Here is a 56,703-nt window from a genome sequence, read left to right on the forward strand (position 1 = left end):
CGCCCTCGCGCTCGTGTGGGTGGTGCAGCGGCCGGAGACCTCGTTCGGCGTGCTGCTGCTCGTCGCCGCGCTCGCGGGCTTCGGCGGCGGCAACTTCGCCTCCTCGATGGCCAACATCTCGTTCTTCTTCCCCGAGAAGGAGAAGGGCGCCGCGCTCGGCTGGAACGCGGCCGGCGGCAACATCGGCACCGCCGCCGTGCAGTTCGTCGTGCCGCTGGTCATCGTCACCGCCGCGGGCGTGTCGTTGCAGCGCGCAGGCCTGGTCTTCGTCCCGTTCATCCTGCTCGCGGTGATCCTGGCCTGGCGGCTCATGGACAACCTGGGCACCGCCAAGGCCGACCCGCGTTCCTTCGGGGCGGCCGCCCGCGAGACGCACACCTGGGTCATCTCGTTCGTGTACATCGGGACGTTCGGCAGCTTCGTCGGCTTCGCCGGCGCGTTCCCGACCCTGCTGGCGCGGGAGTTCCCCGAGGTGACGCTGTCGCTGGCGTTCATGGGAGCGCTGGTCGGGTCCCTGACCCGCCCGCTCGGCGGCTGGATCGCCGACCGGCTCGGCGGGGCCGTGGTGAGCGTCGCGAGCTTCGCCGTGATGATCCTGGGGGCGCTCGGCGCGATCCAGGCGCTCGGCACCGGCTCGTTCGCCCTGTTCTTCAGCTCCTTCATGCTGCTGTTCGTCGCCACCGGCGTCGGCAACGGGTCGGTGTACCGGATGATCCCGGCGACCTTCCGGGTCGCGAACGTGGGCGGCGGCGGGGCCGCGACGGCCAAGGCGGCGGCCGGCTGCATCGGGATCGCCGGCGCGGTGGGCGCCTTCGGCGGGTTCCTCATCCCGCGCGGGTTCGCGATGTCGGACACCCTGACCGGCTCCCTCGTGCCCGCCCTGTGGGTGATCATCGGCGCCTACCTGGTCATGGCGCTGGTCACGTGGTTCGTCTACGGGCGCCGGGGGAGCGCCATGGGGGCGGCCCGCGTATGAGCACGACCGTGGCCGCGCCCGCGGCGCCGCAGAAGACGCACTGCCCCTACTGCGCCCTGCAGTGCGGCATGGAGCTCACGCCCGCCGGGACCTCGGGTCCCGACGGGCGTGCGCCCCTGCCCGTGACCGTCGCCCCGCGCGACTTCCCCACGAACGCGGGCGGGTTGTGCCAGAAGGGCTGGACGAGCGCGACGGTGCTGGGTGTGCCGGACCGCCTCACCACGCCGCTGGTCCGGGGCGCGGACGGCGAGCTGACCGCGGCGACGTGGGACGCGGCGCTCGACCTGGTCGTGGCGCGGGTGCGCGCCGTCCAGGCCGAGCACGGCCGCCACGGCGTGGCGATCTTCGGCGGCGGCGGGCTGACCAACGAGAAGGCCTACGCGCTGGGCAAGTTCGCGCGCACGGTGCTGCGGACCCCGAACATCGACTACAACGGCCGGTTCTGCATGTCGTCGGCCGCGGCGGCCGGCAACCGGGCGTTCGGGGCCGACCGCGGTCTGCCGTTCCCGCTCACAGACCTGGGCGGTGCCGACGTCGTGCTCCTGCTCGGTTCCAACCCCGCCGAGACGATGCCGCCGTTCGTCCAGCACCTCGCGGGGGCTCGGGAGCACGGCGGCCTCGTGGTCGTCGACCCGCGACGCTCGGCGACGGCGCGGCTCACGGACGACGGCCAGGGCATCCACCTGCAGCCCGTCCCCGGCACCGACATGGTGGTGCTGCTGGCCCTGCTGCACGTCGTCCTCGCCGAGGGCCTCGCCGACCGCGACTACCTGGCTGCCCGCACCACGGGGTGGGACGACGTCGTCCGGTCTGCCGCGGCGTGGTGGCCGGAGCGCGCCGAGACGGTGTGCGGCATCCCGGCGGAGGAGCTGCGGGTGACGGCGCGCCGGCTCGCGGCTGCCGCGCCGACCCGCGGCGGTCGTGGTGCCTACGTGCTGACCGGCCGGGGCGTCGAGCAGTCCGCCCAGGGCACGGCGACCGTCACCGCGGCGATCAACCTGTCCCTCGCGCTGGGCCTCGTGGGCCGCGAGGGTTCCGGGTACGGCTGCCTGACGGGCCAGGGCAACGGCCAGGGCGGCCGGGAGCACGGCCAGAAGAACGACCAGCTGCCCGGGTACCGCAAGATCGACGACCCGGCCGCCCGCGCGCACGTCGCCGGCGTCTGGGGCGTGGACCCCGCCACGATCCCGGGCCCGGGCCTGCCCGCCGTCGCGCTGCTGGGCTCGCTCGGCACGCCTGGAGGCCCCCACGCGCTGTTCGTGCACGGCTCGAACGTGCTCGTCTCGGCACCGAACGCCGACCGGGTCCGCGAGCGCCTCGCCGCGCTCGACCTGCTGGTGGTCTGTGACTTCGTGCCGTCCGAGACGGCGCGGATGGCGGACGTCGTGCTCCCCGTGACGCAGTGGGCGGAGGAGGAGGGCACGATGACGTCGCTCGAGGGCCGCGTCATCCGGCGCCGGCAGGCGGTGGACCCACCGGGGGAGGCACGCTCCGAGCTGTGGCTCCTCGCGGAGCTCGCCCGCCGGCTGGGGTCGGACGTCGCCTTCCCCACGGACCCGGCCGTGGTGTTCGACGAGCTGGCCCGGGCGTCGGCCGGCGGCGTCGCGGACTACTCGGGGCTGTCCCACGCGCGGCTGGACGCCGCCGAGGAGGCCGGGGGCCCGGGACTGTTCTGGCCCTGCCCGGCACTCCCCTCCACCGAGTTGTCAGGACCAGCGCGGGGTACGGCGAGCGCTGGTCCTGACAGCTCGGGTCGGGGGGAGCACCCTGGCACGCCGCGGATGTTCCTGGACGCCTTCGCGACGCCTGACGGCCGGGCCCGCATGGTCGCCGTGAACCACGCCGGGCCCACCGACGACGTGCGCGACGACGCCCCGACGTACCTGGTGACCGGTCGGGTCCTGCAGCATTACCAGTCCGGGGCGCAGACCCGCCGGGTGCCCGAGCTGGACCGGATGGTGCCCGAGCCGTACGTCGAGCTGCACCCCCAGCTCGGGCTGCGCACGGGGGTGGCCGACGGCGCCCGCGTCCGGGTCACCTCGGCGCGGGGCGTCGTGGAGGCCACGGCCCGGTGGACCGACGTCGTGCGCCCCGACACCGTCTTCATGCCCTTCCACTGGAGCGGGGCCGGAAGCGTCAACCGCATCACGAGCGACGCCGTCGACCCGATCTCCTCGATGCCCGAGTTCAAGGTGTGCGCGGTCAGCGTCGCTCCCGTCCCGCAGGTGGCGGACGACGTCAGCGCGCAGGACGCTCAGGAGGTACCCGCATGACTCTCCACGTGCCGCTGAAGGTCGTCGTCGTCGGTCACGGCATGGTCGGCTCCCGCCTGGTGGACGAGCTGGTCCGCCGCAGCGCGGAGTCGTTCGACATCACCGTGCTGGGCGCCGAGCCGTACGAGCCGTACAACCGGGTGCTGCTGAGCGACGTCGTCGCCGGTCGCACCGACGTCGCGGCGATCACCATGCCGGACCCGGGCGGCGACCACGTCACCACCCTGCGGGGCGTGGCCGCGGTCTCGGTCGACCGCCGGGCCCGCACGGTCACCGACGCGGCCGGGGCGGTGCACGGCTACGACCACCTGGTGCTCGCGACCGGCTCGCGCGCCCGCGTGCTGCCCCTGCCGGGCCTCGTCGACGACGACGGCGCGGCGGACCTGCCCGCCGGGGTGCACGCGCTGCGCACCCTCGACGACGCCCGCGAGATCGTCGCGGCGAGCGTCAACACCCCCCGCGCCGTCGTGGTCGGCGGCGGGGTCCTCGGCGTCGAGGCGGCCTACGGGCTCGCGGGGCGCGGCCTGCAGGTCACCCTGGTGGACCCCTCGCCGGCGCCGATGTCCCGCCAGCTCGACACCGCCGCGGGAGCCGTCCTGGCGGCCAGACTGCGGGACGCCGGGGTGACGCTGCGCCTCGGCGCGCGGCCCAGCGAGGTGCTCGTGGCCGGCGGACGCGCGGTGGGCGTGCGCCTCGGCCCCGGCCACGGCGGCACCGGGCACGACGGCGGTGACGCGGATGACGTGGTCGCCGCCGGCCTCGTCGTGCTCACCGCCGGCACTGTCCCGGAGACCGGGATCGCGCGCGAGGCGGGTCTGTCCACGGACCGCGGGATCGTCGTCGGGCACGACCTGGCGAGCCCGGACGACCCGCGGGTCTTCGCGATCGGCGACTGCGCGCAGCCTCCGCAGGGGTCGCGCGGGCTGGTCGCCGAGGGTTGGGACCAGGCGCGGCGGCTGGCGGACCATCTCGCCTCGCTGGTAGCCGTCCGTGCCCAGGAGGCCCAGCGCGCGGCGACGCCGCGCGAGCACCTGCGGTTCCCGCACGAGGGCGAGCGCCCGTCGATGGCCGTGCGCCTCGGCACCCTGCTCGCCTCCCGGGCGGCGACGGACCAGGGGGTGGACACCCGCGGCACCGACGTCGTCAAGGTCAAGGCGGGGGCGCTGAGCATCGTGTCGATGGGCGTGAGCGGCCCGCGCGAGCCGGCACCCGGGCACCGCGCGGTCGCGCTCCACGACGCCGCGGCGGGCCGCTACGTCGAGGCGGTCGTCGCGGACGGGATCCTGGTGGGTGCCACGTGCGTCGGCGACCCGCGGGTCGCGGCGGACCTGACGGCGGCCTACACCCGCCGCACCCCGGTGCCGGTGGACCCGGCGTTCCTGCTCCTGACGCCGGTGATGCCGAGCGCGGAGCCGGCGTCGTCGCCGGAGCACATGCCCGACGACGCCACGGTCTGCCGGTGCAACGGCGTCACCAAGCACGACATCACGGCCTGCTGGGACGACGGCGCCCGGTCGGCCGACGACATCGCCGCGGCGACGCGCGCCACGACCGGGTGCGGCAGCTGCCGCGAGGCCGTCTGCGGTCTGGCCGACTGGCTGGCCGCGACGCGCGACGGCGGGGCGCCGGTCGAGCCCGGCGCAGCGCTGGTTCACGCGTCAGCCGGTGAAGGGTGAACCAGCGCTACGTCGGCTGCCGTCAGCCGACGGCGCAGGCCACATCGGCGTCCGACGGCGCAGCACCGGAGCCGATGAACCCGTACGACGTCGACGCCCCGGCGGCGAGGCTGCCGTTCCAGGCGGTGGGGGTGACGGTCGCGCCGTCGTCGCCCAGCGTGCCGCCCCAGAGCTGGGCGACCCCGACGCCCGCGGGCAGGGTGGTGGTCCAGCCGTCGACGGCGGTGTCCCCGGCGGTGACGGTGACCTGGGCCTGGTAGCCGCCCTGCCACGCGTTGGCCACGGTGAGCTCGCCCGTGCAGGCGTCGCCCGCCGGGGGATCCGTCGGGTCGGGGTCCGGCGTCGGGTCGGGGTCGGGTGCGCCGCCGAACACGGAGGCCTCGACCGAGGTCTCCGAGAGCCCGTCGGGCCCGGTGAAGATGCGTTCGCCCCACGACGACGGGGAGCCGACGTCGAAGTTCTCCACCAGGTCGAGGTACTCGACGCCGCCGCCGTTGCCGCTCCAGGACCAGGCGAGCCAGCCGATCCCCAGCCGTTCCGTCTCGGCGAGGATCGTGTCGTAGGCGACCGACCCGTCGGAGTGCGTGTAGCCGAACTCACCGATCATCAGGGGCAGCCCGGCGTCGACGAAGTGCTCGAGGTACTGGGTGACCGTGGAGCCCTGGCTGTACACGCCGTACATGTGCACGGAGAAGATCGTGTTGCCGTCGGGGTCCGCGGCCGCGACGGCGGGCGCCTGGTCACGCATGATGTGGGCCCAGTCCTGGCCCCAGCTCGGGGCGTCCACGACGAGCGCGTGGTCGTAGCCGACGTCGCGCAGCCGCTGGACGGCGGCGGAGGTGTCGTCCGCCCAGCCGGCGTTGGTGGCGGCGTCGTTGCCGTACGGCTCGTTGCCGAGGTTGACCAGCACGTGGTCCTCGGTGCCGGCGAGGGTGGGGTAGAGGTACTCCCAGTAGTCGGCGGCCTGGTCGAGCGTGGCGGCTCCGGCCTGCTCGCCGTAGCCCGTGGTGTCGTGCACCTCGAGCTGGCAGATCAGCCGGTTCGCCTCGCACCCGTCGACGATGGCCGCGACCTCGGCAGCGCTGGTGCGGGTCCAGCGGTCGCCGCTGGCGAGGACGACGCGCACGGCGTTGGCGTCGACCGCCTTGATGTCGGCCAGCGCCTGCGTCGTCGTCCCGGTGTACCAGGCGTGCGGGTGGTTGACGCCGCGTAGCACCAGGTCGGTGCCGTCGGCCTCGACGATGCGGCCGTCGGCGACGTGGATGCCGGATGCGTCGTCGTCGGCGACGGCGCCGTGGGCGGCGAGCGCGCTCAGGCCGGCGGCGGTGAGCGTCGCGGCCGTGACGCCCGCGACGGTGCGGGTGCGGAGGCGGGTCATGGTGGGTCCTTCCGGTCGGGTCCCTGGCACGGTCACCGTGCCCGACGGCGGCGCGCGGGGGAAGGCGCTTAAGCGTTTAAGTCGGGAGGTGTGGAGCGGGATGTCCACGCCACTGTGTCCGGCTCCTCTCACGGGCACCGCGCGGCACGTGAGCAAGATGTTCCCGCGGGGTAACCACCTCCTGACGGTGCGGTCACGGTGGCTGCCTAGGTTCGGGGCATGACCAGCGAGCCCCTCACCTCAGCCCAGCCGGACGGCCGTCGTCACGTGGTCGTCGTCGGCGGTGGCATGGTCGCGCAGCGCTTCGTCGAGGCCCTGCGCGCCCGCGACACCGCCGGCGAGTGGCGCGTCAGCCTCTTCGCCGAGGAGCCGCGCAAGCCGTACGACCGTGTCGGCCTGACCCGCTACTTCGAGGTCCGCGACGCCGAGGAGCTCACGCTCGGCGACCCGGCGCTCTGGGACGACCCGCTGGTGGACCTGCATCGCGACTGCAAGGTCGTCGCCATCGACCGCGAGGCCCGGACCGTCACCGACCGCCTCGGCGCCGTCCACGCGTACGACGAGCTGGTGCTGGCCACCGGCTCGAACGCGGCGCGTCCCCCCATCCCGGGCAACGAGCTGCCGGGCGTGTTCGTCTACCGCACCATCGACGACGTGGCCGAGCTGCGCGGCTGGGTCGAGGCCAAGCGGGAGGCCAACAAGGTCACGACCCGCGGCGGCGTCGTCGAGAAGCCGGTCCGGGGCGCCGTGATCGGCGGCGGCCTGCTCGGTCTGGAGGCCGCCGGGGCGCTCAAGGCGCTCGGCGCCCAGGCGACCGTCATCGAGTTCGGCACGCACCTCATGGGCGTGCAGGTCGACCTCGGGGGTGGGCAGGCGCTCAAGCGCCTCATCAACGACAAGGGCATCGCGGTGCGCGCCGAGACCGCCACGAAGGAGATGAAGCCGCACCGTCGGACCGGGCACGTCGGGCGCATGGACTTCGCCGACGGCGGCCGCCTCGACGTCGACGTCGTCGTCATGGCCACCGGTGTACGGCCGCGCGACGAGCTCGCCCGCTCCGCCGGGCTGCCGATCGGCGAGCGCGGCGGCGCCGTCGTCGACCTCACCTGCCGCACGGAGGACCCGCACGTCTGGGCGATCGGTGAGGTCGCCTGCATCGAGGGCCGCTGCCTCGGCCTGGTGGCGCCCGGCAACACCATGGCGGAGGTCGTCGTCGACCGGCTCCTGGGTGGCGACGCCGAGTTCCCCGGCGCGGACACCGCGACCAAGCTCAAGCTGTCCGGCGTCGACGTCGCGTCCTTCGGCGACGCGCACGGCCGCACCGAGGACTGCATCGAGATCGTGTGGGCCGACCCCACCGCGGGCGTGTACAAGAAGCTCGTCATGTCCGACGACGCGCGGACGCTGCTCGGCGGCGTGTTCGTCGGCGACGCCGCGCCCTACGCCTCGCTGCGACCGATGCTCGGCGCCGAGCTCCCGGGCGACCCGGCCGCGTTCCTCCTGCCCGAGGGCGGCGGCGCGCCGGACCTCGAGCTGCCGGACGAGGCGAACGTCTGCTCGTGCAACAACGTCTCGGCGGGCACGATCCGCGGCGCGGTGACGGACCACCACTGCACCTCCGTCGGGGACGTCAAGAGCTGCACCAGGGCCGGCACCACCTGCGGCGCCTGCCTGCCGCTGGTCAAGAAGATCACCGAGACCGAGATGGCCAAGGCCGGCATCGAGGTCTCCACCGCGCTGTGCGAGCACTTCGAGCTGTCCCGGGCGCAGCTCTTCGACGCCGTGCGCGTCGCGGACCTGCACTCGTTCAGCGAGATCATCGAGCGGTTCGGCGTCCGCGCCGAGGGGTCGGCGGGACCGGGACGGGGCTCTGCTGCCGGCCGCGATTCTGCGGGGCTCGCAAGCCCACTCCTCCATCGCGGCTGCGACATCTGCAAGCCCGTCGTCGGCTCGATCCTCGCCAGCCTCGGCAACGGCCACATCCTGTCCGGCGAGCAGGCCGCGCTGCAGGACACCAACGACCACATGCTCGCCAACATGCAGAAGGACGGCACCTACTCCGTGGTGCCGCGCATGCCCGGCGGCGAGGTCACGCCCGAGGGGCTCATCGTCGTCGGGCAGGTCGCCAAGGACTTCGGGCTCTACACGAAGATCACCGGGGGGCAGCGCATCGACATGTTCGGCGCCCGGGTCGAGCAGCTCCCCGAGATCTGGAAGCGGCTCGTCGACGCCGGGTTCGAGTCCGGCCACGCGTACGGCAAGTCGCTGCGCACGGTGAAGTCCTGCGTGGGTTCCACGTGGTGCCGCTACGGGGTGCAGGACTCCGTCGGCATGGCCGTCGAGCTGGAGCTGCGGTACCGCGGACTGCGCTCGCCGCACAAGCTGAAGATGGGCGTCTCGGGCTGCGCCCGCGAGTGCGCCGAGGCCCGTGGCAAGGACGTCGGCGTGATCGCGACCGACAAGGGCTGGAACGTCTACGTCGGCGGCAACGGCGGCCAGACGCCCAAGCACGCCCAGCTCCTCGCCGAGGACCTCACGTCCGACGAGATGCTGCGCGCCATCGACCGGTTCCTCATGCTCTACATCCGCACCGCGGACCGCCTGCAGCGCACCGCGCCCTGGGTGGAGGAGTACGAGGGCGGCCTCGACGCCATCCGCGAAGTCATCCTGGCCGACTCCCTCGGGATCGCCGACGACCTGGACGCCGCGATGGCCGCCCACGTCGAGGGCTACGAGGACGAGTGGAAGGCCGTCCTCGAGGACCCCGAGAAGCTCGCCCGGTTCGGCTCGTTCGTCAACGCGCCGACGACGCCGGACCCGACGCTCGCGTACGTCGCCGAGCGCGGGCAGAAGCGTCCGGCCACCCCGGAGGAGATCGCCGCTGGACCCGACGGTCCGGTCGACCCCTCGCTCACCGGTCCGGTCCTCGTGGCCGGCGCCACCCTGGAGGTCCGCGCATGACCGTCACCGACGCCCACACCGACCCCACCGTCGACCGCTGGACCGCCGTGTGCCGGCTCGACGACCTGGTGCCCGAGCGCGGGGTCGCCGCGCTGCTCGAACGCAGCGACGGCTCCGCGGTCCAGGTCGCGATCTTCCGGCTGCTCGACGACTCCGTCCGCGCGGTCCAGCAGCTCGACCCGTACTCGGGCGCCCACGTCATGTCCCGCGGCATCGTCGGCAGCCGGGGCGAGGAGCCCACGGTTGCCTCCCCGGTCTACAAGCAGGTCTTCGCGCTGGCCACCGGCCGGTGCCTGGAGGCGGGCGGCAAGACGCCGAGGCCCGGGCTGGGCGCCCACCTGGAGCCGTTCGGTGCCGAGGTGCGCGACGGCGTCGTGCACGTCGACGTCGCAGGACCGGCCTGACATGACCGCACAGGCCGGGCACGTCACGCTGGTCGGCGCCGGCCCCGGAGCGGCCGACCTGCTCACCTACCGGGCCTGGCGGGCGATCGCGCGGGCCGACGTCGTCGTCCACGACCGGCTGGTGCCGCTGGAGGTGCTGGAGGATCTGGGCGAGCACGTCGAGGTGATCGACGTCGGCAAATCGCCCGGCCGGCACAAGGTGCCGCAGGACGAGATCAACGCGCTGCTGGTGCGCCGTGGGCTCGCCGGCCGGCGTGTGGTCCGGCTCAAGGGCGGCGACCCGTTCGTGTTCGGGCGCGGCGGCGAGGAGTACGCGGCCTGCACGACCGCGGGGGTCGCGGTCGACGTCGTGCCCGGCGTCTCGTCCGCCCTGTCGGTGCCGGCGCTCGCGGGCATCCCCCTGACGCACCGCGGCACGACGACGGCGTTCCACGTCGTGACCGCGCACACCCGCAGCGGCGAGCGGGAGCTCGACGACGTCGCCGTGGCCTGCGTCACCGAGCGGGCGGCTACGCTGGTGATCCTCATGGGGGTGTCGTCGCTGCCGGCGATCGTGACCCGGTTGCTCGACGCCGGCGCGGCCCCGGACACCCCCGTGGCGATCGTGGAGCGGGGGTCGACGCCGGAGCAGCGGGTGACGCGCGTCGGGCTGGACCTGGCGGCCAAGCGCGCCGACGAGCTCGGGGTCCGCGCCCCCGCCGTGATCGTGGTCGGAGACGTGGCGGCGCCAGGCCTGCTGGAGGGTGTGAGTGACCGAGGAGACGTGGGGGACCCGCGTGGCTGAGACCTCGACGCGGCCTGCCCTGGGGCAGGTCATGGCGGGGTGCACCGTGCTGGTCACCGCCGACCGTCGCTCCGGCGAGCTGGCCGCCGCCCTCGAGCGGCGAGGGGCGGCGGTCCGGCACGCCCCGGCGCTGAGCATGATCCCGCACGTGGACGACGACGCCCTCGTCGCCGCGACCGCCGCGCTGATCGCCGACCCGCCCGACGTCGTCGTCGCCACGACCGGGGTGGGGTTCCGGGCGTGGGTCGAGGCGGCCGACGCCCACGGGCTCGCCGACGACCTGCTGCGGGTGCTCGGCGACGCACGCATCGTGGCCCGGGGCCCCAAGGCCCGGGGCGCGGTGCAGGCGGCCGGGCTGGCCGCCGACTGGGTCGCGGAGTCCGAGACCTCGGCCGAGGTGGCCGAGGTGCTGCTCAGCGAGGGCGTGGGCGGCCTGCACGTGGCGATCCAGCACCACGGCGCGGGCGCCGACGGGCTCGACGAGGTCTTCGCCAAGGCCGGCGCCCAGGTCTCGCCCCTGGTCGTCTACCGGTGGGGCCCGGCGCCCGACCCGGACGCGGTGCAGGCCTCCGTGCGGGCCGCGGCCGACGGCGAGATCGACGCCGTCGTCTTCACCTCGGCTCCCGGCGCCGAGGCCTGGATGGAGGCCGTCGAGTCCGCCGGCCTGCGCGACCAGGTCGTCTCGCGCTGCACCACCGGCGAGATGGTGGTGGCGTCCGTGGGCCCGGTGACGTCGCGCCCGCTGGCGGCCCGCGGCATCACCCCGCTCGAGCCGGAGCGCGGCCGGCTGGGCGCCCTGGTGCGTGCGCTGGTCGGGCACTACGAGCACATCGAGTCGGTCGCGCTGAGCACCGTCGCGGGACCGCTCGTCATCCGAGCGCGCGTGGCGGTGCTGGACGGCCAGGTCCTCCCGCTGTCGCCCACGGGCGTCGAGGTGCTGCGGCTCCTGGCGTCGGCGGGCGGCGACGTCGTCCCGCGCGACCAGGTGCTCGACGTCCTGCCGGGCGTGTCCCGCGACGGGCACGCCGTCGAGGTGGCCGTGGCGCGCCTGCGCGAGGCCGCCGGCCGGCGCGACCTCATCAAGACGGTGGTCAAGCGGGGGTACCGGCTCGAGCTCGCGCACGACTGACCGCAGCGCTCACCCGCCGCTGCCCGGCACGGGCAGGGTGACCGTGGCGCGCAGCCCGCCGAGCTCGCTGTCGCCCAGCGTGACGTCGCCCCCGTGCTCCCGCGCGATCTCGCGGGCGATGGCCAGGCCCAGCCCGGTGCCCCCCGAGTCGCGCCCGCGTGCCGACCCGAGCCGCGTGAACCGCTCGAACACGCGCTCACGGTCCGGCGCGGTGATCCCCGGGCCGTCGTCGTCGACCGTCACGACGCCGTCGCGCACCTCGACCACCACCCGGTCGCGCGCGAACCGCCGTGCGTTGTCCACCAGGTTGCGCACCACGCGTCCGACGGCGGAGGGATCGACCACCGCACGGCCCTCGCCGCGGACCTCGACCTCCCCCGCAGCGGCCCGGGCGACGCCGGCCAGGTCGACGTCGCGCACCTCGAGCGGTGCGGCCCCGACGCGGGCGAGCACGAGCAGGTCGTCGACGAGCTCCTGCAGGCGGATCACCTCGTGCTCGAGGTCCGCCGTCAGCTCGGCGTCCTCGTACGCCTGGGGGTGGGCACGGGCCACCTCCAGGCTGGTCCGCAGGGCCGCGATCGGCGAGCGCAGCTCGTGGGCGGCGTCGGCCACGAAGCTGCTCTGCCGCTGCGCCGACGCGTCCAGTCGGTCCAGCATCGCGTTGAGGGTCCGGGCCAGTGCGGCGATCTCCTGGGCCGCCGGGACCGGCAGCGTGCCGGGACCGCCCACGTCGCTCACCCGGGCGGCGCCGGCGCGCAGCTCCTCGACGGGGCGCAGCGCCCGCCCCAGCACCACCCAGGTCACCAGGCCGAGAGCCAGCGTCAGCAGCGGGACCACGACCCCGAGCGAGAGGCGCAGCGCGTCGAGCGCACCCTCGATCGTGTCCAGGGGCAGGGCGGTCACGACCCGCTCACCGGTGGGCACGGTGTCGACGAGCACGCGCACCGGCCCGGAGCCGTAGGCCGCGTCGTCGCGGGTGGCGGCGCCGTCGGGCGTCTCGCGGAGGGCGGCGGGAGCCAGGACGGGCAGCGTGCGGCTGGCGTTGGGCGAGGTGGCGACGACACGCCCCGACGCGTCGACGAGCTGGACGACCTCGCCCGGCTCGTCGGCGGCCAGCACGGGCGGCACGCGGTCCTCGGCGACGAGCGCCGACACCTGCTCGGCGGTGCCGCTCAGCACGGCGTCGGTCGCCGCGATCCGGCTCTGCGACACGACCGTGGTGAGCAGGAGCGCGCCGACCACCAGGGCGATCCCGGTCAGGCCCGCCGCCGCGAGGGTCAGGCGCAGGCGCAGCGACCAGCCGCCCCTCACCGCCCCACGACCCGGTAGCCGACGCCGCGGACCGTCTCGATGGCCTCCCGGCCGAGCTTGCGGCGCAGGTAGCTGACGTAGACCTCCACGACGTTGAGGTCGTCCCCGACCGCGTCCCACACGTGGTCGCGGAGCTCGATCTTCGTCAGCACCTCGCCCGGCCGGCGCATGAGCTGCTCGAGCAGCGCCGTCTCGCGGGTGGTGAGCTCGACGTCGCGGCCGTCCTGCCGCACCTCGCGGCTCGCCGGGTCGAGGGTCAGGGTCCCGACCTGCAGCACGGCGGGTCGCGGCGGCGCGCCGCGGCGCAGCAGCGCCCGCAGCCGGGCGACGAGCACGCTGAACGCGAAGGGCTTCGGCAGGTAGTCGTCGGCCCCGACGTCCAGGCCGTGGGTGACGTCGTCGTCCGTGCCCCGGGCGCTGAGGACGAGCACCGGTGTCCAGACCTCCTCGTGGCGCATCGTGCGCAGCACGTCGATCCCGGACCGCCGCGGGAGCATGAGGTCGAGGACGACGACGTCGTGGTCGCCCTCGAGGGCGAGCCGGAGGCCGGTCTCGCCGTCGGGCGCCACGTCGACCGCGAAGCCCTCGGCCTGCAGCCCGCGACGCAGCGCACGCGCGAGCACGGCCTCGTCCTCCACCAGCAGGATGCGCACCACCGCAGCATGGCACCCGTGCGCACGGCGTGCGTGCTCGGCCCCGCACTTTCTCAGGCTCGTCTCAGGTGTGGTCGGCCACAGTGTTCCCATGGACACCACGCGCAGTCTCTCTTCCCGGGCCCGGTGGGCGGTCCCCGCCGTCGTCGCCGCCGCCGTCGCCGCCGCGTTCGCCGTCCCCGCCACGATGGGTGCCGTGGCGAGCGACGAGCTCCCCGCCGTCACCGCCGACGAGCTCGTCGAGCGGCTCGCCGTCGCCGAGAAGGTCCCTGTCTCCGGGACCGTCGTCTACACGGCTCGGCTCGGCCTGCCGGACGTCACCGTCTCCGAGATCCAGGGGGCCGGCCCGCTCGACCTGCTCGGGGGCAGCTCGACGGTCCGCGTCTGGTCCGACGGCGAGGACTCGTCGCGGGCCGCCCTGCTCGGCGAGGTCTCGGAGTACTCGGTGGTCCGGGACGGCCCGGAGGCGTGGACCTACTCGAGCGCCGACGACGAGGCGGTGCACTACGTCGTCGACCCTGCGGACCTGGAGCGCTACGAGGCGCTGGCCCAGGAGGGTGCCGAGCCGCCGGTGGACGGCGACGTGCCGACGCCCTCCGAGGCGGCGGGGCTGGCTCTCGCCTACGCCCGCACCACGACGGACGTCACCACGACGGAGCCGGTCGAGGTGGCCGGGCGCGCGGCCTACCAGCTCGAGATGCGCCCGCAGACGGACGGCACCCTGGTGGACCGGGTGCTGGTCGCGGTCGACGCCGAGACCTCCGTGCCGCTGCGCACCCAGGTCTGGAGCGTCCAGGACGCCGAGTCCCCGGCGATCGAGGTCGGGTTCACCGACGTCTCGTTCGACGCCCCCGACCCGAGCGTGTTCGACTTCTCCGCCCCGGCGGGTGCCGACGTGCGCGAGGTCGAGGTTCCCCTCCCGGAGCCGGGGACCCTCGAGCAGCCGAGCAGCGACGCGCTCGGCGAGGACGCGGGGGTCGCGGTCTCCGGCACCGGGTGGGAGACCGTCGTCGAGCTCTCGGACGTGGACGTCGACGCGATCCTCGGTGCGACGGCCGAGGGCCGCCTGCCCGAGGGCAGCAGCGGGTCGAGCGGCGCCGACGACCTGTTCGAGGAGCTCACGGAGTCCGAGGACGGCGAGCTGCCGGGCCTGCCGGAGCTCGACACGCAGGCCCTCTACGAGCAGCTCACCACCGAGGTCGACGGCGGCCGGCTCCTCACCTCCGCGCTGCTGTCCGTGCTGGTGACCGACGACGGCCGGGTCCTGGCGGGTGCGGTGCCGCCGGCCACGCTCGAGGAGCTCGCCGGATGAGCGGTGCCGAGGGCGACGCCGGGGATGCCGAGGGCGACGCCGGGGATGCTGAGGGCGCCGGCGATGCCGAGGGCGCCGCGGTCCGCACCCGTGGTCTGACGAAGCGCTTCCGGTCCGGGCAGGTCGGCGTCGACGGCGTCGACCTGCTCGTCCCGCGGGGCGCGGTCTACGGGTTCCTCGGGCCGAACGGCTCGGGCAAGACGACGACGATCCGGATGCTCCTCGGGCTCGTGTCGCCCACGGCCGGGTCGGTCGAGCTGCTCGGCACGGCGATGCCCGGTGGAGGCGCGGAGGTGCTGCCCCGGGTCGGGGCGCTCGTGGAAGGCCCGGCCTTCCATCCCTACCTCTCCGGGGAGGCGAACCTGCGGCGCCTGGACGCCGCGGACCCGACCTCCGCCCCCGGCTCGCGCACCCGGCGGATCGGCGCCGCGCTCGAGCGGGTCGGCCTCACGGCTGCCGCGGGCAAGCGCTACCGGCAGTACTCGTTGGGCATGAAGCAGCGGCTGGGGCTCGCGGCGGCGCTCCTGCGTCCGCGCGACCTGCTGCTGCTCGACGAACCCACCAACGGGCTCGACCCGCAGGGCACGCGCGAGGTGCGGGCCCTGGTGCGCGAGGTCGCCGACGCCGGCGCCACCGTCCTCGTCTCGTCGCACCTGCTGAGCGAGATCGAGCAGGTGTGCTCGCACGTCGGGATCATGAGCCGCGGCACGCTGCTCGCCCAGGGCCCGCGGGAGGAGATCGCCGACGAGGGGACCACCGAGGTGCGGGTCATGACACGCCCGGACCAGCGCGCGCATGCCGTGCGCGTGCTGTCGGGCCTGGGTCTGGACGGCGCGCGGGCCGACGGGGAGGTCGTCGCCGCCCCGCTGGGCAGCGTGGCGGTCGAGAAGGTCGCCCAGGCGGTGGTCGGCGACGGCATCGACCTGCTCGGCCTGGAGGTCCGTCGGCCTACGCTGGAGGACGTGTTCGTCCGCCTGACGGGGGAGGGTTTCGATGTCGCTCGTTGACTCCCCGCCGGCCGGCCCGCCGGTGTCGTCCGCTCGGGCGACGGCGCGGCTGCTGGGCAGCGAGCTGCGGCTGGTGTTCGGCCGCGTGCGCAACATCGTGCTCCTCGTGGGCCTGGCTGCCGTCCCGCTGCTGATCGGCACCGTCCTCTTCGTCACCCAGGACACGCCCGTGGCCGGGCAGGGACCGCCGTTCCTGGACCGCGTGACCGGCAACGGCGTGTTCCTCGTGTTCGCGGCCCTGGTGAGCTGCCTGCCTTTCCTGCTACCGCTGTGCGTCTCGATCGTCTCCGGTGACGCCGTGGCGGGAGAGGCGTCGGCGGGCACCCTGCGCTACCTGCTGGTGGTGCCCGTCCCGCGGACGCGCCTGCTGCTCGTCAAGGCGGTGGCCGCCCTGGCGTACGCCGCGGCCGCCGTCACCGCCATCGCCGGGGTGGGCCTGGTGACCGGGGCGGCGTTCTTCGGTGTGGGGGACGTGGTCCTGCTGTCCGGGGACACGATCCCGCTCGCCGAGGGGATGCTGCGCACCCTCGGCGTGGTCGGCTACGTCGTCGCGTCGCTCACCGGGCTGGTCGCGGTCGGCTTGTTCCTGTCGACGCTGACCGAGGTCCCCGTCGCGGCGATGGCGGCGACCGTGGTCGTGGCCATCGTCAGCGGGGTGCTCGACGCGCTGCCGCAGCTCTCCGCGATCCACCCCGCGCTGCTCACCCACCACTGGTTGGACTTCGGCGAGTTCCTCCGGCTGGAGGTGGACGCCTCGACCCTGCTCGCGGGCCTCGCCGTGCAGGCCGCCTGGGTCGCGGTCTTCGGTGCCCTGGCCTGGAGCCGGTTCACGACGGCGGACGTCTCCAGCTAGGGCGAGGTCTCCGCCGTGCGTGCGAGGTCATCTCGTCCTCACCCCCCGGGCCTCCCCTCGCGACGCCCGCGCCAGCCGTTCGACGAGGTCGTCCGGGATCGGTCTCCGCGGCGAGAAGGTGATGCCGGTCTTGGTCGCCCGGAAGCCGGCGGCCGCGATCTCCTCGGAGTGCGCGGTCAGGGCGCCGGGGAGCAGGTAGAGCCCGCACTGCTTGCTGAACGCCGCATAGCTCGCGACGACCGTGCCGTCGATCCTGAACCCCGGCATGTGGTACGCCACGATCTCGTCCGCCTCCGGCAGGGTGCGGGACAACAGCGTGCGCAGCCGTCGCAGCGGAGGCTGGAAGTGCTCGGGCGCCGCAGCGAGGTAGGCGTCGTGGTCGGCTGCCGTCGTCATGCGGGTGCCTCGCTCCTGGTTGCTCGCTGTCGTCAGCGACGGTACACGTCGACCTCGGCGGCCTTGACGGTGGCGACGACGGAACGCCCGGGCACGAGGGACAGCTCGGCGACGGCCTGCGGGGTGACGTCGGCGGCGAGGCGCTCGGTGCGCACCCGCAGCAGGTCACCGCGCGGCTCGACGGTCCGCACCGTCCCGCGGAAGGTGTTCCGCGGGGACCCGTGGGGGTCGGCCAGGTGCAGCGCGACGGCGGCGGGGCGGAAGACGGCGGTCATCGCGGTGCCGAGCGGCACCTCGGGGTGCGTGGCGTGCCCGTGCACCACCTCGCCGGTCGCGGTGGCGACGCCGTCACCGGTCCACGTCCCGGTCAGGAGGTTCAGGCCCGCGATCGACGCCGCGAACGCGCTGCGCGGCCGGGACAGGACCTCCGCCGCCGGCCCCCGCTCGACGACGCGACCGCCGTCGACGACGGCGACCTCGTCCGCGAGCAGCAGCGCGTCCAGGACGTCGTGGGTGGCGAGCACGGTGGTCTGCTCGGCGAGGAGGTGCTGGAGCGTCTGGCGCAGCCGGGGCGTGACGTCGACGTCGAGTGCCGCCATCGGCTCGTCGAGGAGGAGGAGCCGCGGCCGGGCCGCCAGGGCGCGCGCGATCGCGACACGTTGGGCCTGGCCGCCGGACAGCGCGGCTGGACGACGGTCGGCGAGGCCGCCCAGCCCGGTCGCGTCCAGCCACCCCTCGGCCGCGGTGGCGGCCGCCCGCCGCGAACGGCCCTGGGCGCGCGGTCCGAAGGCGACGTTGTCGCGGACGCTCAGGTGCGGGAACAGCATCGGGTCCTGGGCCAGCAGCGCCACCCGCCGGCGGTGCGCGGCGACCCATGCCGTGCGCCGCCCACCCCGTGCCCGGGCGAGGGTGCGGCCGTCCAGCGTGATGTCGCCGTCGTGCGGGCGCAGCGTCCCGGCAGCGAGCCCCAGCGCGGTGGACTTGCCGGCGCCGTTGGGGCCGAGCAGCGCCAGGGTGCGGCCCGCGGCGACGTCGAGGCTGACGTCGACACCGCGTGACGGCACGGTCGCGGTCAGATCGAACGTCATCGCGACGGGCCCCGGTGGTGCGTCGCGGCGATCACGACGACGGCGACGGCCACCAGCAGCAGGGACAGCGCCACGGCGGCGTCGGGGTCGGTCTCCCGCTGCAGGTAGACCTCCAGCGGCAGCGTCCGGGTGACGCCCTGCAGGCTGCCCGCGAAGGTGATGGTGGCCCCGAACTCGCCGAGCGCGCGCGCGAACGCCAGCACCGTGCCGGACAGCAGCCCCGGCCACACGAGGGGGAGCGTCACCCGGCGCAGCACCGTGGTGGGGCCGGCGCCGAGCCCCGCGGCAACCACCTCGTAGCGCTCACCGGCCGTGCGCAACGTTCCCTCGAGGCTGACGACGAGGAACGGCAGCGCGACGAAGCTCTGCGCCAGCACCACCGCCGTCGTGGAGAACGCGATCTGGAGACCGAGCACGTCCATCGACTCCCCGAGCAGCCCGCGGCGACCGAACGTGGACAGCAGCGCGACACCGCCGACCACGGGCGGCAGCACCAGCGGCACCAGCACCAGGGAGCGCAGCAGGCTCTGACCGGGGAGCCGGCCGCGTGCCAGCACGAGGGCCAGGGGGATGCCGAGGACCAGGCACACGACGGTGCTCGTCGCGGCGGTCTGCAGGCTGAGGGCCAGGGCGGCGCGCGCGGACTCGCTGGTCATCAGCCCCCAGAAGTTCGTCCAGTCGACGCGGGTGCCCATCGCGACCAGCGGCAGCACCACGAACAGGCCGCCGAGGGCAGCGGGCACGAACGCCCAGCGGGGGAGCCCGCCGGGGACCACGGCCGGGTCGCGGCCGGTGCGGCGACTCGTGCCGAGGGCGGGGGTGCTGGTCCAGGTGGTCATGGCGCGGCGAACCCGAGACCGGCGAGCACGGCCCGCCCCTCGGGGGAGAGGACGGCGTCGACGAACTCCCGGGCCAGCTCGGGCTGGTGGGTGTCGGTCACGGTGGCGATCGGATAGGTGTTCACCGCGGCGTCGGACTCGGCGAACGGGATGCCGTCGACCTGGTCGCCGGCGCGGGCGACGTCGGTGACGTAGACGAGCCCGGCGTCGGCCTCGCCCGCGGTCACCTTGCCCAGGACGTCGGTGACGCTCTGCTCCTCGCTGACGGGCTGGAGCGCGATTCCCGCACCGTCGACGGCGGCGGCCGTGGCGGCGCCACAGGGCACCTGCGGGGCGCACACGACCAGTCGGAGGCCGGGTGCGGCCAGGTCCTGCAGGGAGGCGACGCCGGCAGGGTTGCCGGGCGGGACGGCGATCTGCAGGGTGTTGGTCGCGAAGTCCTGCGGGGTGCCCACGAGGTCGTCGGCGACGAGCTCGTCCATGGTCGTCGTGTCCGCGGACGCGAACACGTCCGCCGGAGCGCCCTGCCGGATCTGCGCGACCAGGCTGGACGAGCCCGCGAGGCTGAGCCGGACGTCGACGCCGGGGTGGTCCGCCTCGAAGTCGTCGGCGACCTGCTCGAAGGCCTCGGTCAGGGACGCCGCGGCGAAGACGGTCAGGGTGGTGCCGTCCGCCGCCACGGGGCCCGGGCCGCAGCCGGCTAGCCCGGCAGCGACGCTCGTCGCCGCGAGCAGCGCGGCGGTGACCCGGGCCGTGCGGCGGGCGCGTGCCGTCATCGCTCGCCCCGCTCTGGTGCCTCGACGACGACGTTCGTCGACTTGATGGTGGCGACCGCCACCGAGCCGCGCTCGAGCCCCAGGTCCCGGACGGCCTCGCTGCTCATGAGCGACACGACCCGGAACGGCCCGCACTGCAGCTCGACCTGCGCCATCACGGTGTCGACCGTGAGGTCGGTGACCAGCCCGACGAACCGGTTGCGGGCCGAGCTCCTCATGCCGTGGGGGAGGCCGGGCGGGGTGGCGTGCTCGCGGGCGACCATCGCCACCTCGTAGCCGTCGACGACCTGGCGGCCGGAGTCGTCGCGGTCAGCCGTCAGCAGCCCGCGGTCCACCCAGCGTCGGACGGTGTCGTCGCTGACGCCGAGGTAGACCGCGGCCTCGCTGATCCTCATCTGCGGCATGCAGTTGATACTAGGCGCGCAGATGCGGCATGGGAAGGTGTAGCGAGTCAGGCGCGTTCGACGGGCATCCAGACCTCGGTCGTCGCCGTGCTGAAGTCCTCCGCGCGGTCGAGCACCGCCACGATCGACGGGCCCGGACGCAGCCGCCACGGGTTGGACGGGAACCACTCGGTCGCCGACGCCGCGTACGTCTCCTGGAGGGCTGCCGGGTACGGGCCGGAGCTGCGGAAGACGACCCAGGTGCCGGCCGGCACCTCGATGACGTCGAGGTCGTCCGGCGCCGTGGTGGCGGCGTCGAGCGCGACGCCGTGCAGGTAGGTGAGCTCGCTGCCCTCGGTGTAGTCCGGGTCGACGTCGGCGCTGACCTGCAGCAGGCCCGCCGGCTCGCCGTTCGCGAGCGACGTGAGGCGAGCGTGCTCGGACGGGGGCAGGGAGGCGATGTGCGCCTGGATGTGTGGGTTCACCCCGTGGTGGACGAGCGGGACACGTGTCGCGTGTCCCACGAGGCGGAGGGCGGGACGATCGGTGAGGCGGGTGTCCATGGCGGAGCTCCCTTCGACGGTCAGGCGGAACCTGAGCTGTGGTTGTGACCGAAGGGGGCCACCGTGCCGGCGCACGTCGGCGGGGCGGGTGCCGTGCACGCTGCGGAACGCCCGCCCGAACGCCTCGGCCGAGCCGTACCCGTAGCGCACCGCCACGTCGAGGATCGGGTCACCGGCGACGACGTCGGTCGCCGCGCGTGTCATCCGGCGACGGCGCACGTACTCGGACAGCGGCATGCCCGCCAACGACGAGAACATCCGGCGCAGGTGGTACTCGGTGGTGCCGAGCGACGCGGCGAGCCGCGCGACGTCGAGGCCCTCGGACAGGCTGTCCTCGACGGCGTCGACCAGGCGGTTGAGCTCGGTGATCACGGTGTCTCCCTTCAGCACCCAGCCTGGGGCAGGACGGGCGGCCACGACCCGATCATCGTGGCCCGATGCGGTCGGGGACGGACGTAGGCTGCCCGGTGTGGACCACGAGTCGAGCCGACGCCCCCTGGCCGACCATGCGCGAGCGCTGGCCACGCTCGTCGGACCGGCGCTGGCGTCGGCGCGGCGCACGCTGAGCGTCGCCCCGTCGGCGGTGCTGTCCGCGGCGCGAGACGCTGCCTCCCGGCCTCGGGTCCTGGTGACCGACGCGGCCGCGGCCACCCACCTGCCCGGTTTCGACAACTCCCAGATGGACGGCTACGCGGTCCGGGCCGCGGACCTCGCCGGGGCGACGCCGTCGGACCCGGTCGAGCTGCCCGTCACGGCGCCGGTCCCGGCCGGCACGCAGCCCTCGCCGCTCGGACCGGGGGCTGCGGCACCGGTGATGACCGGCGCCCCGATCCCCGACGGCGCCGACGCCGTCGTGAAGATCGAGGACGCCGACCCGCCCGCCTTCCCCGAGCCGGGTGCCGACGCGACGGTCCGGTTCAGCACGCCTGTCGCGCCCGGCGCCTTCGTGCGCCGCGCGGGGTCCGACGTCGCCGCCGGGGACGTCGTCGTCCCCGCGGGCACCCCGCTCGGGCCGGCCCAGCTCGGGGTCCTCGTCGCGGCGGGCGTCACCGAGGTCGACGTCGCCGAACCGCCGCACGTGCTGCTGGTCTCCACGGGGTCCGAGCTCGTCGCCGCCGGCGAGCCCCTCGGCCCGGCGCAGCTCTACGACGCCAACGGGGCCATGCTCACGGCGGCGCTCGCGCAGGTGGGGGTGCGCACCACGCACCGCGTCGTGCCGGACGACCCGGCAGCGCTGCGCGCCGTCCTCGTGGACGCGCCCGAGGACGTCGCGCTCGTGGTCACCAGCGGCGGGGTCTCCGCCGGGGCGTACGAGGTGGTCCGCCAGACCCTCACGGACGCATGGTTCGGGCACGTCGCCGTCCAGCCCGGGGGGCCGCAGGGCCTGGGCACGATCGCCGTCGGGCCCGTCGAGGCGCGCCGCGAGGTGCCGCTCGTCGCGTTCCCCGGCAACCCCGTCAGCGCGCTGGTGTCCTTCGAGCTGTTCCTGCGGCCGGTCCTCGCCACGGCCACCGGAGCCGGGCCCACGCTCCGGCCACGCGGCCGTGCCCCGCTGGCCGAGCCCGTGGACTCGCCCGCGCACCTGCACCAGGTGCGCCGCGGCCGACTCGACGCCGACGGCCGCGTCGAGATGGTCGGCGGCCCGGGATCGCACCTCCTGGCCCACCTCGCGGCGGCTACGCTCCTCGTGCACGTACCACCCGGCGTCGCGCACCTCGACGAGGGCGACGACGTCGACTACTGGGAGATCCGATGAGCGACCTGTCCCACTACCGCGACGACGGCGCCGCCCACATGGTCGACGTCACCGCCAAGGACGTCACGAAGCGCCAGGCCACCGCCCGCGGCGTGCTGCGCACCCGGCCCGACGTCGTCGAGCAGATCGCGTCCGGCGACCTGCCCAAGGGCGAGGCGATCGCGACCGCGCGCATCGCCGGGATCATGGGCGCCAAGCGCACGCCGGACCTCGTGCCGCTGTGCCACCCGCTGCCGATCTCCGGCGTCGAGATCGACGTCACGCCCGACGGCGCCGGCTCCGGCACCGTCGAGATCACCGCGACCGTCCGCACCACCGGACGCACCGGCGTCGAGATGGAAGCGCTCACCGCCGTCACCGTCGCGGGCCTGACGCTCTACGACATGATCAAGGCGGTCGACAAGGCCGCCGTCCTCACCGACATCGAGGTGGTCGCCAAGTCCGGCGGGAAGTCCGGCGACTGGGTGCGGGACGAGGAACGCCCGTGAGGGCCGCCGTCGTCGTCGCCTCCGACCGTGCGGCTGCCGGGACCTACGCGGACCGCTCCGGCCCGGCGGCCACCGCGTGGTTCGCCGACCGCGGCTGGGAGGTCCTCCCGGTCCGCGTGGTGCCCGACGGCGAGCCCGTCCGTGCGGCGCTGCTCGACCTGCTCGCGGCGTCCGACGGCGCCCCGGACGTGATCGTCACCTCGGGTGGGACGGGGCTCGCGCCGTCGGACGCCACTCCCGAGGCGACGCGCGCCGTCCTCGAGCGCGAGGTGGCCGGTATCGCCGAGCTGGTCCGAGCCCGGTCCCTGATGCCCACCGACCCCACGAAGCGCACCGTTCCCGGCGCGGCGCTGTCCCGGGCGACCGCGGGCGTCGCCGGATCCACGCTGATCGTCAACCTGCCCGGTTCCGTCGGAGGCGTCGTCGACGGGCTCGACGCGCTCGCGGACGTCCTGCCGCACGCCGTCGACCAGCTCCACGGGGGTGATCACACCCGCCGGGACGCCCACCCCGACCGTGCCCCGGGAGGCGAGGCGACCGTGCTGGCGGCCGACGTGGTCGACGGCCCGATCGAGGACGCCCCGGCCCGGTTGGCGGTGCTGGTGCGCGACGACGCGTGCGGGGCCGTTGTCACGTTCGCCGGCCACGTGCGCGACCACGACGACGGGCGCGGCGTGTCCGCGCTGCACTACGAGTCCCACCCCGACGCCGCCGCCGTGCTGGCCGCGGTCGCCGACCGGGTGGCCCGGCGCACCGCCGCGTCGACCGGGGACACCGTGCGTGCCGCCGTCGTGCACCGGGTGGGCGACCTCGCGATCGGGGACGTCGCCGTCGTCGTGGCCGTCGCCTCAGGGCACCGGCAGGCCGCGTTCACCTGCGCGAGCGACCTGATCGAGGAGCTCAAGGCCGAGGTGCCGATCTGGAAGGAGCAGGGCTTCACCGACGGCTCCAGCGAGTGGGTCGGGTCGCTCGGCTGACGATCCACAGGAGCGTCCTGCCGCGCCCCACCTGCAGGTCATCGGTTGTTCACCGTGCGGTCGGCCGGGTGATGCCGTCGCGCCACGGACCGTTCCTAGCGTCGGGCACGACCCCCCGGTCCCGATCCTGGAGTGCCCGATGACGATCGCCCCCGAGTCCCGCCCCCAGCTGCCCGTCACGGTGGCCCCGCACTACGCGCGCGGCAAGCGCGCCGCCGCGACGTGCCGCTACAAGTGCGCCGACGCCTGCGCGCACCCCGCGCCGAACCGCAGCGCCAACGAGTACTTCCGCGACGTCGCGTCCCAGGCCCTGAGCCGTCGCGTCATGCTGGGCGGTGTCGCGGCCGCCGCGGCCGCCGTCGTCGTGGGTGCCGAGGTCCTCGGTGCCGAGCCGGCCGCGGCCGGCGGTCGAGGACGCGGCAAGGGTCTCGCCTTCGGTGCCATCGCCCCGCAGCCGATGGAGAACGACCAGTTCGTCGTGCCGGACGGCTACGAGTGGTCGCCGATCATCCGCTGGGGCGACCCGATCCTGCCCGGCGGCCGCGCGTTCGACCCGGCCCGCCAGAGCCCGGAGCAGCAGGCGCGGCAGTTCGGCTACAACTGCGACTACCTCGACATCCTGCCCGAGGACCCGAAGCGCATCCGGTCCATGGTCGAGACCCGTCGTGGTCGGCGCGGCGTGCTCGTGTCCAACCACGAGTACACGAACCCCGACATCATGTTCGACGCGTCGTACGACGCCGCCACGCGCCGTGCGATCGAGCGCGCCGCCCACGGCATGTCGGTGGTCGAGCTGCGGCGCGACCGGGAGGGCACGCCCTGGGAGTACGACCGCATCGCACGGCTGAACCGCCGGATCCACATCGGTACCGAGTTCGAGATCGACGGTCCCGCGGCCGGTGACGACCTGCTGAGGACGGTCGCGGACCCGACCGGGACGCGCGTCCTCGGCACGCTGAACAACTGCGCCGGCGGGACCACCCCGTGGGGCACCGTCGTCTCGGGCGAGGAGAACTTCCACGGCTACCTGCGGGTGGACGGCGCCGACCCGCGCGACGCCCGCTACGGCCTGCGCAACGCCCCGACCGGTTACGGCTGGGAGCTCGACGAGCCGCGGTTCGACGGCAACAACGCCGGCTACGAGAACGAGAACCGTCGCTTCGGCTGGGTCGTCGAGCTCGACCCGTACGACCCGGACGCCGCGCCCGTCAAGCACACGGCGCTCGGCCGGTTCAAGCACGAGGGCGCGAACGTCATCATGTCCGACGACGACCGCGCGGTCGTCTACATGGGCGACGACGAGCGGTTCGACTACGTCTACAAGTTCGTCTCCGCCGAGCGCATGCGCAAGGACAACAGCCGCTGGGCGCGCGAGCACAACAAGACGCTGCTCAGCGAGGGCGACCTCTACGTGGCCCGCTTCACGGGCGACTCGCCGGCCTCCGAGATCGACGGTACCGGCGCGGTGCCCTCCGACGGCGCGTTCGACGGCACCGGTGAGTGGCTCCCGCTGGTGCTCGACGGCGAGTCGCAGGTGGACGGCATGTCGCTCGCCGAGGTGCTGGTCTTCACGCGCGTCGCGGCCGACGCGCTCGGCGCGACGAAGATGGACCGGCCGGAGGACGTCGAGCCCAACCCGTTCACCGGTCGGGTCTACGTCGCCTGCACCAACAACTCCAACCGCGGTGTCGGGTCCAACGCGCCGGCCGACGAGGCGAACCCGCGCAGCTCCAACCGCCACGGGCACGTGGTGGAGATCATCGAGGACGGCGGCGACCAGACGGCCACCACGTTCACCTGGAACCTGCTCCTCGTCGCCGGCGACCCGGAGGTCGACGACTCGTCCTACTTCTCGGGCTACCCGGCCGACAAGGTCTCGCCGATCTCCTGCCCGGACAACCTCGCGTTCGACACCGACGGGAACCTGTGGATCTCCACCGACGGCCAGCCGTCGTCGATCCAGAAGGCCGACGGGCTGTTCAAGGTCACCCTGGACGGGCGTCGTCGGGGGCGCGTGGAGCAGTTCCTCTCCGTGCCGCGCCGCGCCGAGACGTGCGGCCCGCTCGTGGACGTCCGGGACTCCATGGCGTACGTCAACGTCCAGCACCCGGGCGACGACGGCACCTGGGGGGCGCAGACGTCGTACTTCCCGGACTACCTGGAGGAGGGCGAGGACGTGCCGGCCGGCGCCTGGCGCGGCCCCCGGCCGTCGACGATCCAGGTCTACCGGAGCGACGTCGCGGACGAGCACCCGGGCAAGGGCCACGGCAAGGGCAAGGGTCGCGGGAACGGGCGCGACCGGCACGACGGGCCGGGTCCCTTCCCGGGCGGTCGTGGCGGCCGGGGCAAGGGCTCCGACAACCGGGCGTCCTACAACCCCCGCGCCGGCGAGCAGTTCCGCGGCGGACGAGGCTGACCGTCGGGACCCCCACGCGGTACGACCCCCGGGCCCGGGGGTCGTACCACCGCCGAGGTAGTGCCCCACACGCCGAGGTAGTGCCGCTCGCCCCGAGGTAGTGGGTCGTCCGCCGAGGTAGTGCCCGACGGCGTGGGGTAGCGCCGGGCGGGAACGCTCAAGCCGGGTGTCGGGTCCCGTGCACGGTCGTCAGTCCCGAAGTGGAGGGCGCCCTGCGCCCGTGAACGCGACCGTGCACGGGACCCGACACCCGGCGGAACCTGAACCGCTCTGGCCTGCGCACTACCTCGCGACGCGAGCTACTACCTCGGCACAAGCCCTACTACCTCGCGCAACCCCGCACTACCTCGGCGGGATGAGAAACCACCGCGCCGTGGTTCGTAGACTTGATGACCGTGACATCCTCCGAGGCCCCGGCTGCCTATCTCGACCACGCCGCCACGACACCTATGTCCGCGGCGGCGCTCGAGGCCTTCGTCGCCGAGGCGGGGCGGACCGGCAACGCCTCGTCCCTGCACTCGGCTGGCCGTGCCGCCCGCCGCACGGTCGAGGAGTCGCGGGAGTCGGTCGCCGCGGCGCTCGGCGCCCGGCCCAGCGAGGTGATCTTCACCGGCGGCGGCACCGAGTCCGACAACCTCGCGATCAAGGGCATCTTCTGGGGTCGGCGCAGCCAGGACGCTCGGCGCACCCGCGTGCTGGTCTCCGCCGTGGAGCACCACGCGGTGCTCGACCCGGCCTTCTGGCTGGCCGGCCACGCCGGTGCCGAGATCACCCTCCTGCCGGTGGACGGCGAGGGCCTGGTCGACCTGGAGGCCCTGCGCGCCGAGCTGGCCGCGCACGCGGACGAGGTCGCGCTGGTCTCCGTGATGTGGGCGAACAACGAGGTCGGGACGGTCCAGCCCGTCCGTGAGGTGGTCCGGATCGCGCACCGGTACGGCGTGCCGGTGCACACGGACGCCGTCCAGGCGGTGGGTCAGGTCGAGGTCGACTTCGCCGCCTCGGGTGTCGACGCGCTGACCGTGACCGGCCACAAGCTCGGCGGACCGGTCGGCGTCGGGGCGCTGCTCGCCCGGCGCGACCTGCCCCTCGAGGCCGTGTCCCACGGTGGCGGGCAGGAACGCGGCGTCCGTTCCGGGACGCTCGACGCGGCGGCGATCCGTGCTTTCGCCGTCGCCCTCGGCGAGGCGGCCGCCGCGCGCGAGGAGCGCGCCGCCACCCTGGGCGCGCTGCGCGACGAGCTCGTGGCGGGGGTCCGCCGCGTGGTGCCCGACGCCGTCCTGCGGGGGCCCGACCCGCACGCCACAACACCGTCGGGCGCTCCGGCCCGGCTGCCCGCCAACGCGCACTTCACGTTCCCGGGCGCCGAGGGGGACTCCCTGCTGTACCTGCTGGACTCCGCCGGCGTCCAGGCCTCCACGGGGTCGGCCTGCCAGGCGGGGGTACCGCAGCCGAGTCATGTGCTGCTGGCCATGGGCGTCAGCGAGACGGACGCCCGCGGCGCGCTGCGCTTCTCCCTCGGGGCCACGTCGACGCACGACGACGTCACCCGGCTCCTGACGGCGCTGCCCCAGGTGGCCGACCGTGCGAGGGCCGCCGGTCTGGTCGCTGCCCGCCCGCTCTCCGGAGGTGTCGCATGAGGGTGCTCGCAGCCATGTCCGGCGGGGTGGACTCCGCCGTCGCCGCGGCGCTCGCCGTCGAGGCGGGGCACGACGTCGTCGGGGTGCACATGGCCCTGAGCCGCAACCGTGACCAGTTCCGCACCGGTTCGCGCGGCTGCTGCTCCATCGAGGACGCGGGCGACGCACGCCGCGCCGCGGACGTGCTCGGCATCCCTTACTACGTGTGGGACCTGTCCGAGACGTTCGAGGAGACGGTGGTCGCCGACTTCCTGTCGGAGTACTCGGCGGGCCGCACCCCGAACCCGTGCGTGCGCTGCAACGAGCACATCAAGTTCGAGGCGTTGCTGGACAAGGCCACCGCGCTGGGCTTCGACGCCGTCGCGACCGGCCACTACGCCCGCGTGGAGGCCCAGGAGGCCCCCGACGGGACCGTGACGCGTGAGCTGCACCGGTCGCCGAACGACGCCAAGGACCAGTCCTACGTGCTGGCCGTGATGGGCCCGGAGCGCCTGGACCGGGCGATGTTCCCGCTCGGTGGTTTCGCCTCGAAGGACGAGGTACGTGCCGAGGCGGAGCGCCGTGGCCTCTCCGTGAGCGCCAAGCCCGACTCCTACGACATCTGCTTCGTCGCCGATGGCGACACCCGCGGCTTCCTGCGCTCGCGCCTCGGCGCGCAGCCGGGGGAGGTGCGCGACACCGACGGCAACGTGGTGGGCGAGCACCAGGGCGCCTACGCGTACACGGTCGGGCAGCGCAAGGGTCTCGGGCTGGGGCGACCGGCCCCGGACGGACGAGCCCGCTACGTCGTCGACGTCGACACCGGCTCGAACACCGTCGTCGTCGGTCCGGCGGAGCTCCTGAGCGTGGACCGGATCGCGGGGGACCGGGCGGTCTGGTTCGCCCCGGCGGCGACGGACTGGACGGACTGCGAGGTCCAGGTGCGGGCGCACGGCCGGGCCGTCCCGGCGCAGGTACGGGCGGTCCCGGGGGCCGACGGCGGCGCGGACGGTCTCGAGCTCCGGCTCGGCGAGGAGCTCCGCGGCATCGCGGCGGGGCAGTCCGTCGTGGCCTACCGCGGGACCCGGGTGCTGGGTCAGGCGACGGTGTCGCGGGCCTGGCGCGACGCGCCGGTCACGACCGGTGCGCCGGGCGGGACGGTGCCCGCATGACCGCCGTCAGCGGCCACGGTCCGTGGCCGGGTGGCGAGCGCGACGTGCTGGTGACCCAGCAGACGGTCGTCGACGATCTGGCGGAGCTGCCGACCGGCGTCGGCGCCGTGCCGTTCCTCGCTCAGCTCACGGAGCGCGGGCCGGGTGCCGGGTCCACGGGACGTACCGCGATCCTCCTGGCCGAGACGCCGGTCGAGCTGGGACCGCACGGCTGGAAGCTCGCCGACCGTCCGGGGGTGGACGAGCGACGTGCCCGTGCCCTGCTCCGCGAGGACCTGGGTGCGCTCGCCGTCGCGGCCCACGGCTACGCGGGCCCGCTGACGGTCGAGGTGACGGGGCCCTGGACGCTGGCCGCGGAGCTGTGGTCGGCGCGCGGTGACCGGGTCCTGGCCGACACCGGCGCACGCGCGGATCTCGCGCTCGGGCTGGCGACCGGCCTGGCGGAGCACGTGGCCGACGTCCGTGACCAGGTGCCCGGCGCGGAGGTCGTCGTGCAGCTCTCCGAGCCGCTGCTGGGACAGGTGCACGCGGGCGTGCTGCCCACCTTCTCCGGCTACTCGAGGATCCGCGGCGTGGACGGTCCCGGCGTCGTCGAGGGCCTGCGTCCCGTGATCGAGGCCGTGCACGACGCCGGCGCCACGGTCGTGGTGCACCTCGGCGGCACCTGGGTGGGCATCCCGCCGGCGGTGCTGGCCGGCGCGGACGCGATCGGCCTGGACCTGGCGCAGGTGGGTCCTGACGGCTGGAACGAACGCGCGTGGGAGCTCGTCGCCCGCGCGACGGAGCGCGAGGTGGCGCTGTGGGCCGGTCTGCCGCCGGCCGCCGTGTCCCAGTGCGCGGGCCCGCAGCTCGGCGAGCTGGTCCGGCTCGTCGCCGAGCCGTGGCGTCGGGTCGGGCTGCCTGCCGCCGGGCTGGAGTCGCTCACGCTGCTCACGGCCCCGCGTTCGACGCCGGCCGGCGTCGACGACCACCGGGCGGGACTGGCCAACCTGGGCCGGGTCGCGGAGTCCCTGGCGGAGCGCGCCGCGGTGTGAGCCCGTCGGGCCGGCGGTCGTCGGCCCGGCCCTCGGCCGTCGGTCCCGTCAGGCGAGCCGCGCACGCAGGAACGTCCAGGCGAGCGCCGACATGTGCGCGGCCTGGGCGTTGTTGGCCGCGCCGCCGTGACCGCCCTCGATGTTCTCGTAGTAGGTGGCGTCCTGGCCGGCGGCCAGCATCTTCGCCGCCATCTTGCGCGCGTGCCCCGGGTGGACGCGGTCGTCCTTGGTCGAGGTGGTGAGCAGCACCGGCGGGTACTCGCGGTCCGCGTCGAACAGGTGGTACGGCGAGAAGGTCTGCAGGAACTCCCAGTCCTCGGGGACGTCGGGGTCGCCGTACTCGGCCACCCACGAGGCGCCGGCGAGCAGGTGGGAGTACCGCTGCATGTCGAGCAGCGGCACCTGGATCACGACGGCGCCGAACAGGTCGGGGTACTGCGTGAGCATGTTGCCGGCGAGCAGCCCGCCGTTGGACCCGCCCTGCACACCGAGGTGCTCGTGCGTGGTGATGCCGCGGGCCACCAGGTCCCGGGCGACGGCGGCGAGGTCCTCGTAGGCCCGGTGCCGGTTCTCCCGCAGGGCGGCCTGGTGCCAGCGCGGGCCGTACTCCCCGCCGCCGCGGATGTTCGCCACGACGTGGACCCCGCCCCGTGCGAGCCAGGCCCGGCCGGCGGTCCCGGAGTAGCCGGGCAGGAGCGGGATCTCGAAACCGCCGTAGCCGTACAGCAGCGTCGGGGCGGTCCCGGGCGCCGCCGGGTCGCTCGGCCGGACGAGCTCCGCGGCACCCACCACGAAGTAGGGCACGCGGGTGCCGTCGTCGGACGTCGCGAAGTGCTGCTCGGCGACCATCCCGGACGCGTCGAAGAAGGCGGGCGCGGACTTCAGCGGCTCCGGTGCGGCCGGGTCGGCCCCGGGGCCGACGACGGTGGCGAGCGCGAGGGTGGACGGGGAGAGGTAGCCGCTGCTGGTCAGCCACACGTCGTCGCTGTCCACGGGCGAGACGGCGCGCACGCCGACGGTCAGGAGCTCGCCGTCGACGGGGAGCTCGGACCGCACCCACCCGTCGGCCGTGTCCGCCCCTGCCTCGAGGTCGGGCGGCGTGAGGACGTGCAGTTCGTTCTTCACGTCGTCGAGGACGTTGAGCACCAGGTGGTGCCGCGTCCAGGTGGCCCCGACGAGGGAGGTGGAGGGTGTCGGGGCGAAGAGGACGGTCAGGTCGCGCGACCCGGCGAGGAAGTCGTCCGCGGCTGCCGCGAGCAACGAGCCCCCGGCGTAGGTGCGACCCGCCACGGTCCAGTCCTCGCGCAGCTCGACCAGGAGCCACTCGCGGTGCAGCCCGACCTCGGCCGACTCGGGCGCGTCGATGCGCACCAGCTCCTGCTCCGGCGTGCCGACGGCGTTCACCAGGTAGGTCTCGGAGCGGTAGAAGGCGATCGACCGGCGGACGACGTCCCGCTCGAAACCGGGCGTACGGGACCGCCGTCCCATGATGTACATGTCCTCGTCGGTGCCCTCGTAGACGGTGCGCGCGTCCTCGAGCGGGGTGCCGCGGCGCCACAGCTTGACGATCCGCGGGTAGCCGGACGGAGTGGTCGTGCCCGGGCCGAAGTCGGTGAACACGTAGACGGTGTCCTCGTCGGCCCAGGACAGCCCGCCCTTGGCCAACGGACGGTGGAAGCCGCCCTCGGACGCCGGGACGAACCGCTTCTCGACGAGGTCGAACTCGCGCGTGACGTCGGCGTCCGAGCCGCCGGGGGACAGGTCCACCAGCGCACGGCGCCAGGGCTCGCCCGCGGCGAGCTGCTCGGGTGCGGGGCGCAGCACCGAGGCCCCGTGCCACACCCACGACTCGTCCTCCGCCGCGGCGAGCTCGTCGAGGTCCAGCACCGTCTCCCAGCGCGGGTCGTCGGTGCGGTAGGAGTCGAGGCTGGTCCGCCGCCACAGGCCGCGCTCGTGCTCGGTGTCGCGCCAGAAGTTGTACAGGTGGTCCCCGATGCGCGAGACGTCGGGGATGCGGTCGTCCGAGTCGAGGACCTCCCGCAGGGCGGCCTCGGTCGCGTCGAGGTCGCCGCCGCCGAGCGCGGCGTGCGCCTCGTCGTTGCGTGCCCGTACCCACGCGAGCGCCTCGTCGCCCGAGACCTCCTCGAGCCAGCGGTGCGGGTCGGGGACGGAACGCTCGCCGGAGGGCGAGGCGTCCGTGCGCAGCAGGGGGTCGGCACTCATGGCCAGGACCTTAACCCGAGGCTCCCACGCAGGTGCCGCGAAGGTGTCGAGGGGCCGGCCAGGACGCCGTCGTCCTCTTTCACCCGGGTGATCCCTGTGGTAGAAACTCCTGGTCAGGGCATTGTGCCCGCTTCAGACCTTCCTACGGGTTCGCGGAGAAGGTCGCGTTCGCGCGACCTGTGCACGGTGCCGTCGGACCCGGCCTCACACCGACGGAGGTGCGGTGAGCACCACGACCCCGGCACGGCCCCCTGCGACGGGGCGCGTCCTGCCGTGGCTCTGCGTCGCCGGCATGGTCCTGTGCGTGGCGGCGCTCCCCCTGGTGGGTGCCTCCGCCCCGCCGTGGGGCGTCGGGGTGCTCGGCGTCGCTGCCGTCGTCCTGCCCGTCACCGCGGCGGTCCTGCTGTCCCGCGCCTCCCGACGCGACGCCGCCGCCTTCCGCGCCCTGTCCGTCGAGCGCGACGGCCTCGCCGCCGGTCTGCACGAGACCACGCAGGCCTTGCGGGAGACGACGGCGGCGCTCACCGCCGAGCAGGAGGCTCGCGCGGACCAGCGGGCGGCCGTCGAGACGGCCGTCGTCGCCCTCAGCCGCAAGGTGCAGGCGTCGGCGCACCGCATCCAGGAGGAGGCGGCCCGGATGGTCCAGCGGCACGCGGCGGACCCGGACGTGCTGCAGACGTCGATGCGCATCGACCATGCGGCGGCGCAGCACGCCCGGCAGGCGCAGAGCCTGGTGGCGCTGTGCGGTCGCCGCCCGGGGCAGACGTGGGAGGACGCCCTGCCGCTGCCCGACGTGGTCAAGGCTGCCGCCGGGCGGATCACCGCGTTCCAGCGGGTCGAGGTCTCCGGCGACCCGGGCCTGGCGGTCGTCGGGCGTGCTGCCGAGCCGCTCGTGCACGTCGTCGCCGAGCTGCTCGCCAACGCCACCCAGTGCTCCCCGCCGAACACGCAGGTGCTCGTCGTGATCCGGCAGGTCCAGCGTGGCGCCGTCATCGAGATCGACGACTGCGGCGTGGGCATGGACCCGCGCGAGCTGGGACGGGTCCGGGCGATCGCCGCCGGCGAGCGGTCGGTGGGCATCGCCGAGCTGGGCGAGGTGCCGCAGACGGGCCTCGCCGTCGTCGGCACCTACGCGCGCTTCCTCGACCTGCGGGTGGACCTCACCGAGTCCGTGTACGGCGGGATGCGCGCGGTCGTGATGGTCCCCGGCGACCTCACCGAGGTGGCGGCCACGGCTCCGACGGTGCTGGCACCGAGCGTCGACGACGCCTGGGCGGCGACCCCGGCCCGGGAACCGGCTGCGACCGGAGCGGTGCCGCCGGTCGCCGCGGACCGGCCGCCGGCCGGACCACCTGTGCTGCCCCAGCGACGGTCGCGGCGCGGGGCGGCGGACGGCCCGCTCACGGTGGGACGTGGTCTGCCCCAGACGAATCGCCCGGAGCGCCCGACACCTGACCAGACCGCGGAGGAGGCGGGAGCCTGGATCGGCGCATTCTTCGCCGCGACGGCGGACGCACCCTCGCAGGACGACCCTGACACCCATGAGCCGTCCGTCGCGACGGACGGGACCTCGGAGGACAGATGACCACCCAGACCACCGGAACGACGCCACCCGGGACCGAGCACCCGGACAGCTGGATGCTCGACCTCGTGGCTCAGGTGCGTGGCGTGCAGCATGCCGTCGTGCTGAGCTCGGACGGCCTCGTCAAGGTCCGGACCGACGACACGGACCCGGACACCGCCGACAAGGTGGCGGCGGCGTGCGCGGGGCTCGTCGCGCTCGGCATGAGCATGGGCCGGGAGTTCGGGGCGGGCGACCGGCTCCGGCAGGTCGTCGTGGAGTTCGAGGGCGGGTTCCTGTTCGTGCGCGGCGCCGGCGACGGCTCGCGGCTCGCGGTCGTGACGGACGCGACCGTCGACCCCGGGCTCGTCGCGCAGCAGATGCAGGCGCAGGTCCTCATGATCGGCGAGCACGCGCTCGGCACGGACCCGGCCAGCTGAGGGATGGCGGCATGCACTCGGACGGATACCGCGACCACCCGGTACGTTCCTACGTCCTGACCGGCGGACGGGCGCACCCGACCAGGAACACGCTGCGGCCGGAGACGCTGCTGCGTGCCGTCGACGACGGTCGCGAGCTGCCCGGGACGGCCGGCCGGCACGAACGTGCGCTCCTGCAGACCTGCCGCGGCACGCTCGCGCTCGCCGAGCTCGCCGCCTACCTGCACCTGCCGGTGAGCCTCGTGGCCGTGCTGGTCTCGGACCTCGTCGACGGCGGCTACCTCGCCGTCCTGTCCACCCCGGTGCACGACCTGCCCGACACGGACCTGCTCGAGGAGGTGCTCGATGGGCTCCGCGGCCTCTGAGCCCCGCAAGGCACAGCACCTGGCGCCGACCGTCGACCGGTCGGTCAAGGTGCTGGTGGTCGGCGCGTTCGGCGTCGGCAAGACGACGCTCATCCGGGCGGTGAGCGAGATCCCCATGCTCAGCACGGAGGAGTCGATCACGACGGCGAGCGTGGGGGTCGACCCGCGGCGTGACGAGAAGCGGACGACGACGGTCGCGATGGACTTCGGCCGCGTCACCGTCGGTTCCGACACCGCCCTCTACCTGTTCGGCACGCCCGGTCAGCGCAGGTTCTGGGACCTCTGGTCGGGACTCGCGGACGGCGCGGTCGGCGCCCTGGTGATGGTCGACACGCGGGACCTGGCCCAGAGCTTCGAGGTCCTCGACCAGCTGGAGGAGCACACCCGGCTGCCGGTCGCGGTGGTCGTCAACGAGTTCCCCGACTCCCCGCGTCACGCGCTCGACGAGGTCCGGGCCGCGCTGGACCTGCCGGAGGGCACTCCTGTCGTCTCCGGTGACGTGCGCGGTCGCCCCCGGGCGGTCGAGGCGCTGACGACGCTGGTCGCCCACGCGCTGGAGCTCCGGCGGGCCGAGGGCGTCGCCGCATGAGCCTCACCGCCGCCGGTCGCGTCGTGCGGCTCGAGGAGGTCGCCGACCGTCCGCTGCTCGCCGACCTGGCCGGGGCCCGTGATCCCCGGGCCGGCTACGCGGCGCTGCGCTCCCGGTGGGGCGCCGTGGCCCCGGTGGACCTGGAGCCCGGGGTGCCGGCATGGCTGGCCCTGGGCTACGACGAGGTCCGCACGGTGCTGCGCAACGAGGTGCTGTTCTCCCGTGACTCCCGCGCCTGGCGCTACGAGGCCGAGCGGCTGGTGGCCTGGAGGTCACCGTCGCGGGCGGTGCTGGCCCAGCGGGACAGCGTGCACGACCGCGACGGCGCCGAGCACCGCCGGCTGCGTGCTCCCGTCGCGGACGTCCTGGCGGGCGTCGACGAGAAGCGGCTCACGCGGACGGTCAGCGTCGCGTGCACCTCGGCGCTCGAACGCCTCGCCGCCCGCGGCGAGGCCGACCTGGTGGCCGACTACGCGGTCGACGTCCCGGTCCGGGTCCTGGCCGACCTGCTCGGGATGACGCTGGCCGACGCGCGCCGCATGCACGAGCTCACCGTGGAGCAGCGCTCGGGGACCGACGCCGCGTATCCGGCCGTCGCCGCGATGGAGAACCTGCTCGCGACGTTCGTGGCCGGCCGGCGGGCCGAGCCGGGCGACGACCTGACCTCGCAGCTGCTGGCCCACGACCAGCACGCCAACGACCTCGAGGTGATGGGCGCGGTCGGGCTGCTCTTCCGGACGGCCCACGACGCCGAGGTCGCCTGGATCGCCACTGCGATGCAGCGGATGCTCGCCGACCCCGGGTTCGGCGCGAAGGTGCACGGCGGAAGGCTCTCCCTCGACGACGCGCTCGACGAGATCGCCCGGGGCACGCCACCGATCCCGCACCTGCTGCCGCGCTACGCGCTGACCGACAGCGAGCTCGGTGGGCAGCCGATCGGGGCGGGGGACGCCGTCGTCCCCGCCGTGGCGGCGGCCAACGCCGACGCCGCGGTGCAGTCGGCGGACCCGTGGGAGCAGGTCGACTCCCGCTTCCACCTGACGTGGGGCCTGGGTGCGCACGCCTGCCCGGCCCACCGCACCGCTCCGCTGATCACCCGGCTCGTGGTGGGCCACTTCGTGGGCAGGGTCGCCGACATCGAGCTGTCGGTCGAGCCCGGCGACATCGAGCTCGCGCGGTCGGCGTGGAGCCGCTACCCGCGCGAGCTCCCGGTCCGCTTCCGCTGAGGCGGCGGGACCGGCAGCTCGCGCCGGGTGGTGGCGCCTGCCGTCAGGCGCCGACGCGGGCGCGCAGCTTCGCTGCGACGCCGCGGTAGGCCTTCGGGTCGATGGGCACCAGCCACTGCGTCGCCCGTGCCGGGGCCGAGAGGTTGAGGTCCAGGTCGCCGAGCAGCTCGTCGACCTGGTGCATCGAGAACGGGATCACGTTGGTGCCCCGCGCGTGCTTGCCCTCGGTCCGCTTCTCCATCCAGTCCACCCGGTCCCGCACGTGCTCCCGCCGTACCTCGAGGGGCGGCAGCTCCAGCGCGCCGGCGAGGTAGCCCGCGGTCCACACGGCGCCGATCTCCGCGGAGAGCGGGCTGAAGAGCGACGAGTTGTAGCCGGCGAACGTCAGGTGGGGCACGTCGTGCGGCAGCATCTGGCGGTAGAGCTGGAAGTTGCCGCGAGCGTCCAGCAGCCGGTCGGTGACGTCCTGGTCGAGGAACGGGACCCGCTGGTGGAACCCGGTGCCGCACACCACGAGGTCGGCGCGGACCGTGCTGCCGTCGCTGAGGACCGCGACCGGGGCGCCGTCGTCGTCCGTGGTGAACCGCTCGATCTCGGTGTCGCGGTGGACCACGACGGCGCCGTCGGCGACCTGGTCGTAGAGGGCGTCGGAGGCCAGCGAGACGGTCGACCGCGCGATGTCCTCGAACTCGCCGCGCGGCACCAGCCCGAGCTCCTTGAGCCGGAGCTGTTTCGTGGTGACAGCGGCGACGGAGGCGAGCAACGACTTGCGCACGGAGTTGCCCGGCCCGTGGAGGAACTTCTCCACGCCGGAGAGCGACTGGTAGCGGAAGAGGGCCTCGCCCATCCGCGTGAGCAGCAGGTACTTCATGTTGACGGCGTGGCCGAGCTTCTTGGGGACCTTCCACAGCAGCTCGCGGGCCACGAGGTGGGTGCCGGCAGCGACGGGCCCGACCTCCGCGGCGACGTCGCACGCCGACTTGCCGTACCCGACGACGACGACGTGCTTGCCGCGCGCCTCCTCCACGGAGGGGAGCTGGCTCGCGGCCACGACCTTCCCGCCCGCGCGCATGAGCTCCGCGAGCCCGTCGAAGGCCGGGATGACGGGGTCGGAGAAGATGCCGTTCGCGACGATCAGGTGGTCGAACGGCTCCGGGTCGCCGACGGCCTCGCCGACGTGCCGTGAGGTGACCAGCCAGCCGTCCTCGGTGTCGGTGAGCTCGGCGCGCACCACCTCCGTGGACAGGCGCAACGCGTCGGAGAGGCCGTGCTTCTCGACGTACTGCTCGAGGTAGGCCTGGACCTGCTCGCCGCTGGGCCACTCCGGGTAGTGCTTCGGCATGGGCAGGTCGGAGAAGGAGTACGAGCCCTTGTTGTTCTGCGTGTAGAGACCGGTGTAGCGACGGGTCGCGCTCCAGACGCCCCCCACGTCGGGGGTCTTGTCGAACACGACGACCTGGTGGCCGAACTCGGTCAGGACCTTGGCGCTGGCCAGACCGGCGAATCCAGCGCCGACGACGGCGATCTTCATGGGCGTCCTTGCTTTCGGTCGGGCGATGGTGATCGCAAGGATCGTAGCGGTCCGGACAGACCGGGCGATAGGCCCGAGACCGGGACCAATCGGTCAGGCCTGCGGGGAGCCCTGCTGCTGTCGGTGACCCACGGCAAGATGGGACCGTGACCGACACGACGGAGCCCACCGATCCCGCCGCGCTCGACGAGCCCGCTGCCCAGCGTCGCTGGGCCGAGCTGGCCACCCTCGTCGAGGAGGACCAGCGGGCCTACTACCAGCAGGACGCCCCGAAGGTCTCCGACGCCGAGTACGACGCCCGCATGCGTGAGCTCGAGGCGATCGAGGCCGCCCACCCGGCCTTGCGCAGTCCGGAGTCGCCGACGCAGCGGGTCGGTGGGCAGGCCGCGGCCGGGTTCGCCACCGTCGAGCACCTCGAGCGCATGCTGTCGCTGGACAACGTGTTCAGCACCGACGAGCTGCGCGCCTGGGACGCCCGGATCGCCCGTGACCTCGACGTCGAGGGCGGGGACGTCGGCTACCTCTCCGAGGTCAAGATCGACGGCCTGGCGATCGCGCTGCTGTACGAGCGGGGCCGCCTGGTGCGAGCCGCGACCCGCGGCGACGGCCAGACGGGTGAGGACATCACGGCCAACGCGCTGCGGATCGCGGAGATCCCCCGCCGTCTCGCCGGCGACGACCACCCGGAGGTCGTCGAGGTACGCGGCGAGGTCTTCATCCCCGTCGCCGCCTTCGACCGGCTCAACGAGCTGCAGGAGCAGCTGCGCGAGCGCGCGGTGACCGAGGCGCGGGAACGAGCGGACAGCCGGGCGACGTCGTCCCGGGCGTTCGACGAGGAACGTGCCCGCGTCGCCGCGCTGCGCCGCTTCCCGCAGTTCGCGAACCCGCGCAACGCCGCCGCCGGCGGGCTGCGCCAGCTCCTGGACAAGAAGAGCGGGCTCGAGCGGGAGGCCGGCCTCGCCCGGGTCGAGTCTCTGCGGATCTACGCGCACGGCGTCGGCGCCCTGCAGTGGACGGAGGGCGAGCACGCGGAGCTGGCGAACCAGTCGGACGCGTACGCGCTGTTCGAGCAGTGGGGTATCCCGGTCTCGCCGCACAACCGCGTGGTGCAGGGGATCGAGGGCGTCGTGGACATGATCACCCACTTCGCGGAACACCGGCACGACATCGAGCACCAGCTCGACGGCATCGTGGTCAAGGTCGACGCCCTGGCCGACCAGCGCCGGCTGGGCGCCACGAGCCGCGCGCCGCGGTGGGCCACCGCGTACAAGTACCCGCCCGAGGAGGTCAACACCCGCCTGGTCGCGATCCAGGTGGGCGTGGGCAGGACGGGCCGCGCCACGCCCTACGCCGTCATGGAACCCGTGACGGTCGCCGGGTCCACGGTGCGCCAGGCCACCCTGCACAACCAGGACGTGGTCAAGGCCAAGGGCGTGCGCATCGGCGACATGGTCGTGCTCCGCAAGGCCGGTGACGTGATCCCCGAGATCCTCGGCCCGGTGCCTGCCCTGGCCGACGACGGCTACCCCCGCGAGGACTTCGTCATGCCCGGCGAGTGCCCCGAGTGCGGCACCGCCCTGCGGCCGATGAAGGAGGGCGACGTCGACCTGCGGTGCCCGAACGCGGAGTCCTGCCCGGCCCAGGTGCGCGGACGCGTGGAGCACATCGGGTCCCGGGGCGGACTGGACGTCGAAGCGCTCGGCGAGGTCACGGCGGCGGCCCTCACCCAGCCGGACGTCCCGACCGACCCGCCGCTGCGCACCGAGGCGGGGCTGTTCGACCTGACTCTTGAGCAGCTCCTGCCGATCGAGGTCGTCGTCCGGGACGCCGAGACAGGGCTGCCCAAGGTCGACGACGACGGGGAGGTTCGCCGTCGGACGCCGTTCCGCAAGAGGCTCAACCACTCCAGGGCCGCACGTCTGGCGGCCGAGGAGGCGGGGGAGGTGCTCCCGGACCACGAGCCGTCCAGCCAGGCGACCAAGCTCCTCGACGAGCTGGACCGCGCCCGGACGAAGGACCTGTGGCGCATCCTCGTCTCGCTCAACATCCGGCACGTCGGTCCGGTGGCGGCGCGGGCGCTCGCGGACTGGTTCGGCTCCCTGGACGCCATCCGTTCCGCCTCGCGCGAGGACCTGGCGGCGGTGGAGGGCGTGGGCCCCGTGATCGCCGACGAGCTGCTCGCGTGGTTCGAGGTCGACTGGCACCGCGAGATCGTGGAGGCCTGGGCCGCGGCGGGCGTCCGCTTCGCCATCCCCGACCACCCGGGTCCCGCCGTGATGGCGGAGAAGGCCGCCGAGGGGCCGACGGGTCCGCTCGCCGGCCTGACCGTCGTCGTCACCGGTTCGCTCGAGGGCTACACCCGCGACGGGGCCAAGGAGGCGGTCATCGCCGCCGGGGGCAAGGCCGCGGGCTCCGTGTCGAAGAAGACGGACTACGTCGTGGTGGGGGAGAACGCGGGCTCCAAGGAGACCAAGGCGCGTGACCTCGGGCTGCCGATCCTGGACGAGGACGCGTTCACGCGACTGCTGGAGGGCGGCCCGGAGGCGCTCGCCGAGTGACAGCCCGCCACCTCGGATGGCTCAGCGGTGGTCCCGGGCCGCCCAGAGGATGCCTCGTTCGATCATGGTGCGGATCTCGGGGATCTTGAGGTCCGCGACGGTGTGCCCGACGGCGCACGCGAACACCTTGCCGCGGCCCCAGTGGCGGGTCCAGACGACCGGGACGGTCACGGGCTCGCGCCACGGTGCTCCGTCGCGGACGGCGTGCGTGGTCGTCGCGAGCACGTCGCAGAGCGGGTCGGTCTGGAGCCAGTACTGCTCGGTGGTGAGCCGGATCGTGGGGCCGATGCCGGCGACGACGGGATGGTCCGCCCGGTCCGGGCGCACGACGACCTCGTGGTCGACCATGTCGTCCGGGTGCGCGACGAACTGTCCACCGACGATGTGCTGGTAGTCGGTGGCGCCACGGAACGCGTCGAGCAGCCCGCCGTGCCAGCCGGCGAGGCCCGTGCCGTTCTCCACGGCGAGGCGCAACCCGTGCATCTCGTCGGCGAGGATCTCGCCCATGGTCCAGCTCTGCACGATCAGGTCGACCTCGGACATCACCGACTCGTCGGCGTACACCTCGAGCGAGTCCTCGACGGTGACGTCGAACCCGGCGACGGCGAGCATGGGAAGGAACAGGTCGGTGGTGGCGACGGGGTCGTGGCCCTGCCAGCCTCCGCGGACGACGAGGGCCTGACGGTTGCTCAAGAGTCCTCCTTGACGGTGATGAGCGCGTCGATCGAGTGTGGTGCCAGGAAGCGGTCGGTGACCAGTGTGGCCGCACCGACGACGCCGGCCTGCGCACCGGCTCGTGAGGTGACGATCCGCAGGTGCTGGGTGGCCAGGGGCAGCGAGCGCTGGTAGACGACCTCGCGGATGCCGGCGACGAGGTGCTCCCCGGCGCCGGCGAGGATCCCGCCGATGATGATGCGCGACGGGTTGAGCAGGCTCACCGAGGCGGCCAGCACGGTCCCGATGTCGCGGCCCGCCTGGCGCACGGCCTGGCCGGCCGCCACGTCCCCGGCGCGGACCAGGTCGACGATGTCCTGGGTGGTCCGGATGCGTGCGCCGGACTCCTGCAGCGCGCCCGCGATCGCCAGCCCGCCCGCGACGGCTTCGAGGCACCCGACGTTGCCGCAGCGGCAGGGGATCTCGGCGGCGCCGGAGACCGCGACGTGCCCGAGGTCACCGGCAGCGCCCTGCGCCCCGCGGCGGAGCTCGCCGTCCATGACGACGCCCGCCCCGATGCCGGTGGCGACCTTGACGAAGAGGAGGTCCTGCTCGTCGGGGCACACGGTGCGGTGCTCGCCGAGCGCCATGACGTTGACGTCGTTGTCCACCACCACGGGGGCCCCGAGGAGCCGGTGCAGGATGCCGGGGACGTCGGTCCCGTCCCAGCCCGGCATGATCGGCGGGTTGACCGGTCGGCCGTCGGCGTGGTCGACGGGGCCGGGCAGCCCGATGCCGATGCCGGCGAGCTCCTCGACCTTGCGGCCGGCCTGGGCCACGAGCGAGGCGCCCGTCTCGGCGACCCACGAGAGCACGGGTTCCGGGCCGTCGGCGATGGCGAGCGGTTCCTGCGTCGACGCGAGGGGGTTGGCGGCGAGGTCGGTGATGGCGAGGCGCGCGTGCGTGGCGCCGAGGTCCACGCCGAGCACGATGCGGTTCGAGGGGTCGAACGCGAAGGTCGACGGCGGCCGTCCGCCGGTGCTGGAGGCCTCGCCGGCGGGTGTGAGCAGCCCGACGGCGGTCAGCGCCTCGATGCGCGCGGCGACGGTGGATCGGGACTGGCCGGTCTCGGAGACGAGCGAGGCCCGTGTGTGCGGCGTGCCGTCCCGGAACAGCTGGAACATCTCCCCCGCCCCGGTGGGACGTGGAGGAAACTTCTGCAGCCCTTCCATGAGCACAGTGAACCACGCCTTTCCGGCCTCGCGTTGTGTCGCTGGGTGTCTATCACGAGCGGGTAACGATCACAAAGTACCCGCACTTTTGCTTGACGGACAACATAAGTCCGTCTACGTTTCATCACATGGTCACAGAAGACCCCCCAGCACTGCTGCTGCAGATGCAAGGCATCGTGAAGACGTTCCCCGGAGCGCGCGCCCTCGACGGAGTGGACCTCGACGTCCGTCCCGGCGAGGTGCACTGCCTCCTCGGCCAGAACGGAGCGGGCAAGTCCACGCTGATCAAGGTCCTCGCCGGTGCCCACCAGCCGACCGAGGGCACGATCCTCATGGACGGCGAGAAGATCGAGATCCCCCACCCGGTGGCGGCGCTGGAGCACGGGGTCGCCACCATGTACCAGGAGCTCGACGTCGTCGACGGGCTCACCGTCGCGGAGAACATCTACCTCGGCCACGAGCTCGCCAACGTCGGCGTGACCCAGCGGCGTGAGGTCGCGAACCGGACGCGCCAGCTCATGGAGCGGCTCGGGCACCCGGAGATCTCGCCGCACCGCGAGGTCGGCACGCTGTCGGCGGCCGGCAAGCAGGTGGTCTCGATGGCTCGCGCCCTCTCGCGTGACGCCCGGGTGATCGTCATGGACGAGCCCTCGGCGGTGCTCGACTCCGGTGAGGTCGACAACCTCTTCCGCGTGGTCGAGGAGCTGGTCGCCCAGGGCATCGCGATCATCTACATCTCCCACCGTCTCGAGGAGATCCGCCGGATCGGCGACCGCATCACCGTCATCAAGGACGGCCGCACCGTCGGCCGCAACCTGGACGTGGCGTCGACCTCCACCGACGAGCTCATCCGGCTGATGACCGGCAAGGACGTCGAGTACTCCTTCCCGGAGCGTCCCGGGGTCCCCGCCGACGCCGCCGTCCGGCTGCAGGTCGAGGACCTCTCGCTGGCCGGCGTCTTCTCGGACGTGTCGCTGACCGTGCGCGCCGGCGAGATCGTCGGGCTCGCCGGGCTCGTCGGCTCCGGGCGCTCGGAGATCCTCGAGACCGTCTACGGCGCACGCCGGGCGACCGGGGGGACCGTCAGGCTCGACGGCCGGCGCCTCCACAACGGCTCCGTGCCCGCGGCCGTCGGCGCGGGCATCGGCCTGGCTCCCGAGGAGCGCAAGAGCCAGGGCCTGGTGCTCGACGAGCCCGTCTACCGGAACATCACGCTGTCGTCGTTCGCCCGGACGGCGCGGGGCGGCTGGCTCGACGAGCGCGCCGAGAAGAAGGCAGCCCAGGAGCAGGCGACGGCGCTCGACCTCCGCCCGGCAGACGTCGAACGATCCATCCGCACGCTCTCGGGCGGCAACCAGCAGAAGGCCATGCTCGCCCGCTGGCTGGTGCACGGCTGCGAGGTGCTGCTGCTCGACGAACCCACCCGTGGCGTCGACGTCGGTGCCCGGTCCGAGATCTACGCCCTCGTGCGCCGTCTCGCCGACGCCGGGACCGCCGTCGTCGTCGTCTCCAGCGAGATCCCCGAAGTCCTGGGCCTGGCCGACCGTGTCCTCGTGATCTCCGAGGGACAGGTCGTGCACTCCGGGCCCGCCGAGTCGATCGACGAGCACCAGGTGCTCGACATGGTCATGGAAGGAAGTGCCGCGTGAGCGAGCAGCAGACGTCGCCGAACCCGGCGGTGGACAGCCCCAAGACAACGGCAGGACGGCGTCGCGGGTTCAGTGCCCTGTCCGGCGGCACGGCCCGCAACCTCGGGCTGGTCGCCGCCCTCCTCCTGCTGTGCCTGGTCGGGTTCCTCACCGGCGGCGAGCGGTTCGCCAGCCTGTCGAACCTGATGATCGTGCTGAGCCTCGCCTCGGTGATCGGTGTCATGGCCGTCGGGATGACCTTCGTCATCACGACGGGCGGCATCGACCTGTCGGTCGGCTCCGTGCTCGGCCTGACGACCGTGTGGGCCACGACCCTGGCCACCCAGAACCTGGCCGACCAGTACGGCTGGATCGTCATGGTGACCTGTGCGCTCCTGGTCGGCCTCGCCGCCGGGCTCGTCAACGGCGTCATCATCGCCTACGGGAACGTGGTCGCATTCATCGCGACCCTGGCGATGCTCGTCGCGGCGCGTGGCCTCGCCGAGCTCATCGCGAACCGCCGCACACAGCTCGTCCAGTCGTCGTCGTTCGAGGGGACGTTCGAGGGCAACCTCCTGGGCGTGCCGAAGATCGTGTGGATCTTCGTCTTCGTCGTGGTCGCCGGCTGGTTCCTGCTCACACGCACCACGTTCGGCCGTCGCACGGTCGCCGTGGGCGGCAACCCGGAGGCGGCGCGCCTCGCCGGGATCAAGGTCAAGCGGCACCTGATGTACGTCTACGGGCTCTCCGGCCTCACGGTGGGCATCGCCGGCGTCATGATGCTCGCCCGCACCGGTGCCGGCTCGTCCACCAACGGGCTGCTCTACGAGCTCGACGTGATCGCCGCGGTCGTCGTGGGTGGCACGCTGCTCGCCGGCGGACGCGGCACCATCGTCGGCACCGTCATCGGCGTGCTCATCTTCGCGACACTCTCGAACGTCTTCATCATCAACAACCTCGACAGCTCGGTGCAGCAGATCGCCAAGGGCGCGATCATCGTCGGCGCCGTGCTGCTCCAGCAGCGGATCTCGGCACCGAGATCCACCTGACACACCAGACGTCCCACCAGAATCCAGACCCTGCACGACCGGACCGAATCGAGGAAGATCCTATGTCCGCACGGATGAAGAACCGTCGCCGTATGCTCGCCGTCCCCGCGGCACTCGCCGCCTCGGCGCTGCTGCTGACCGGCTGCGTCAGCAACGAGCCGGCCGAGGAGGAGACCGAGTCCGACTCCATGAGCGAGGAGGGCGCGGCTCCGGCCTCCGACAACGACGCACCGGGCGAGGAGGTCGTCATCGGCTTCTCCGCCCCGGCGGCCGACCACGGCTGGATGGGCGCGATCACCTCGGCCGCCGAGGCCGAGGCCGAGAACTACGAGGACGTCGAGCTCCGTGTCGCGGAGGGCACCAACGACGTCAACGTGCAGATCAGCCAGATCGAGGGCTTCATCGCCGACGGCGTGGACGCCATCGTGCTCCTGCCGTTCGACGGCGCCGCGCTCACGGACGTCGCCATCCAGGCCATGGAGGCCGGTATCCCGGTCATCAACGTCGACCGCGAGTTCTCCGACCCGTTCGCCGCGCGTTCCACGGTGCTCGGTGACAACTACGGCATGGGCGTCTCGGCCGGCCAGTACATCTGTGAGCAGCTCGGCGACCAGCCGGACGCCGTCGTGGCCGAGATCCAGGGCATCGCGTCGCTGCCGCTCACCCAGGACCGCAGCCAGGGCTTCGAGGACGCGCTCGGCGAGTGCGGGCTGGACGTCGACAACCAGGTGTCGGCCGACTTCACCGTGCAGAGCGGTGAGTCGGTGACGGCGAGCCTGCTGCAGGCGGCCCCCGAGATCGACGCCATCTGGAACCACGACGACGACCAGGGCGTCGGCGTGCTCCAGGCGATCGAGAACGCCGGCCGTGACGAGTTCTTCCTCGTCGGCGGGGCGGGCTCGGCCAACATGATGCGGGAGATCCAGAGCGGCGACTCCGTCGTCCAGGCGACCGTCATCTACCCGTCGACGCAGGCGGCGGACGGCATCAAGCTCGCCCGTCTGGTCGCGCACGAGGCCAGCATGAGCGACCTCGCGTCGTCGAACGTGCCGCGCACCGTCCAGCTCTACGCGCCCGTCGTGACGACGGACAACGTCGACCAGTACCTGTCCAGCGCGTTCGAGTCCTGACCGACGCGACCTGACCCGGCGGCGGGGCCCTGTCCCCGCCGCCGCGGCCCGGCCTGCCTCGAGCCGGTCGTGGCCGTGCCACACCACGGAAGGACCACTCACATGGGTGACGGAGATCGCGCACGTCTCGGCGTCGGGATGGTCGGCTACTCGTTCATGGGCGCCGCGCACTCCCAGGCCTGGCGCACCGCCCCCCGATTCTTCGACCTGCCGCTGCGCACGGAGATGACCGCCGTCGTCGGCCGCGACCCCGAGCGGGTCGCCGAGGCTGCGGCACGCCTCGGCTGGGACTCGACCGAGACGGACTGGCACCGCCTGCTGGAGCGCGACGACGTCGACCTCGTCGACATCTGCACGCCGGGGGACACGCACGCCGAGATCGCGATCGCGGCGCTCGACGCCGGCAAGCACGTGCTCTGCGAGAAGCCTCTGGCCAACACCGTCGCCGAGGCCGAGGAGATGGTGGCCGCGGCCGACCGCGCCGCTGCCCGTGGCGTCCGCGCGATGGTCGGCTTCACCTACCGGCGCGTGCCGGCGATCCAGCTCGCGCGGCAGCTCGTCGCCGACGGCCGGATCGGGCAGGTGCGCCACGTGCGGGCCCAGTACCTGCAGGACTGGCTCTCGGACCCCGCGACGCCGCTGTCGTGGCGGATGGACAAGAAGAAGGCTGGCTCAGGTGCCCTCGGGGACATCGGCGCCCACATCGTCGACCTGACGCAGTTCATCACCGGTGAGCAGATCACCGGGGTCACCGGAGTGCTCGAGACCTTCGTGACCGAGCGGCCGGTGGCCACCGAGTTCGCCGGGCTGTCGGGCACCGGGGGCGACGAGACCGGCCCCGTGAGCGTCGACGACGCCGCCTGCTTCCTCGCGACGATGTCCGGCGGAGGGCTCGGTGTCTTCGAGGCGACGCGGTACGCGCAGGGACGGAAGAACGCCATCCGCCTCGAGATCAACGGCTCCCGGGGCTCCCTGGCCTTCGACTTCGAGGACATGAACGTCCTGCACTTCTACGACGCCGACGAGTCGGGGGCGACCGCGGGCTTCCGCAGGATCGTCGTCACCGAGGCCGACCACCACGCCTACGTCGCCGCCTGGTGGCCCCCCGGGCACGGGCTCGGCTACGAGCACGCGTTCACGCACCAGGTCGTCGACCTCGTCTCGGCGATCGCGGCGGGCGACGACCCGGCGCCGTCGTTCGCCGACGGGCTGGGCGTCCAGCGGGTGCTGGACGCCGTCGAGCGCAGTGCCGAGAAGGGCATCTGGCTCGACGTCTGACCTCCTGCACGGACCGAGGAAGGAGGCACGCCCCAGGCAGCACCAGCATCGACCGGTTCCACCACGTCCGGGCCGACGTGAGCGGGTACCGCGGAGCGCTCTTCTCAGCAGCACCACTGATCCAGACCGAAGGAGTTCCTGGTGAGTACAGTGCTCAGCGCACGTTCGCGAGCCGTGAGACGAGGTGTCGGGGCCGCCGTGTCGGCCGCCGTCGTCCTGCCGCTCTCGTGGGCCGGCGCCGCCGGCGCCCAAGCCGCCGAGGCCGACGAACCGCCGCCCGTCGAGGCGGCGTTCGAGGCCGCGGCCGAGGAGTTCGACCTCCTCGTCTTCTCCAAGACGGCGGGCTTCCGCCACGGATCGATCCCGGCCGGCATCGCGGCCATCCAACAGCTCGGCACCGACAACGGTTTCTCGGTCACGGCGACCGAGGACGCCGGGGCGTTCACGTCGGAGAACCTCGAGCAGTACGAGGCCGTGCTGTTCCTGTCGACGACGGGCGACGTCCTCGACGCCGACCAGCAGGCCGCGTTCGAGGCGTACATCCAGGGTGGCGGCGGCTACGCCGGTGTCCACGCCGCCTCCGACACGGAGTACGACTGGCCCTGGTACGGCGAGCTGGTCGGCGCCTACTTCAACAGCCACCCGCAGAACCAGGACGCCACGATCAAGGTGGAGGACCACGTCCACGAGTCGACCGCGCACCTGCCCGCGCGCTGGGAGCGGTTCGACGAGTGGTACAACTTCCGCGAGAACCCGCGGGACGAGGTCCACGTGCTGGCGAGCCTCGACGAGTCGAGCTACTCGCCCGGCTCGGGCGCGATGGGCGCCGAGCACCCGATCGCGTGGTGCCAGGCCTACGACGGCGGCCGGTCCTGGTACACCGGCGGTGGCCACACCGACGCGTCCTACGCCGAGCCGGAGTTCCTCCAGCACCTGCTGGGCGGTATCCAGACGGCGGCCGGCGTCGTGGACTCGGACTGTGCGGCGACGCAGAGCGCGAGCTTCGAGGCGGTGCCGCTGGACGACGACACGTCGAACCCCATGATGCTCGAGGTGGCGCCGGACGGCACCGTGTTCTACGTCGAGCGGGACGGCCGGGTCCGTGTCATCGACCCGGACACCAACGTCACGACGACGGCGGCGACGCTGGACGTCACGCAGTCGAACGAGGACGGCCTGACGGGCATCGTGCTCGACCCGGACTTCGCCGCCAACGGGTGGGTGTACCTGTTCTGGTCGCCGACCGACGTCGGTGACGACGGTCCGCACAACCGGGTCTCCCGCTTCACCTACGCCGACGGCTCGATCGACCTGTCCACCGAGCAGAAGGTGCTGGTGATCCCGACCCAGCGGCAGACCTGCTGCCACGCGGGCGGCGACATGGTCTTCGACGCCGAGGGCCACCTGTACATCGCGACCGGGGACAACACCAACCCGTTCGAGTCGGCGGGCTACACGCCCATCGACGAGCGGTCCGGTCGTCAGAACTACGACTCGCAGCGCACGTCGGCGAACTCGAACGACCTGCGGGGCAAGGTCCTGCGGATCACCCCCCAGGAGGACGGCTCCTACACCGTGCCGGACGGCAACATGTTCGCCCCCGGTACGGCGGACACCCTGCCCGAGATCTACGCGATGGGCTTCCGCAACCCGTTCCGGATCGGTCTCGACCCGGCGTCGGGGAACGTGCACGTCGCCGACTACGGTCCCGACGCGGGCAGCGCCAGCGCCACCAGGGGCCCGGCGGGCACCGTCGAGTGGAACGTGGTGAGCGAGCCGGGCTTCTACGGCTGGCCGTACTGCACGGGCTCGAACAACGCCTACGTCGACTACGACTTCGCCACCGGCCAGTCCGGCGAGGCGTTCGACTGCGCCGGCGGCGTCGTCAACGACTCCCCGCACAACACCGGCATCGAGCAGCTCCCCGGGGCCATCGAGGCGGAGGTCTGGTACGGGTACTCCACCAACCCGCTGTTCCCCGAGATCGGCGGCGGCGGTGCCCCCATGGGCGGGCCGGTCTACGAGTACGACGCCGAGCTCGACTCCGACGTCAAGTGGCCGGAGTACTGGGACGGCAAGGCCCTGTTCGGCGAGTGGAACCAGGGACGCATGTACTCGTTCCAGCTCGCCGGCGAGGACCGCGACGACCTGGTCGACATCAACCGCGTGCTCCCGGAGATCTTCGACCCGAGCGCAGGCTTCGACCGGCCGATGGACTTCGAGTTCGGTCCGGACGGCGCCCTGTACATGGTCGACTGGGGCTCCGGCTTCGGTGGCAACAACGACTCGTCGGGCATCTTCAAGGTCAACTACGTCCAGGGCGACCCAGCGCCGATCGCGCGTGCTTCCGCCGACGTGACGAGCGGTGCGTCCCCGCTGACGGTGCAGTTCTCCTCGGAGGGCTCACGGCACCCGGACGGTGACCCGATCACCCTGCAGTGGACGTTCGGCGACGGTTCGGAGCCGAGCACGGAGGCGAACCCGACGCACACGTACACCGAGGAGGGTTCGTACACCGCCCAGCTCACGGTGACCGACGACAACGGCCAGACCGGCGTCGCGAACGTCACGATCGTGGTGGGCAACGAGGCTCCGACCGTGTCGATCACGTTCCCGGAGAACGGCGGCTTCTTCGAGTGGGGCGACCAGGTCGCCTACGAGATCGCCGTCGACGACCCGGACGGTGAGGTCGACTGCGCCGACGTGCGGCTGTTCACCTCGCTCGGCCACGACTCGCACGCCCACCCGTTCGACGAGCTGACCGGCTGCGAGGGCGTCATCCAGACGGCCCGCGACGAGGGCCACGGCATCGAGTCGAACATCTTCTGGGTGATCGAGGCGACGTACTCCGACGACGGCGGCTCCGCGGGCGTCCCGCTCACGGGCAACGACCTGCAGGTGCTGCAGCCCAAGCTCGTCCAGGCGGAGTTCTTCACGTCGACGGGCCGGCTCGACGGCTCCACGAGCCCCGGCGACGCCGGGGTCCAGCGGGAGGACACGGGGGACACCGCCGGCGGTGGCCAGAACATCGGCTACATCGAGCCCGACGACTGGTGGGCCTACGACCCGATCAGCATGGGCAACGTCGAGGGGCTCTCCCTGCGGGTCGCGTCCCCCGACGGCGGCGAGGTCTCGCTGCGCTGGGACGCCCCGGACGGTCCGGAGATCGGGCGCCTGTCGATCCCGTCGACCGGTGACTGGCAGGCCTACGAGGACGTCGCGGCGACGCTGACCGACGTACCGACCGGGTCGGGCACGCTGTACTTCGTGCTCGAGTCCGGCGGCATCAACGTCAACTGGTTCGAGATCGACGGCCGTGGCGTGACCGCCAACGAGCGCCCCGAGCTCGATCTCGAGGTGTCACCGCTCGAGGGCGTGGCGCCGCTGACCGTGACCGCCACGGCCACGGCCACCGATCCGGACGGCGACGACGGCGCGCTCGTGCACGCCTGGGACCTCGGTCTCGGCGACGGGTTCACCGACGGCGACCCGACGCTGGAGCACACGTACACCGAGCCCGGCACATATCGCCTCCAGGCGAGGGTGACGGACGGCGGCGGTGCCTACGTCCAGGAGTACGTGACGATCACCGTGACCCAGGAGGCCACCGAGCCGGTGCTCTGCTTCCAGGGCCGGTCGGACGACTTCCTCGGCGAGGAGCTCGACACGGACCGCTGGACGGTGCTCGACCGGAACCAGGACCTGCAGGTCGCCGACGGGACGCTGACCATCCCGGCGACGGTCACGGACTTCTACGGCACGAACAACGTGACGGTGCCGAACGTCGTCCTGCAGGACCTCCCGGACGGTCCGTTCACCGCGACGGCGAAGGTGACGATCCCGGCTCACGCGCAGTACCAGCAGGCCGGCCTCGTCATCTACGACGACGCGGACAACTACGCCAAGATGGTGCTGCAGGGCCGTTCGGCGCCTGCCGACCCGGCCACGCGCATCTTCCAGTTCATCCGTGAGGAGGGCGGGGCACCGAACGAGGTCGGCGAGTCCAACACGGCGGCACTCGGCGCGGCGTACCCGGACACGGTGTACGTGCGCTTCACCAGCACCGACGGTTCGGACCTGCGGGCCTCGTACTCGGCGGACGGCGTGGAGTTCACGCAGATGCCGCAGACGAAGTCGCTCGACGGCCTGGCCGACCCGCAGATCGGTCTCGTGTCCCTCGCGGGCACGGGGTCGGCGGCGCCGGTGGTGGACGCCGAGTTCGACTGGTTCCACCTGACGCCGGACGACTCGGTCTCGACCGTGCCGGACGACGAGTTCGACGGGTCGGAGCTGGACACCTGCCGGTGGGACCGGATCGTCCGCGAGGACGAGTCGGGCTACCGGGTGGCCGACGGGTCGCTGGAGATCGACACCACGGCGACCGACATCTACACCGGCAACAACACCGCGGTGCCGAACATCGTCCTCCAGGACCAGCCGGAGGGTGACTGGACGGTGGAGACCAAGGTCGACGCCTCCGAGTTCACGGAGCAGTACCAGCAGGGCGGTCTGATCCTCTACGGGGACGACGACAACTACGTCAAGCTGGACTACGTCGCGGACAACACCGCGGGCAGCGCGCTCTCCGCACGCCTGGAGCTCCGCTCGGAGGTGGACGCCACGGTCGTGGACCCGCAGCCGAACGTCTCCGACCTCACGGACGGCGTCTGGCACCTGCGCCTGACCAAGGAGGGCACGACCTTCACGGGTTCGTACTCGACCGACGGTGAGACGTGGCAGACGATCGCGGAACCCGTCGAGCACGCGGGTCTCGCCGATGCCGGCATCGGGCTGTACGCGCTGGGCGCGTCGCAGACCACGTCGGCGACGGCGTCCTTCGACTACTTCCGGGTGGTCGGGGACGACGTGGAGCCGCTCGCGGTGGTCGGTTCGCTCGACCCGGCCGAGCCGGATCGTGCCGACGGCACCTACACGGGACCGGTGACGGTCACCGTGGAGACCACGGGTGGTCCCGACGGCGCGACGGTCTACCGCGAGGTGAACGTCGACGGCGCCGGCTGGGCCGAGTACACGGCTCCGGTCGAGGTGTCCGAGCCGGGTGACCACACGGTCGAGGTCCGCGCTTCCGCCGGTGGTGAGGACGTCGCGGGCGAGACCCTGACGTTCACCATCGCGGCACCGGACGCGACGCCGGTGACTCCGGCCGTCGAGGTCGTCCAGGCCTCGTGCACGTGGGGCGCCGACGGCAGCCACGAGATCACCGGTGGCGCCGTGGTCACGACCGAGGTGGAGGGCGTGCGGTACGTCGTGCGGCCCGTCACCGAGGACGGTGCCGGCCCGGTCGTGGACGACCTGGCCGACCTCGACCCGGGCACGTACCGGGTGGCCGCGCGTCCTGCCGACGGCTTCGTCATCGAGCCGGGTGACGGCTGGAGGGTGAACGCGAACGGCTTCGGCGTCCTGCGGTTCACCATCGACGAGCCGGAGTGCCCGGACCCGGTCCCGGCGACGCCGGCCGTGTCGCTCACGCAGCCCGGCTGCGAGGTCGACGCCGACGGTGAGAACGTCCGCACCGGTGGCTCGCTCACCGGCGTGGAGGTCGACGGCGTCAAGGGCTACGTGGTGCACAACTGGGTGGACGGCGACCTGAACGACGGCAAGCCGTCGGACCTCGGGGACCTGGCACCCGGCCAGTACCACGTCATCGCGACGCCGGAACCCGGCTACGTGCTCGACGTCGAGGGTGACTGGGAGCTGAGCCCGTCGGGCAAGGCCACCCTGGTCGTCACGATGGAGAGCTACGGCTGCGACCGCGTCCCTGCCGTGGAGCTGGTGCAGGCGACCTGCACCGACGGCACCACCGTGCCCGCCTCGCTGACGCCGCTCGACGTCGTCGGGGTCAAGGGGTACGTGGTGCACAACTGGGTCGACGGCAAGGCCAAGGGCAAGCCGAAGGACCTGTCGGCGCTGGACGCGGGCAGCTACCGCGTCATCGCGAGCCCGGAGGCGCGTACCGACCTCGAGGTCGAGGGTGACTGGGAGCTGAGCCCGTCGGGCAAGGCCAAGGTGATCCTCACCGTGGGGGAGGTGGACTGCCTCTGATCCGGTCGCGGGGGGCCGCCGGTGTGCGGCCCCCCGCCACGATCGCCGCTGGGCGGGACGCCGGACGTCCGTACGGCGCGGTCCCGGCCCGGGGACGGTGCCGGCGGCCGGTGGCCACCCAGCGGTACGCCGGCCTCGAGCCGGCAGACCCTCGGCACAGGACGGTGCGCTCCGCTCCTGTGCCGAGGGGCCTCGGTGTCACGAACTCGAAGGAGCACGGCAGATGATCACCCAGCACGTGGTGCAGCACCGGCGAGGCCGGCGGACGACGGCGACGCTCGCCGTGCTCGCGGCACTCGTCCTCTCCGTCGTGGCATGGGTGGCCGCCGTGCCGCAGGCCGCGGCTCACGGCGGTGAGCTGAAGATCGACGTCGGGACCGACGGTGCCGGTGGCGTCGACGCCGTCGTCGTCTGGGCGGCGGACGGGCATCCTGTCGAGGAGACGGTCGACGTCACCATCAAGGCCGTCTCCGACACGGGGGAGGAGGTCGGGCCGGTGCAGCTGACGTCGGCCTCGGAGGGGGTGGGCTGGTACCGGTCCGAGCCCGGCCTGCTGGGTGAGGGGCACTGGACGCTCACCGTGCGGGCGACGGAGCCCTCGAAGCACAAGTCGAAGACAGAGCTCGACGTCGTCGCGCCGCCGACGCCGACTGCCGAGCCCTCTGCGGAGCCCGCCGGGGACGAGAGCGGAGAGCCGGCCGGTGGCGACGAGGCCGGCGCGGAACCTGCCGCCGACTCGGCCGACGCCACCGACACCGCGAGCACGGCCCCTGCCGGGCCGGCGCCCTGGGTCTGGATCGTCCTGGGGCTCGCCGCCGTGGGCGTCGCTGCGTTGATCCTGGTCCGGCGACGACGCTCCGCCTGACCGCTGTCACGAACTCGTCTCCGGCCGGAGGCGACCGAAGGAAGGAACCGACATGACCCGACCGATCTCTCTCTTCACCGGCCAGTGGGCCGACCTGCCGCTCGAGGAGGTCGCCGGTCTGGCTGCGGGCTGGGGCTACGACGGCCTCGAGCTGTGCTGCTGGGGCGACCACATGGACGTGACGCGGTGGGACGACGCCGAGTACGTCCAGGGACGCCTGGATCTCATGGAGCGGCACGGTCTGCGCATCGTCGCGATCTCGAACCACCTCACGGGCCAGGCGGTGTGCGACGACCCCATCGATCGACGGCACGAGGAGATCCTGCCGCCGCACGTCTGGGGCGACGGAGACCCCGAGGGGGTCCGGCAGCGGGCCGCCGAGGCGATGAAGGACACGGCGCGCATGGCCGCCAAGCTCGGCGTGAAGACGGTCGTCGGGTTCTCGGGCTCGTCGATCTGGAAGACCGTGGCGATGTTCCCGCCGGTGCCGGCCGACATGGTGGAGGCGGGCTACCAGGACTTCGCGGACCGGTGGAACCCGATCCTCGACGTCTTCGAGGAGGTCGGGGTCCGGTTCGCCCTCGAGGTGCACCCCAGCGAGATCGCCTACGACTACTGGACGGCGAAGCGCACGCTCGAGGCGATCGGCCACCGCGAGTCGTTCGGCCTGAACTGGGACCCCAGCCACATGGTGTGGCAGGACATCGACCCGGTGGCGTTCCTCTGGGACTTCGCCGACCGGATCTACCACGTGCACTGCAAGGACACGAAGAAGCGTCTGAACGGCCGCAACGGCCGGCTCTCGTCCCACCTCGCGTGGGCGGACCCGCGCCGTGGATGGGACTTCATCTCCACGGGGCACGGCGACGTCCCCTGGGAGGACGCCTTCCGCATGCTCAACGCGATCGGCTACGACGGCCCGCTCTCCGTGGAGTGGGAGGACGCCGGCATGGACCGGCTGGTCGGGGCGTCCGAGGCGGTGCAGTTCGTGCGCCGGTACGCGTTCGACGCGCCCGACGCAGCGTTCGACGCGGCCTTCTCGTCGCAGTGACGTTCTGCTCGTGAGCTACTCGGCGGGGGCCTGCAGCATGACCACGTCGTCGTGCTGCACCCCGCCGACGTCGTAGGTGCGCCGCCCGATCACCGTGAACCCGTGCCGGCGGTAGAACGACTGGGCCCGTGCGTTCTGACCGTTGGTGCCGAGCCAGAACGGTCGGCCGGGAGCCAGACGCTGCGCCTCGGAGGTCGCGGTCGTGAGCATCCGACCGGCGGTGCCGTGGCCGAGGTGGTCGGGATGCACGTAGATCTTGGACAGCTCCACGTACGGCCCCGGCCCGACGGCGGAGCGCAGGGCCGCGAGCTCGTCGGGCCCGGCGGGCTCGCCCACGGCGAGCAGCGTGTAGCCCACGAGGCTCCCGGAGTCGTCGCCGCTCTCGGCGACCAGCAGCAGGTGCTCGGCAGAGCCGCTCCATGCCGCGAAGTGCGCGGGCGTCAGGTGCGCCGCGACGTGGGCCGCCATGGTGGGCACCGGGGTCCCTTCGGGGCACGCGAGGGGAAACGTCAGGGCGGCAAGCCAGGCGATCTCGGCCGCCTCCTGAGGACGGGCAGCGCGGACGACGACGGGTTCTGCAGTCACGACCTCGAACCTAGCGCGGCCCGGCGGTCACCGCGTGGCCGGACGCCGGCTCCCTGACCTGCGTCGACGCGTCCGAGCGGGGTGTGCCGGGCATCACCGTCCTGCGAAGTTGGCGTCAGGCGGCAGGACGTGTAATGTTCTCGAAGTCAGCCCGACAGGGAACGGACACCGCGAGGTGGCCGCCGGGGTTGAAACTCTCACTGAAGGTCTCGGACAGCTTCGTGCGCTCCGAACCAGCATCGAGGGGTCTTGCCGCGGGAAGCGGCCGGGTGCGGATCGCCACGGCGGTTTGACCAGGCCGGAAGATCGGGTAAGGTTGAAGGGTTGCCCCGGACGGGGTCGGGACGGTGTTCCGGTCTTGGATGGTGTGCGTCGGTTGTTTGAGAACTCAACAGTGTGCTTGATAGTCAATGCCAAATTTTGAACCTTTTTGGTTCCTTTGGACTGGATTGAA

Annotated in this window: 44 protein-coding genes (1 of these 44 cut by a window edge); 30 read left to right on the forward strand and 14 right to left on the reverse strand. The window is 73.4% G+C overall.

The window, feature by feature from the left end; all coding sequences use genetic code 11:
- The 3 genes in view from MWU57_RS04150 to MWU57_RS04160 are tightly spaced (each overlapping or abutting the next) and all read left to right on the forward strand, a layout consistent with a single transcriptional unit that may run on beyond the window.
- Nucleotides 1-976: the 3' portion of an MFS transporter gene (locus MWU57_RS04150; RefSeq protein WP_246907397.1), read on the forward strand. It extends 434 nt beyond the left edge of the window; 976 of the gene's 1,410 nt are visible here — the last part of the coding sequence; the start codon falls outside the window, past its left edge; it ends in the stop codon at nt 974-976.
- Entirely contained in the window at nt 973-3,249 is a 2,277-nt protein-coding gene (locus MWU57_RS04155; protein ID WP_246907399.1) for a molybdopterin oxidoreductase family protein, read from the forward strand. The genes MWU57_RS04150 and MWU57_RS04155 overlap by 4 nt, the downstream gene beginning before the upstream one ends.
- The gene (locus MWU57_RS04160; protein WP_246907401.1) at nt 3,246-4,925 is read left to right on the forward strand and encodes an FAD-dependent oxidoreductase; all 1,680 of its coding nucleotides are present in this window, start codon (nt 3,246-3,248) and stop codon (nt 4,923-4,925) included. Before MWU57_RS04155 ends, MWU57_RS04160 begins: the two co-directional genes overlap by 4 nt.
- A 22-nt stretch (nt 4,926-4,947) precedes the next feature.
- On the opposite strand, the gene MWU57_RS04165 is transcribed toward MWU57_RS04160, so the two are convergent.
- Nucleotides 4,948-6,303 (reverse strand): cellulase family glycosylhydrolase, encoded by a 1,356-nt coding sequence (locus tag MWU57_RS04165; RefSeq protein ID WP_246907402.1) that lies wholly within the window; start codon nt 6,301-6,303, stop codon nt 4,948-4,950.
- A gap of 219 nt (nt 6,304-6,522) precedes the next feature.
- On the opposite strand from MWU57_RS04165, the gene MWU57_RS04170 reads away from it, so the two are divergent.
- From MWU57_RS04170 to MWU57_RS04185, 4 genes are read left to right on the forward strand one after another with little or no spacing between them, the layout of a single operon-like run.
- Nucleotides 6,523-9,264, forward strand: coding sequence for an FAD-dependent oxidoreductase (locus MWU57_RS04170; protein WP_246907403.1), 2,742 nt, complete (start codon nt 6,523-6,525; stop codon nt 9,262-9,264).
- Complete coding sequence (gene nirD / locus MWU57_RS04175; protein ID WP_246907404.1) at nt 9,261-9,668, forward strand: nitrite reductase small subunit NirD; 408 nt, start codon at nt 9,261-9,263, stop codon at nt 9,666-9,668. Before MWU57_RS04170 ends, nirD begins: the two co-directional genes overlap by 4 nt.
- A 1-nt stretch (nt 9,669) precedes the next feature.
- Nucleotides 9,670-10,452: a uroporphyrinogen-III C-methyltransferase gene (gene cobA, locus MWU57_RS04180; protein WP_246907405.1), complete on the forward strand. Its 783-nt coding sequence runs from the start codon at nt 9,670-9,672 to the stop codon at nt 10,450-10,452.
- 31 nt (nt 10,453-10,483) lie between these two features.
- Nucleotides 10,484-11,581 (forward strand): uroporphyrinogen-III synthase, encoded by a 1,098-nt coding sequence (locus MWU57_RS04185; protein ID WP_106269061.1) that lies wholly within the window; start codon nt 10,484-10,486, stop codon nt 11,579-11,581.
- Nucleotides 11,582-11,590: 9 nt separating this feature from the next.
- Here MWU57_RS04185 and MWU57_RS04190 read toward each other — a convergent pair whose 3' ends face one another.
- Both MWU57_RS04190 and MWU57_RS04195 read right to left on the reverse strand, forming a co-directional pair.
- Nucleotides 11,591-12,892, reverse strand: coding sequence for an ATP-binding protein (locus tag MWU57_RS04190; protein WP_246907406.1), 1,302 nt, complete (start codon nt 12,890-12,892; stop codon nt 11,591-11,593).
- Complete coding sequence (locus tag MWU57_RS04195) at nt 12,889-13,545, reverse strand: response regulator transcription factor (RefSeq protein ID WP_246907408.1); 657 nt, start codon at nt 13,543-13,545, stop codon at nt 12,889-12,891. Before MWU57_RS04195 ends, MWU57_RS04190 begins: the two co-directional genes overlap by 4 nt.
- A gap of 91 nt (nt 13,546-13,636) precedes the next feature.
- Between MWU57_RS04195 and MWU57_RS04200 the strand changes: the two genes are divergently transcribed.
- Genes MWU57_RS04200 through MWU57_RS04210 form a run of 3 tightly spaced genes read left to right on the forward strand, consistent with a single transcriptional unit; the run spans nt 13,637 to nt 16,717 of the window.
- Nucleotides 13,637-14,857 (forward strand): hypothetical protein, encoded by a 1,221-nt coding sequence (locus MWU57_RS04200; protein WP_246907409.1) that lies wholly within the window; start codon nt 13,637-13,639, stop codon nt 14,855-14,857.
- A complete protein-coding gene (locus MWU57_RS04205; protein WP_246907410.1) occupies nt 14,854-15,864 on the forward strand; it encodes an ABC transporter ATP-binding protein in 1,011 nt (336 codons plus the stop codon). Before MWU57_RS04200 ends, MWU57_RS04205 begins: the two co-directional genes overlap by 4 nt.
- Nucleotides 15,851-16,717, forward strand: a complete 867-nt coding sequence (locus MWU57_RS04210) for an ABC transporter permease (protein WP_246907411.1) — start codon at nt 15,851-15,853, stop codon at nt 16,715-16,717. The genes MWU57_RS04205 and MWU57_RS04210 overlap by 14 nt, the downstream gene beginning before the upstream one ends.
- Nucleotides 16,718-16,744: 27 nt before the next feature.
- Here the strand turns inward: MWU57_RS04210 and MWU57_RS04215 are convergent, their stop codons facing one another.
- From MWU57_RS04215 to MWU57_RS04240, 6 genes are read right to left on the reverse strand one after another with little or no spacing between them, the layout of a single operon-like run.
- Nucleotides 16,745-17,113, reverse strand: coding sequence for an iron chaperone (locus MWU57_RS04215; protein ID WP_246907412.1), 369 nt, complete (start codon nt 17,111-17,113; stop codon nt 16,745-16,747).
- Between the two features lie 32 nt (nt 17,114-17,145).
- Nucleotides 17,146-18,201, reverse strand: coding sequence for a sulfate/molybdate ABC transporter ATP-binding protein (locus tag MWU57_RS04220; protein WP_246907414.1), 1,056 nt, complete (start codon nt 18,199-18,201; stop codon nt 17,146-17,148).
- Nucleotides 18,198-19,040 carry an ABC transporter permease gene (locus MWU57_RS04225; RefSeq protein WP_246907416.1) on the reverse strand — a complete coding sequence of 281 codons (843 nt, stop codon included), beginning with the start codon at nt 19,038-19,040 and terminating at the stop codon, nt 18,198-18,200. The genes MWU57_RS04220 and MWU57_RS04225 overlap by 4 nt, the downstream gene beginning before the upstream one ends.
- A complete protein-coding gene (gene modA, locus MWU57_RS04230) occupies nt 19,037-19,816 on the reverse strand; it encodes a molybdate ABC transporter substrate-binding protein (RefSeq protein ID WP_246907418.1) in 780 nt (259 codons plus the stop codon). The genes MWU57_RS04225 and modA overlap by 4 nt, the downstream gene beginning before the upstream one ends.
- Nucleotides 19,813-20,220 carry a molybdopterin-binding protein gene (locus tag MWU57_RS04235; RefSeq protein WP_106268792.1) on the reverse strand — a complete coding sequence of 136 codons (408 nt, stop codon included), beginning with the start codon at nt 20,218-20,220 and terminating at the stop codon, nt 19,813-19,815. The genes modA and MWU57_RS04235 overlap by 4 nt, the downstream gene beginning before the upstream one ends.
- Nucleotides 20,221-20,267: 47 nt before the next feature.
- Nucleotides 20,268-21,134, reverse strand: a complete 867-nt coding sequence (locus MWU57_RS04240) for an AraC family transcriptional regulator (protein WP_246907421.1) — start codon at nt 21,132-21,134, stop codon at nt 20,268-20,270.
- A 97-nt stretch (nt 21,135-21,231) separates the two neighbouring features.
- Between MWU57_RS04240 and glp the strand changes: the two genes are divergently transcribed.
- The 7 genes from glp (at nt 21,232) to MWU57_RS04275 (ending at nt 30,221) form a co-directional block, all read left to right on the forward strand.
- The gene (gene glp, locus MWU57_RS04245) at nt 21,232-22,518 is read left to right on the forward strand and encodes a gephyrin-like molybdotransferase Glp (RefSeq protein ID WP_246907425.1); all 1,287 of its coding nucleotides are present in this window, start codon (nt 21,232-21,234) and stop codon (nt 22,516-22,518) included.
- A complete protein-coding gene (moaC, locus tag MWU57_RS04250) occupies nt 22,515-23,006 on the forward strand; it encodes a cyclic pyranopterin monophosphate synthase MoaC (RefSeq protein ID WP_246907428.1) in 492 nt (163 codons plus the stop codon). Before glp ends, moaC begins: the two co-directional genes overlap by 4 nt.
- A complete protein-coding gene (locus MWU57_RS04255) occupies nt 23,003-23,983 on the forward strand; it encodes a molybdenum cofactor biosynthesis protein MoaE (protein WP_246907430.1) in 981 nt (326 codons plus the stop codon). Before moaC ends, MWU57_RS04255 begins: the two co-directional genes overlap by 4 nt.
- A gap of 139 nt (nt 23,984-24,122) precedes the next feature.
- Nucleotides 24,123-26,399 carry a PhoX family phosphatase gene (locus MWU57_RS04260; RefSeq protein ID WP_246907432.1) on the forward strand — a complete coding sequence of 759 codons (2,277 nt, stop codon included), beginning with the start codon at nt 24,123-24,125 and terminating at the stop codon, nt 26,397-26,399.
- 389 nt (nt 26,400-26,788) lie between these two features.
- A complete protein-coding gene (locus MWU57_RS04265) occupies nt 26,789-28,036 on the forward strand; it encodes a cysteine desulfurase family protein (RefSeq protein WP_246907434.1) in 1,248 nt (415 codons plus the stop codon).
- Complete coding sequence (gene mnmA / locus MWU57_RS04270) at nt 28,033-29,187, forward strand: tRNA 2-thiouridine(34) synthase MnmA (protein WP_246907436.1); 1,155 nt, start codon at nt 28,033-28,035, stop codon at nt 29,185-29,187. The genes MWU57_RS04265 and mnmA overlap by 4 nt, the downstream gene beginning before the upstream one ends.
- Nucleotides 29,184-30,221 carry a hypothetical protein gene (locus tag MWU57_RS04275; protein WP_246907437.1) on the forward strand — a complete coding sequence of 346 codons (1,038 nt, stop codon included), beginning with the start codon at nt 29,184-29,186 and terminating at the stop codon, nt 30,219-30,221. Before mnmA ends, MWU57_RS04275 begins: the two co-directional genes overlap by 4 nt.
- A 48-nt stretch (nt 30,222-30,269) precedes the next feature.
- Here the strand turns inward: MWU57_RS04275 and MWU57_RS04280 are convergent, their stop codons facing one another.
- Nucleotides 30,270-32,444, reverse strand: a complete 2,175-nt coding sequence (locus MWU57_RS04280) for a prolyl oligopeptidase family protein (protein ID WP_246907439.1) — start codon at nt 32,442-32,444, stop codon at nt 30,270-30,272.
- Between the two features lie 223 nt (nt 32,445-32,667).
- On the opposite strand from MWU57_RS04280, the gene MWU57_RS04285 reads away from it, so the two are divergent.
- Genes MWU57_RS04285 through MWU57_RS04305 form a run of 5 tightly spaced genes read left to right on the forward strand, consistent with a single transcriptional unit; the run spans nt 32,668 to nt 36,625 of the window.
- A complete protein-coding gene (locus MWU57_RS04285; protein WP_246907442.1) occupies nt 32,668-34,029 on the forward strand; it encodes an ATP-binding protein in 1,362 nt (453 codons plus the stop codon).
- Nucleotides 34,026-34,445, forward strand: a complete 420-nt coding sequence (locus MWU57_RS04290; RefSeq protein ID WP_207767729.1) for a roadblock/LC7 domain-containing protein — start codon at nt 34,026-34,028, stop codon at nt 34,443-34,445. The genes MWU57_RS04285 and MWU57_RS04290 overlap by 4 nt, the downstream gene beginning before the upstream one ends.
- An 11-nt stretch (nt 34,446-34,456) precedes the next feature.
- A complete protein-coding gene (locus tag MWU57_RS04295) occupies nt 34,457-34,810 on the forward strand; it encodes a DUF742 domain-containing protein (protein ID WP_106268779.1) in 354 nt (117 codons plus the stop codon).
- Nucleotides 34,811-34,862: 52 nt separating this feature from the next.
- The gene (locus MWU57_RS04300; protein WP_374108521.1) at nt 34,863-35,399 is read left to right on the forward strand and encodes an ATP/GTP-binding protein; all 537 of its coding nucleotides are present in this window, start codon (nt 34,863-34,865) and stop codon (nt 35,397-35,399) included.
- The gene (locus MWU57_RS04305; protein ID WP_246907448.1) at nt 35,396-36,625 is read left to right on the forward strand and encodes a cytochrome P450; all 1,230 of its coding nucleotides are present in this window, start codon (nt 35,396-35,398) and stop codon (nt 36,623-36,625) included. Before MWU57_RS04300 ends, MWU57_RS04305 begins: the two co-directional genes overlap by 4 nt.
- Before the next feature lie 43 nt (nt 36,626-36,668).
- On the opposite strand, the gene MWU57_RS04310 is transcribed toward MWU57_RS04305, so the two are convergent.
- The gene (locus MWU57_RS04310) at nt 36,669-38,156 is read right to left on the reverse strand and encodes an NAD(P)/FAD-dependent oxidoreductase (RefSeq protein ID WP_246907450.1); all 1,488 of its coding nucleotides are present in this window, start codon (nt 38,154-38,156) and stop codon (nt 36,669-36,671) included.
- A gap of 146 nt (nt 38,157-38,302) precedes the next feature.
- On the opposite strand from MWU57_RS04310, the gene ligA reads away from it, so the two are divergent.
- On the forward strand, nt 38,303-40,714 hold the full coding sequence (ligA, locus tag MWU57_RS04315; RefSeq protein WP_246907452.1) for an NAD-dependent DNA ligase LigA: 2,412 nt from the start codon (nt 38,303-38,305) through the stop codon (nt 40,712-40,714).
- Nucleotides 40,715-40,735: 21 nt separating this feature from the next.
- On the opposite strand, the gene MWU57_RS04320 is transcribed toward ligA, so the two are convergent.
- Complete coding sequence (locus MWU57_RS04320) at nt 40,736-41,407, reverse strand: ThuA domain-containing protein (protein WP_106268769.1); 672 nt, start codon at nt 41,405-41,407, stop codon at nt 40,736-40,738.
- Nucleotides 41,404-42,600, reverse strand: coding sequence for an ROK family protein (locus tag MWU57_RS04325; RefSeq protein WP_106268767.1), 1,197 nt, complete (start codon nt 42,598-42,600; stop codon nt 41,404-41,406). The genes MWU57_RS04320 and MWU57_RS04325 overlap by 4 nt, the downstream gene beginning before the upstream one ends.
- 128 nt (nt 42,601-42,728) lie before the next feature.
- On the opposite strand from MWU57_RS04325, the gene MWU57_RS04330 reads away from it, so the two are divergent.
- The 7 genes from MWU57_RS04330 (at nt 42,729) to MWU57_RS04360 (ending at nt 55,664) form a co-directional block, all read left to right on the forward strand.
- On the forward strand, nt 42,729-44,249 hold the full coding sequence (locus MWU57_RS04330; RefSeq protein WP_246907455.1) for a sugar ABC transporter ATP-binding protein: 1,521 nt from the start codon (nt 42,729-42,731) through the stop codon (nt 44,247-44,249).
- The gene (locus MWU57_RS04335; protein ID WP_207767727.1) at nt 44,246-45,277 is read left to right on the forward strand and encodes an ABC transporter permease; all 1,032 of its coding nucleotides are present in this window, start codon (nt 44,246-44,248) and stop codon (nt 45,275-45,277) included. Before MWU57_RS04330 ends, MWU57_RS04335 begins: the two co-directional genes overlap by 4 nt.
- Nucleotides 45,278-45,339: 62 nt before the next feature.
- Nucleotides 45,340-46,407: a substrate-binding domain-containing protein gene (locus MWU57_RS04340; protein ID WP_246907458.1), complete on the forward strand. Its 1,068-nt coding sequence runs from the start codon at nt 45,340-45,342 to the stop codon at nt 46,405-46,407.
- 102 nt (nt 46,408-46,509) lie between these two features.
- On the forward strand, nt 46,510-47,685 hold the full coding sequence (locus MWU57_RS04345) for a Gfo/Idh/MocA family protein (protein ID WP_246907461.1): 1,176 nt from the start codon (nt 46,510-46,512) through the stop codon (nt 47,683-47,685).
- Nucleotides 47,686-47,826: 141 nt separating this feature from the next.
- Nucleotides 47,827-53,748 carry a ThuA domain-containing protein gene (locus tag MWU57_RS04350; RefSeq protein ID WP_246907462.1) on the forward strand — a complete coding sequence of 1,974 codons (5,922 nt, stop codon included), beginning with the start codon at nt 47,827-47,829 and terminating at the stop codon, nt 53,746-53,748.
- Nucleotides 53,749-53,971: 223 nt separating this feature from the next.
- Nucleotides 53,972-54,613, forward strand: a complete 642-nt coding sequence (locus MWU57_RS04355; protein WP_246907464.1) for a hypothetical protein — start codon at nt 53,972-53,974, stop codon at nt 54,611-54,613.
- A 52-nt stretch (nt 54,614-54,665) separates the two neighbouring features.
- Nucleotides 54,666-55,664, forward strand: a complete 999-nt coding sequence (locus tag MWU57_RS04360; RefSeq protein WP_106268756.1) for a sugar phosphate isomerase/epimerase — start codon at nt 54,666-54,668, stop codon at nt 55,662-55,664.
- A gap of 15 nt (nt 55,665-55,679) precedes the next feature.
- Here the strand turns inward: MWU57_RS04360 and MWU57_RS04365 are convergent, their stop codons facing one another.
- A complete protein-coding gene (locus tag MWU57_RS04365; RefSeq protein WP_246907466.1) occupies nt 55,680-56,249 on the reverse strand; it encodes an N-acetyltransferase in 570 nt (189 codons plus the stop codon).
- Between the last annotated feature and the right edge of the window lie 454 nt (nt 56,250-56,703).

This window comes from Isoptericola sp. S6320L (assembly GCF_023015685.1).
GTDB lineage: Bacteria > Actinomycetota > Actinomycetes > Actinomycetales > Cellulomonadaceae > Isoptericola > Isoptericola halotolerans_A.

Bases quoted from the DNA above. Each gene is read 5' to 3' on its own strand.
- MWU57_RS04165 (WP_246907402.1), bottom strand. From the start codon at position 6,303: ATGACCCGCCTCCGCACCCGCACCGTCGCGGGCGTCACGGCCGCGACG.
- MWU57_RS04205 (WP_246907410.1), top strand. From the start codon at position 14,854: ATGAGCGGTGCCGAGGGCGACGCCGGGGATGCCGAGGGCGACGCCGGG.
- MWU57_RS04235 (WP_106268792.1), bottom strand. From the start codon at position 20,220: ATGCCGCAGATGAGGATCAGCGAGGCCGCGGTCTACCTCGGCGTCAGC.
- mnmA (WP_246907436.1), top strand. From the start codon at position 28,033: ATGAGGGTGCTCGCAGCCATGTCCGGCGGGGTGGACTCCGCCGTCGCC.
- MWU57_RS04265 (WP_246907434.1), top strand. From the start codon at position 26,789: ATGACCGTGACATCCTCCGAGGCCCCGGCTGCCTATCTCGACCACGCC.
- MWU57_RS04280 (WP_246907439.1), bottom strand. From the start codon at position 32,444: ATGAGTGCCGACCCCCTGCTGCGCACGGACGCCTCGCCCTCCGGCGAG.
- MWU57_RS04155 (WP_246907399.1), top strand. From the start codon at position 973: ATGAGCACGACCGTGGCCGCGCCCGCGGCGCCGCAGAAGACGCACTGC.
- cobA (WP_246907405.1), top strand. From the start codon at position 9,670: ATGACCGCACAGGCCGGGCACGTCACGCTGGTCGGCGCCGGCCCCGGA.
- MWU57_RS04340 (WP_246907458.1), top strand. From the start codon at position 45,340: ATGTCCGCACGGATGAAGAACCGTCGCCGTATGCTCGCCGTCCCCGCG.
- MWU57_RS04355 (WP_246907464.1), top strand. From the start codon at position 53,972: ATGATCACCCAGCACGTGGTGCAGCACCGGCGAGGCCGGCGGACGACG.
- MWU57_RS04305 (WP_246907448.1), top strand. From the start codon at position 35,396: ATGAGCCTCACCGCCGCCGGTCGCGTCGTGCGGCTCGAGGAGGTCGCC.
- MWU57_RS04200 (WP_246907409.1), top strand. From the start codon at position 13,637: ATGGACACCACGCGCAGTCTCTCTTCCCGGGCCCGGTGGGCGGTCCCC.
- moaC (WP_246907428.1), top strand. From the start codon at position 22,515: ATGAGCGACCTGTCCCACTACCGCGACGACGGCGCCGCCCACATGGTC.
- MWU57_RS04360 (WP_106268756.1), top strand. From the start codon at position 54,666: ATGACCCGACCGATCTCTCTCTTCACCGGCCAGTGGGCCGACCTGCCG.
- MWU57_RS04290 (WP_207767729.1), top strand. From the start codon at position 34,026: ATGACCACCCAGACCACCGGAACGACGCCACCCGGGACCGAGCACCCG.
- MWU57_RS04225 (WP_246907416.1), bottom strand. From the start codon at position 19,040: ATGACCACCTGGACCAGCACCCCCGCCCTCGGCACGAGTCGCCGCACC.
- MWU57_RS04345 (WP_246907461.1), top strand. From the start codon at position 46,510: ATGGGTGACGGAGATCGCGCACGTCTCGGCGTCGGGATGGTCGGCTAC.
- MWU57_RS04210 (WP_246907411.1), top strand. From the start codon at position 15,851: ATGTCGCTCGTTGACTCCCCGCCGGCCGGCCCGCCGGTGTCGTCCGCT.
- MWU57_RS04260 (WP_246907432.1), top strand. From the start codon at position 24,123: ATGACGATCGCCCCCGAGTCCCGCCCCCAGCTGCCCGTCACGGTGGCC.
- MWU57_RS04170 (WP_246907403.1), top strand. From the start codon at position 6,523: ATGACCAGCGAGCCCCTCACCTCAGCCCAGCCGGACGGCCGTCGTCAC.
- MWU57_RS04185 (WP_106269061.1), top strand. From the start codon at position 10,484: ATGGCGGGGTGCACCGTGCTGGTCACCGCCGACCGTCGCTCCGGCGAG.
- nirD (WP_246907404.1), top strand. From the start codon at position 9,261: ATGACCGTCACCGACGCCCACACCGACCCCACCGTCGACCGCTGGACC.
- MWU57_RS04325 (WP_106268767.1), bottom strand. From the start codon at position 42,600: ATGGAAGGGCTGCAGAAGTTTCCTCCACGTCCCACCGGGGCGGGGGAG.
- MWU57_RS04160 (WP_246907401.1), top strand. From the start codon at position 3,246: ATGACTCTCCACGTGCCGCTGAAGGTCGTCGTCGTCGGTCACGGCATG.
- MWU57_RS04330 (WP_246907455.1), top strand. From the start codon at position 42,729: ATGGTCACAGAAGACCCCCCAGCACTGCTGCTGCAGATGCAAGGCATC.
- MWU57_RS04215 (WP_246907412.1), bottom strand. From the start codon at position 17,113: ATGACGACGGCAGCCGACCACGACGCCTACCTCGCTGCGGCGCCCGAG.
- MWU57_RS04275 (WP_246907437.1), top strand. From the start codon at position 29,184: ATGACCGCCGTCAGCGGCCACGGTCCGTGGCCGGGTGGCGAGCGCGAC.
- MWU57_RS04295 (WP_106268779.1), top strand. From the start codon at position 34,457: ATGCACTCGGACGGATACCGCGACCACCCGGTACGTTCCTACGTCCTG.
- MWU57_RS04310 (WP_246907450.1), bottom strand. From the start codon at position 38,156: ATGAAGATCGCCGTCGTCGGCGCTGGATTCGCCGGTCTGGCCAGCGCC.
- MWU57_RS04220 (WP_246907414.1), bottom strand. From the start codon at position 18,201: ATGACGTTCGATCTGACCGCGACCGTGCCGTCACGCGGTGTCGACGTC.
- modA (WP_246907418.1), bottom strand. From the start codon at position 19,816: ATGACGGCACGCGCCCGCCGCACGGCCCGGGTCACCGCCGCGCTGCTC.